Below are 57,092 nucleotides of genomic sequence, written 5' to 3'. Positions count from 1 at the left end.
TTCCTCGTCGTCGACGAGGAGCACCCGGACGGTCATACGGGACCGTCCACCAGGTCGTCCGCCAAGTCGTCGTCCGCCAAGTCGTCCGTGAGGTCGTCCGTCAGGTCGAGCCGCGTGAACACCCGCCAGCCCCCACCGGGCAGCGGCCCGGCGTCGAGCACCCCGCCGTACACGGCGGCCCGCTGCCGCATCCCGGTGAGCCCGCGGCCCTGCCGGGGGCCGGGCGCGGAACCGCCCGGACCGGCCGCCGCCGAGCGGCCGTCGTCGGTCACCTCGACCGTCACGGCGCCCGGCAGGCAGTGCACGCGCACCTCGGCCCGGGTACCGGCGGGGGCGTGGTTGAGGGTGTTGGTCAGGGACTCCTGCACGATCCGGTACGTGGTGAGCTGGGCGGCGGCCGGAACCGGTACGGCGGCCGGTGCACGGCGCAACGTCAGCCGCGTCGGCATCCCGACCGCCCGCATCCGCTCGCACAACGCCGCCAACTCGCCGAGACCGGGCAGCGGTTCCCGCACCGGGCCTGCCCCGCCCGAGCCGCCCGGACCGCCCGGCCCGCCGCCCCCGGCGGAATCCGTGGCGCCCCCGTTCCCGTCCCCATCCTCGTCCCCGCCCTCCTCCTGGAGCAGGCCGAGCGCCCGCCGCATGTCGGTCAGCGCCTGGCGCCCCGTCTCGGCGATCCTCGCCTGCACGGCGGTGGCGTCGTCCGGGCGGGCGTGCACGACCGCGTCGGCGAGCGCGACGACCACGGACAGGCTGTGCGTGACGCTGTCGTGCAACTCCCGGGCGATCCTGGCCCGTTCCGCCGCCGCCGCGAGCCGGGCCGCCCGGTCCCGCTCCCGCTCCAGGTGCGCCACCCGCTCCTGCCGCGCGGCGCGCCGGATCCGTACGTTCGCGCCGATCAGCGCACTCGCCGTGACGGCGGCGGTCAGCGCACCGGCCGCCGCCGGGAACCGGCCGTCGGGCGCCCACCGCGCCGCCGACGCCACCGCACCCGCCGTCAGGACGAGCCCGGCCGCCACCGCCCACCGCCACGGGGAACGCGCGGCGACGGTGCCGAGGGCCACCAGCAGCGCCGCGTCGGCGGGCAGTTGCAGCCCGAGCAGCCCTTGTACGCAGGCGACTGCGGTGATCACCCCGAACACGGTGAGCGGCGCCCGGCGCCGCCAGACCAGCGGCAGGACGAGCGCCGCCTGGAGCACGATCCCGGTGGCGCCCGCGAGCCTGCCCGGCCCGAAGGTCAGCGCGAAGAGCGCGGCCGCGAGGGCCGCGTCCTGGACGACGGCGGGCACGCGGGACGCCCGTACGAGCAGCCGCTCCGGCCACGGCCTCGGCGTGCTCCGGCCCGCCCGGAGCATGGGGTCGTCCGTCATGGTGTCCGTCCTCGCGGTGCGCGCGATGAGAAGGGGGATGTGCGGAGTGGGGGTATGCGCGGGGGAGTGCCCCCACTGCCACGCTACGGCCCCCGGCCCGGTGGGCCGGCTCCTCCTCGCGGAGGATCCGAGGGTGCGGCGGGCGACCTGCGGACACCGGGCGGCTCGTCCCCGCGCACGGCGCGCCGCCCGCCGGGCCGCTGCGACGCTTCCGATGTACCCCGTCGCCGCCGGGCCGAGGAGCCTCCCCATGCCGCATGTCGACCGCCGAACGCTGCTGCGCCTGGGCGCGGCCGCCGCACTCGCCCCGATGATCGCCGCCCGTGCCGGTGCCGCCGCTGCCCAGGGCCGTACGCCGTCGGTCCGGGCGGGCCGTACCCCGACAGGCCCCGCTGGCCCGGCAGGTCCGGGCCTGAGGGGCTTGGCCCTGTCACTGCCCGCGCCCACCGGCCGCCACCGCACGCTCGGCACCGTCGAGTTGCACCTGATCGACCGGACCCGGCGCGACCCGCTGGTCCCGGCGAAGCCGTACCGGGAGCTGATGATCAGCATCTGGTACCCGGCGGAACGGGCGGCTGGACATCCGGTCGCGCCGTGGCTCCCGGCGGGCGCCGCCGCGGACTGGGACGCGCACACCGCGCCCGGTCTGACCGTCGCCACCGGGGCCGTCGACTGGGCGGGGCTGCGCGGCCACGCCCGGGACGACGCGCCGGTCGACCGCCGCGCCGGGCGCCTGCCGGTGCTGCTGTTCTCGTCCGGCGACGGCGGCAGCCGGGCGCTCGGCACCACCCTCGTCGAGGAACTGGCGAGCCACGGCTACGCGGTCGTCACCGTCGACGCCACCTACGAGGCCGATCAGGTCGAATTCCCCGGCGGGCGGGTCGAACGGGCGCTGCCGCTGCCGCCCGACCTCACCCCGGAGGTCATCGCCGCCCTCCTGGACCAGCACTCCCGAGCCCGCCTCGCCGACGGGCACTTCGTCCTCGACCGGATCGCGGACCTGGCCGAAGGCCGCCACCCCGGCGCCGACCCCGGCGTGGACCCTGGCACGGCTCCTGACCTGGCCCCCGGCACCCCCGTCCGTCCGCTGCCCGCCGGACTGGCCGACGCCCTCGACCTGGGCCGGGTCGGCGTCCTCGGTCAGTCGCTCGGCGGCTCCGTCGCCGCCGCGCTCGCGCACGAGATCCCCGGCATCGCCGCCGCCGCGAACCTCGACGGCGCCTTCGTCGGCCCGATCGCCCCTACCGGTCTCGACAAGCCGTTGCTGCTGCTCACCTCCGAGCTCAACACCTTCTCCACCGAACCCAGTTGGGGTACCTTCTGGGCGGCGTCGGCAGCCACCGGCTGGCGGCGGGCGCTGCGGCTGCGCGGCTCCCGGCACGGTTCCTACACCGACCTGCAGGTCCTGCTGCCCGCCCTCGCCGCGCACCTGCCGGTCCCGGCGGCCCCCGAACTGGTCGGCACGATCGACCCCCGCCGCTCCCTCGCGGCCCAACGCGCCGCCCTCACGGCCTTCTTCGACCTCCATCTGAAGCACCGCCGAACCTCCTTCTTCGCGAACCCGACCGCCCGCCACCCGGACCTGGAGGTCCTGCGCGGGTGACGGGCGGTCGGACAGCGAGGGGGACCGGGGCCGGGTCGGGGCCGGGGGCGGGGTCAGAAGTTGAAGACCTCGCCGGTCGCCACGTACATCTCGCACGGATTGGCGTACGAGTGGCTCCAGTTGACGCGACGGCCCTCGGAGATGCCCCGGGCGGTGACCGAGACCGGGTCCTGGACGGCGGCGCAGCGGGTGCCGGGGCGGCCGGGCAGCCGGTCGAAGTCGCCGTCGGCGGCGTCGAGGTCGGTGCATGCCTCGTCGCGGTGCGGGTGGTCGGGCTTCTTGACGCCGGGGCAGTCGAGCCAGAGGGTGCTGGTCTCGTGCTGGCCCGCGACGAGGTGGTCGACGGACAACTGGACGTGTCCGGCCTTGGTGGCGGGGTCGGCCGAGGCCGGAGCGGGAGCGGGGGCCGTGGCGGCGGTCGCGGCGGATCCGGTGAGGGCGGCGCCGGTGAGCAGCGCCGCCCCGGCGAGCAGGGTGATGACCTTGTTCATGCCGGGCCCAACGCCGGAACCGGCACCCGGGTCACCGCACTCGATCGTGGCACGGGCCGCACCCGCGTCCCCCGACCCGCCCACCTGGACCACCCTCACCGCTACGACCCGCGCGGGCCCCCGCCCCCTGGGCCGTACTCCCGGCGTACTCCCGGCGTACGGCCCGGTCACGCGTCCGGCAGGGCGATCGCGACCTTGCCGACCACCGCGCCGTCGAGCAGCCGCCGTACCGCCGTCGCCGTCTCCGTCAGCGGATGGACGCTGTCCACCACCGGCCGCAGGGTGCCCGCGTCGAGCAGCGCGGTCAGGTCGAGCAGCCCGTCGGCGTGCTCGGAGGAGACGAAGGTGCCCAGGTGCTGCCCGGTGAACGGGGCGAGCAGCAGGGCGCGGAGCTGCCGGTCGGTGCCGCCGAGCCAGACGCCGTCCGTCTCGCCGCCGGTGATCACGAGCCTGCCCTGCGGGGCGAGCGCGCGGCGCAGCTCGCGGAGCGGGCGCTGCCCGGCGATGTCGATGATCACGTCGTAGCGCTGCGGCTCGGCCAGGCAGTCCTCGCGTGTGTGGTCGACGACGCGGTCGGCGCCGAGCGCCCGTACCGCGTCGAGTTTCGCCGTCCGGGCGACCGCCGTGACCTCGGCGCCGTACGCGTGCGCGAGCTGTACGGCGAAGCTGCCCACGCCGCCCGAGGCCCCGGTGACGAGAACGCGCGCGCTCGCCGTGACCTTGCCGTGGTCGCGGACCGCCTGGAGCGCCGTCAGGCCGCTGACCGGCACGGTCGCGGCCGCCTCGAAGCTGAGCCCGGCGGGCTTGGGCGCGATCCGGTCCGGCCGGGCGACGACGTACTCGGCGAAGGCGGCCGACGCCGTGCCGTACACCGCGTCGCCGGGCGCGAACCCGGTCACCTCGGCCCCGACGGCCTCGACGACCCCGGCGAGGCTGCGGCCCGGGTTGGGCTGCCGGGGCCGGCGCAGTCCGCTCACCGGCCGTACCGCGTACGGCAGTCCGGCCATCAGATGCCAGGTCCCCCGGTCCACGCTCGCGGCCCGCACCCGCACCAGGACCTCCTCGGGCCCGATCCCGGGCCGGGGGAGCCGTCCCGGCCGCAGTACGGCCGCCGGGTCGGTTCCGTAACGCTCCTGGACGACGGCCGCCATGGTCCCCGTGCCGCACGTGTCCTGCGCGCCCGGTGTGTCCCGTCTGTCCTGTCTGTCCTGCGTGTTCCGCATGGTCCTGCTCCCGGTTCCGGGCCCGCCGCTTACACCGTAAGTGCTTACGCTGTAAGTATCGGCTTACGGCGTAAGCTCGTCAACGCCGCAGGTGACGGCAGCCGCAGGTGACAGCAACGGAAGGGCCCCGCACCGTGACGCGTCGTACGACCCTCACCCGCCATCGGGTGCTCCTCGCCGCCGTCGAGCTCGCCGACGCCGGGGGCCTGGAGACGCTGAGCATGCGCAAGCTCGGGGAGGCCGTCGGCGTCGAGGCGATGTCCCTCTACAACCACGTGGCCAACAAGGAGGACCTGCTCGACGGCATGGTCGACCTGGTCTTCGCCGAGGTCGAACTCCCCGCGCCCGGCGACGACTGGCGCACCGCGATGCGGCGAAGGGCCTGCTCCATGCGGCAGGCGCTGGCGCGCCACCGCTGGGCGATCGGCCTGATGGAGTCCCGCGCGACCCCGGGCCCGGCGACCCTGCGGCACCATGACGCGGTCCTCGGCTGTCTGCGCCGGGGCGGCTTCTCACTCACCCTGACCGCCCACGCCGTGTCGCTCCTCGACAGCTACATCTACGGCTTCGCCCTCCAGGAGAAGGCGCTCCCCTTCGAGGGCCCGCAGGAGACGGCCGACGTGGCCGAGGCCATCATGAGCGGCTTCGATGACGGCGCCTACCCGTACCTGACCGAGATCGCGACCGCCCATGTGCTGCGCCCCGGATACGCGTACGGCGACGAGTTCGTGTTCGGCCTCGACCTGGTCCTGGACGGCCTGCGCCGGGCCGCAGAGCGGACGACGCCGACCGGTCCGCCCGGTCCGGCCGACCCCGCGACGGACCCCGGGACCGGCCACGCGCCGGACTGAGCCCCGCCCGGACGCGGCGGGTTCAGGGCAGCGCCAGTACGCAGAACTCGTGTCCCTCCGGGTCGGCCAGGCACGTCCACGACACGTCGCCCTGCCCGATGTCCAGGTCGGTCGCGCCCAGCCCGCGCAGCCGGTCCGCCTCCGCCGCCTCCCCGCCGGATGCGCGGGGCAGCAGATCGAGGTGCACCCGGTCCGGCGCGGTCCGCCCGTCGGACGTACGGACGAACCGGAGGTACGGGCCGCCGCGCGGCGACCTCAACGACGTACCGGCATCGGTGACTTCACCCACCGTCCAGTCGATCGCCGCGCCCCAGAACCGGGCCATCGCGCGAGGTTCCGCGCAGTCGACGACGACCGCGGCGAGCGGCCCGGTGTCCTTACGGCCGTCACACGGTTCCAGCACACAGAACTCGTTGCCCTCCGGATCGGCGAGGACCGTCCACGGCACCTCGCCCTGCCCGACGTCCGCGTGCGTCGCGCCGAGCGCCAGCAGCCGGTCCACCAACTCCGCCCGGTGCGCGGCCGAACGGGTGGCCAGATCCAGATGCGTGCGGTTCTTCACCGCCGTCTTCCCCGCCGGGACCGGGACCACGTCGATGCCGACGGTCACCGGATCCGGCCAGACGATGCCGCCCGAGGCGTTGCGCGGAGCGACGTACACGGTGACGCCCGCGTCGTGCGCCTGCCAGCCGAGCGCCGCCGCCCAGAACTCCCCTACCGCTGTGGGGTCGACGGCCTTGATGTTCACCTGAGCGGGACGCAGCACCATGGTGCCGATGCTACCGAGGGGAACTTGCGGGCGCTGAGGTGTGGGTGAGGGGTGGGCGCCGGCGCCCACCCGGATCGCCCCACCGCCTTCTTCGCGGCAACAACCGCAACACGCTCGCCGCGCTCCGCGCGGTCCGAGCGGTCCACGCGAATCCGGGCCACGGCGCGGGGGTGGAGTTCGCGGGCTTCGACGCCGGGGACCGCCGCCGATGCCGGTCCCGCCGCCGGTTCCCACCCCGCTCCGGGCCGGGTCTCGACCGTGCCGGTCACGGTGAAGGAGTACGGCGGCTGACACCCCCGACCCGTCAGAGCCCGCCCCGTCCCCGCCCCCGGCCGGAGAACCGATCGCAAGCGATCACAACAAGCCCACCTTCCGCCACTTCCAGCGTTCTTCGGTCGAAGCGGGAGAACGGGCCGTACTGATCCGTCTAGGAGTCGCAAAGGCGCGCACCCCACGCGCTGCCTCCCGACAAGACGGAGAACGCCTCTTATGACGTCGTCACTGGACTGGGCCGGGCTCGTCCCGGCCCTCGCGGCCGCCGTGCAGGTCACGGCCGCCGCGGCGCAGGTGTACTGGGACCGGCGGCGGCTCGCGGCGGCCCCGGCGGCCGTCACGGTGGGCGTCGCCGTACGGACGTGCGGCGCCGATCCCCGTACGCCGCTGCCGACGGCCGAGCCCACGGTCTCGGTGACGGTCCGGGTGGTCACGGGCTCCGGCGTGGACCCGCACACGGCGGCGGACCCGCATGCGCACGCGGCCCCGCACGCCGCCGGAGTGGCGGTGCCGGCGCCGGGAGTACGGGAGAAGGAGCACGGTTCGTGGTAGCGGGTGAGGCATCCCACCGGTCGCCCGCCGCACCGGAACCCGGCCTCCTTCAGCGGCTGGTCGATGCCTACGAGACCTTCCTGAAGGCGGAGACGACCATCCTGCACCGCAAGACCGGCGGCGCACTGTCCTGGCAGGCGTGCCAGGACGTGGCGGACGAGGCGTTCCTGCGGGTGTCGGACAAGGTCAGGTCCGGCGAGCTCGGGCCCGACACCAATCTGCCCGCGTATCTCCGGGCGACCTCGCGCAATCTGGCGAAGGACGTCCTCAGGCGGCAGAACCGGCTCGCCCCGCTGGACGAGACCGCGCTGCTCGCGCCGGTACCGGCGCGCGGGGAGCCGTTCGAGGCCATCGACCCGATGGACGAGCTGGTGATGCCCGCGATCGACGCCATGCCGCGGACCAGGCGGCGGAAGGTCGTGCAGTTCCAGAGCCAGGGCCTCGACGACGCACAGATCGCCCGGACCCTGGGCATAAGTACCGATCGGGTCCACAAGGAACGGCATGCCGCCCTGAAGGAGCTGCGCAGGGACCTCGGCGCACACATCCGGGACGGACACCGCAAGACGACACGACACGGGGAGAAGGACAGGTGACGGATGTGAGCCTCAACGAGGGCAGTGACGGCCGCCCGCCGGAGGCGCAGGCCGAGCTGCTGACGCTCGTGACCCGGCTCTCGGGGCCACCGGACTTCTGGGACCGCCCCGACGGCGACTTCGGCCCCCTGACCCACCTGTACGACCTGGACCCCGCCGAGCGCGCGGAGGCCAACTCGCACTACCGGCTCGGCTCCAAGGCCCTCGACCGGCACGAACTGGCCACCGCCGCCGACTGGCTCGGCCGGGCGGCCTCCGCCGGACACCCGGGGGCGCTGTTCCGGCTCACCCTGGTGGTGCTGAGGGCGGGCGCCGACTGGGAGGACGAGGCGTGGTTCCTCATCGAGGAGGCCGCCCGGCACGGCCACGGCGACGCGGCCGCGCTGCTCGCCGAGGCCCGCTCGGACCGCGTGGTTCCGGCCGTACGGGAACCGGTGCAGGACCCGGTGTTCCTGGCCGAGATCCGCCGCGCCCTCGACGCCCCCGCCCACCAGCCGCCCGCCCACCAACCCCCCGTACGCCAGCCGTCCGTACCTCAGGCGTCCCTACCTCAGCCGTCCACTCCCGCGTCGGCGGCCCCTCAGCCTCCTGTACGGCAGACCCCGGCCGGCCCGATGCCCGCGCACCCGGCCCCCGCGCTGCGGACGACCGGCGGGGCGGAGTCGCCTCCCACGGCGAACTCCCTCCCCACGGCGAAGCCGCTCGCCACGGCGGAGCTGCCGACCGGACCCGCGACCCCGGAGGACTCCGCCGACCCCGCCCCGTACCCGAGGCGCGGACTCGTCCTCGTCCCGCCCCCCGTACTGCCCCGGGACTACGGCCCCGCGCCGCGCCCCGAGGCCGTACCGGACCTGGAACGGCCCCGGCTCACCGCGCTCGCCGGGGGGCTGACCCTCGACGTACCGGACCTCGGACCGGCCCCCGCGCGGACGGCGGGAACGGGCGGCGGACACCGGCTCGTCCTCGGCGCCGCACCCGCGCCCGCACCGCCATCAACGCCGCTCCCGGGAGCGGCACGGGCACCGGGGGGAGGCGGGGAGCAGTGGTGGGCGGCGAGTGCCCTGCGGCCCGCGATCCTCACCGACATGGCCCGGCACAGCAATGCCCCCGCCGTCGTCCCGGCCCGCTGGCAGCTCACCCAGCGCGCCCGGGACATGCTGATGCTCATCCACACCTCCGACGGCATCGACACCCGCGCCCTCGCCCGCCGGGCCCGGATGCCGGTGGACGACGCGGCCCGGATGCTCGCCTGGCTGGCCAGGGAGCACTTCGTGGAGTCCCGCGACACCGTGCACTTCGCCGGACCGCTGCTGTCCCTCGCCGTCGGCGGCGACCCGGCACGGGCCCTGCTCACCGAGAGCCTGGCCGGGCTGCGGGACGAACTGGGGGCGGCGGTCTACATCAGCAGCTACGCGGACGGCGAGATCGCGGTACGGGCGTCCTCGTCGAGCGCGACGGCGCCACCGGTCGACGAGTGGGCGCCCTTCCCGGACACCGCCCACGCGAGCGCGGTCGGCAAGAGCCTGCTGGCCCAACTGGACTTCACCGCCCGGATGGACCACCTCACCCGGCACCCCTCGGTGGCGCTCACCGAACGCACCATCACCAACCGCCGCGCCCTCATCGAGACCCTGGACGCGCCCGGGCCGCACGCCGCCCAGTTCGACCTCCTGGAGTACTCGGACCAGGACCTCTGCGTCGCCTACTCGCTCGGCCTGCCCGGCCGCGCCTCCAGCATCGCGCTCTCCCTCCCGGCCGGTCAGCACAAACGGCTGGTCGCCGCCGCCGAGACGCTGAGCCGCCGGGCGACCGGGCTGCTCCTCGTCAACCTCCTCGCCGAACAGACCCCGGCCACGTCCGCCCCGGCGCCCCGCGCCCCGGGTGCGCAGAGCAAAAATGTTGGTTTCCGCGAAGTGGGGTAGGGCAGAAGGTCGCGCCTCCCCATGGGGCACGGCGCGGCCCGCACCACCCCACAAGCAACACAGCAAGCCGACAAGCCGACAAGCCGACACATCAGCAAGCAAGCAAGCAAGCAAGGAACGGAACGTCTCTGATGACCCTCGACCGTCGAGCCTCCCTCATGGCGCTCACCGGCCTGGCCGCCGTCCCGCTCCTCGGGTGCGCCACCTCCACCTCCCGTACCCCGACCGCCACCCGCAGCACCCCCACCTCCCCGCCCACCGGCCCCGGCGCACGCCCGAACCCCGCCTTAGCGGAACTGGAGACCCGCTTCGGCGCCCGGCTCGGGGTCCACGCCGTCGACACCGGCAGCGGGCGGGTGGTGGCGCACCGGGCCGACGAGCGGTTCGCGTTCGCGTCGACGTACAAGGCGCTGGCGGCGGGAGCGGTGCTGCGGCGGAACTCGCTCGCGGGGCTCGGGCGGATCATCCGCTACCGCCGCGAGGACCTGGTCGCCCACTCGCCGGTCACCGAGCGGCACGTCGACACCGGGATGAGCCTGCGCGCGCTGTGCGACGCGGCCGTCCGGTACAGCGACAACACCGCGGGGAACCTGATCGTGGACTCCCTCGGCGGGCCCCGGGGGTTCCAGGCCGAGCTCGCCAAGATCGGCGACCGCACCACCCGCGCGGACCGGTACGAGACCGAGCTCAACGAGGCCGTGCCGGGCGACCCGCGCGACACCAGCACGCCCAGGGCGCTCGCCACCTCGCTCCGCGCGTACGGCCTCGGCGACGCGCTCGGCACCGACGAGCGCGCGGTCCTCGTCGACTGGCTCCGGCGCAACACCACCGGCGACGCCACCATCAGGGCCGGGCTCCCGAAGACCTGGCGGGTGGGGGACAAGACGGGCACCGCCAGTTACGGCACCCGGAACGACATCGCCATCGCCTGGCCCCCGAAGGCCCCGCCCGTCGTCATGGCGATCCTCACCACCCACGCGGCGAAGGACGCCACGCCCGACGACCGGCTCGTCGCCGAGGCCGCCCGGGCCGTCGCCGAGCAGCTCGCCTAGCGGACGCGAGCGGGACGCCGAGCGGGGCACTGAGCGACGGATTCGGATGGTCAAAGTCCGGTCATTCCGGTCGTATTGACGACCCTGGCCGCCGATGGGACTCTCATCGGCGGCATCGGCGCATTCGGCCGCCGATGATCTCCAAGGAATGCTCCAAGGAGAGCTCGAAGGAGAGGTTCCCCGTGGCCTTACCCGAAGGGTCCGAGAGGGCGTCAGCCGCATCGGACCGACGGACCTTCCTCACCCGCTCACTCGGCGTCGCGGCCGGAGTCACCGGCACCGTGGTGACCGCCGCCGCGTTCGCCGCACCGGCGTCCGCCACCTCCACCGGATCCAACCGAATCCAGTCGACGCAGGACGCGTGGCGCTTCTGCACCAAGTGCTACACCCTCTACTACTGGGGCTATCCCACCGACGGCGTCTGCCCGGCCGGTGGCGCCCACAGCGCGCAGGGCTTCAACTTCATCCTGCCGTACGACGTCCCCGAGACCCCCAACCAGCAGCGCAACTGGCGCTTCTGCACCAAGTGCTTCTCCATGTACTTCTGGGGCTATCCGACGGACGGTGTCTGTCCGGCGGGCGGCGCCCACACCGCACAGGGCTTCAACTTCTGTCTCCCGCACGACATCTCGGAGACGTCGACCCGACAGGCCAACTGGCGGTTCTGCACCAAGTGCTTCGTGATGTTCTACTACGGCTACCCGACGAACGGCCGCTGCGCGGCGGGCAACGCCCACAGCGCCCAGGGCTACAACTTCGTCCTCTCGCACTACTGAGCCCACGGCACCGCCTCACCGGTCCCGGGAGCCCCGTCCTCCCGGGACCACCCGCCCACCCGTCAGCCGTTCGGGTGAAGCGCCCTAGGCAGCGGCCGACCCCGGCCGGGACCATGGCCGGGTGGCTGGAGTCAAGGAAGCAGAGCGACGTGAGAAGGCCCCGCAGCCGGTACGGAACGCAGGGGCCGCGGACCGGGTGAACGAGACGGCGGGCGGCACCGCCGGGACGCCGACGATAGGGCCCGACCAACTGGCCGAGCTGGGCGGAGTCGCGGGCAACCGGGCGGTGGAAGGCCATCTGGCCCGGGGCGGCGGCCCGCTGGGGCCCGTCCAGTCCCTCACCACCGCCTCGCTCGACGCGCGCTACCGGGCCGCGCTGGCCACGGCCCGTACCACCGGCGAGTGGGGCCGGGTCGCCGAACTGCTCAACGGCTTCAGTCCCGACGACATCAAGCTGCGCCTTTCCGCGCTGACGCCGGAGGAGATCGGCTATCTGCGCGGCGCCGCGCTCGGGCACGTGGGCGTCGGCCCCGACTCGCAGCTCGCCCGGCTGACCGCCCCGGACGGCAAGGACGGCAAGGACGGCGGTCAGGACGGCAAGACCGGCAGCACGCAGGAGTCCTCTTCCGGGGAGCGGCGGGAACTCGGCCTGGCCGCCATGACGGGCTGGCAGCGGGTGGCCCTGGCGTACGAACGCGCCAGCGTCCTGAACTCGGCCATCGCCCAGTTACGGAGCATGATCACACCCGAGGCCCTGGCCAAGGCCATCATCGCGTTCGCCGTCACCACACTGGCCCTCGCCCTCACCCCGGTCGGTTGGACCGCCGGCATCGTGCTCGGGCTGACGGCCCTCTTCCTCGCCAGTTCGGTCCTGAAGGCGACGAATCACCTGATCGGCTTCGCGGCGGCCCGCAATGCCACCACCGAACCGGAGATCGACGCCGCCGCCAAGGAGTTCGGCGACGGCGTGGCCGCCCTCGGGATCGACGCGATCATGTTCCTCGTGTTCCGGCGGGCCACCCGTGGCCTCGGCGGTCCCGGCGCCGGGGCGGCCCCGCCGCCCGGACCGCCGGCCCCCGGGATGGTGATGTTGGGCATCGGGGGCGGCGGCGAGGCCGTCGCCGTCGCCGCCGAGACCATCCCGGCGACCGTCGTCAGGGGTGCCCAACTCGGTGGGGCGGCCACCCTCGGCTACCTGGAGGCCCGGGGGCGAGGGGGTGGCGGTGGCCAGGATCCCCGGTACAAGGAGACCAATCGCGACCGGCGGAAGCAGCTCGAACCCGACCAGCGCAAGCAGCGGATCAGCGACGGCTCCAAGCTGGAGCTTGAGGACTCGCCCCAGCTGAGGGCCCGGATGCCTGCGGCGCAGCGGCGCAGGGCCTTCATGAACTGGCTGCTGAAGAACCACGAAGCCGCCTACGTCCACGAGCACGTCCGGCCCGGATCCCGGCTCATGTACCGCTTCGCCGAACAGTTCGAGGCGGAAGAGCTCGGGATCGGGCAGGACTACGACCCCGACACGTCATTCGACGGCGAGAACTGATTCCTCCGGCGGTTCCGGCTGCTCCGGCTCCTCCGCGAGCAGTTCCTGCAACACCTGAGCCGCCCCGCTGATCCGCAGCATCGTCTCGCGCAGCACCGACTCCTGCCGCAGGAGTGCCCGCAGTCGGTCCTCGCCCTCCGCGTACTCCCGCCGCAGTTCGGCGAGCCGGGCGCGCAGCCGACGCCCGGCCGGGTCGCCCCCGGCCGCACCGCCATCCCCGGCCGGGCCGTACTTCCCGGCCGGGGGCTGGGCGGCGATCGTCCGCTGGGCGGTGTCGATGGTGGTCATGACGCTTCCTCCTGGTCGGTCCGCACCGCGAAGCGGGCGACGGCCCGATCCGCCGACATCCCGTGTACGGCGGGATGCAGATAACTGTCGTATTCGTCGCCGGACTTGTCCTCCTCGACCGTGATCCGATGGGCCTCGGCCCAGGCGTCCTTCCGTACCCCGGTGACCTGCCAGCAGACCGTGACGCCGGGCCGGTCCGAGCGCACGGCGAAGGTGTTGTCGGCGATCTCGCGGACGACCGCGACCGCCGCGAGATCGCCGACCGGCGTCAGCTGGTAGCGGAAGTCGCGGTTCAGGGCGTCGAAGTAGTCCGGAAGGGTGACGGTCGCCTCGCCCGAGTCGTCCGTCACCACCGTCCCGGCGTACAGGTTCAGCATCTCGGGCGACTCGACGAACGAGTGCGAGAGATATTTCCCCGCCGGGTCGAGCGGGTGGTCGATGGTGAAGCCGCCGCCGCCCTTGCTGATGTGGCCGTCCACGTACAGATCGCCGGTGACGCTCACGATGCCCTCGAAGCGGCCCGCGAGGAATCCGCCCGAGGCGATGATCCCGGTGTTGCCCCGGGAGACGATGCCGACGTGCTGGGCGTTGACGTTGAGACCGCCCTCGTTGACGTTCATGCTCAGGCCCCAGCCGATGCCGACGCCGTACAGGCCCACCCGGTCGTTGTCGAGCATCCCGACGAAGGCGCGATGGCCCGCCTCGTTCTGGTGGAACCAGATGCCCGCCGTGTCGTCCGCGCCCTTGCGCACCCGCATCCGCCCCGACACGTCGAGCGTGTCGCCCTCGCGGCCGATGCCGACGCTCACCCGGTCGATGCCGGACCAGAGCGCGGCGTGCCCGTCGTGCGCGTACCAGACCCAGCGCTCACCGGCCCGAGGATCGTCCACCACGTCACGGACGTTCCGGTCGGCGAACGAGAAGCCGCCGCCCGGGCCGCCGCTGTGCACCTCGTTGGGGCCCTCCACGTGCAGGACCCGACGCGCCACCTGGGCGATGCCGATGCCCACGTAGCCGTCCTGCCCGACGGTGATCCGGTCCGTCCCGGCGTCCACGTCGGCGAGGTGCAGCCGCCCGTCGGCGCCCGTGTAGAGACCGTACGTGCGCAGCCCGCCCCGGTTCTCCAGCTGGAGCCCCGAGCCCCAGCCCGCACCCGAGGACGACAGCCGCAGCGCGAGATCGTTGGTGGCGCCGCGCTCGACGTGCAGACCGGCCGACGGGCTGGCGGTGCCGAGGCCGGCGTTCCCGCTGTCCGCGGCGATCTTCAGCGCGGTGCGCGCGGCTCCGCCGCCCGGCACCGCCTGGGTCATCTCGAAGTCGCCGGTGGCGGTGGCGGCCAGTTCCACCGCCACCACCTGGTCCACCCGCAGCCCTGCCGAGGTGTCGGTGGCCGTCGGGCGGCGCAGTTCGAGACGCTGGACGTGGGCGCCGACGGTGCGGCGGCTGCCGGGGGCCAGGCCGGTCACCGCGCCGCTGTCGTCGACGGTGACCCGCGCGAGCACCACCTGGGTGCCGGTGTCCGGGACGGCGCTCTCCGCCAGCAGCCGCAGCCAGGGCGTGTGCAGCAGGATGCTGGCGTCGTCCGCGCCGAGCACCTCGCGCCAGGTGATCGTGAGCAGCCGGTTCCCGGCGGGGCCGGTGGAGGCCAGGGTCACCCCGTCCTGCCCGACCGGCACCGTCGCGATGTTGTGGATGGAGGTGGGGTCCGCGTTCGGGTCGACGATCGCGAACGAGCCCTTGCCCAGGGCGACCAGCCGCCCGAGCGAGTCGAGCGCCGCGCCGGTCGCGATGGCCAGCCCGCTCTGCCCGCGCTGCGCGGTGACCCGCAGCCCGTCGGTCACGCCCCAGGTGTACAGGCTCGCCTCGCGGGCCTGCTCCAGCGGGATCAGATAGCCCTCGATGTCCCGCATGCAGTCGGCGTGACTGGTCGGATCGTTCAGCGGGGTGGGCGGATTGCTGCCCAGGTCCCAGTGCTGGGCGCGCATCAGTGCCATGTCGTACGCAACTCCTCTGAAGGGGAGGGGGAGAGGGGGAGGGATGGTCATTTCACGAGCACGGCCAGGACGTGCGCGGGCTTGTTCTGTTCGACCAGGGTGTGGATCGCGCCGATGGTCTGGTTGCGGGCCTTGGCGCGCTGCGCCGCGTCCTGCGGCAGCCGTCCGTCCGTGAAGTGCACGACGACGTCGAGCCGGTACGGCTGGAGCCGGGGCAGGTAGGTGTTCTGGCCGGTGCCGTCCGGCACGCCGTAGTCGCTGATCACGAGCCGCCCGCCGGTCGCGGTCAGCCCGGTCGGGCAGACGAACGAGCCCGGCACGGTCAGCGGAACCGGCACCGGCGGGCGCCCGCCCGCGCCGGTCGCGATCCGGTGGACCACGGCCGGTTCGGCGACCTTCAGGGTGAACGTGCTGCCGGTCGACGGCTGGAGCGGCTTGAGCCCGGCATCGAGCACGTACAGCGTCGTCCCGTCCCGGTCGAGGGCCAGTGCGGTCGGCGCGACGAGCGGATTGGCCGCGGGCAGCAGCGGGGCCTCGGTCCAACCCCCGGCCGCGCGGCTCACGGTGACCACGTTCCCGGGGAACTCCGCCGGGCCCGCCGGGCGTTGCTTCCCCCCGTCGCCGACCAGCAGCGAACCGTCCGGCCGGACCAGCAGCGACAGCGGCTCGACGACCGTGGTCAGCGTCGTCGGTGCCGTGGACAGCGGGGCGGTCTTCACCGTGAGCACCTTGGCCGCCGCCGTCGACGGCGGCGGCACCCCCCGGTCCAGGACCAGCAGATCGCCGTTGGTGTCGACCGCCATGGCCACCGGGTACAGCGCGGTGCCCGAGGTGCCGATGGTGCCGAGCTGGGTGAGGGGCGCGGTGTACGGGGCGTCCGCCGTGTAGAGCCGCCCGGACCTGTCCAGGGCGTACAGGGTCTCCGGCCGGCCGTCGTGCGCCGGGCTGACGGCGACGGCGACCACCCGGGTCAGCGCGGTGGCCCCCGCCGCGAGGGCCAGCGGGGTCGGCCGGGGCGGCGCGCCGGTCATCGCGTACCCGCCGTTGGCGTCGAGGTGCCAGACCCGGCTGGGCAGCACCGGGGTGACCCCGTCGGGGGTGCCCGCGTCGCCCAGGAACAGACTGCCGTCCCCGGCCGCCGCCACACAGGTGGGCCGCATCAGGCCCTCCGCCCACAGCCGGTCGCCGGGCGCGAGGACCGGGCCCTGGGTGACCAGGGCCGTGACCTGGCTGCCCCGCTCCGTCGTGCCGGGCGTCAGGGTGAGCACCCGGCTGCCGTCGTCCAGGGCGATCCGGGGCCGGGTGCTGCCCACCGTGTACAGGTCGAGCAGGGTGTTCAGGCCGCCCCGCAGCCCCCGCATCCCGTAGGTGCGGGCGATCTCGGAGGTGACCTTGCGCCGCTGGTACGCGTCCCACAGGTGCTGGCCGTCGAGGGTCGGGAACTCCAGGGCCACCCAGGACGCCAGCCAGGGCAGGAACTCCTCCGGCGTCCGCCAGGGGTCGAACAGCAGCTCCAGGGAGGCGATCCGGTCGGCGATCGCCGGATGGGTGTGGTCGCCGTGGGGGACGGCGACGTCGTCAGCGATCCCGGTGAGGATCTTCTCGAAGATGCGCAGCGCCGCGCCGAGCGAGAAGCCGCTCGGCTCCGGCGCCCGCTCCCAGAGCACCGGCGGGAGGTGGCGCAGATAGCTGCTCAGCTCCGGTGGAGCCGGTGATGCCGCCGGTGCGGCCGGTGGAAGGGTGGTCATCGGGTCGTGCGCTCCCTCTCATGGGCCATGTCCAGGTGCTCTGTTCGAGTTGCGGGTGCGAGGCCCCCGAGGCCCGCGGTCAGGCCCCGTCGGCCGTCACGCCTCGGTGACCACCGGCTGCCCGATCTCGTGCGCCGACTCGTCCGCCGCGCAGACCAGTTCATAGTCCGCGAGCTGCACCGAGGCCCCGAACGGGCTGAGCCGCGCGGGCCGTTCGCGGTCCTGGTCGTAGTTGTCCGGGGTGCCGCCCGGGTTGAGCGGCGGCAGGTGGTAGTACGGGATCCCCGGCCGTACCGCCAGGGAAGCGAGGTAGCCGATCTCCTCGGCGGGGCGCACCGCGTGGAACAGCTCCGAGGTCAGCACGTGCTGTCCGACCCGCCAGCCGGTGCCCTGCGGACCGCCGTGCACCGGATGCAGATAGGCGCCGATCCGGGCGAGGAGGTCCTTCCGCACCTGGGCCGCGTCCACCCCCGCGTCGACGGCCTGCTTCCACACCACCAGGTCCGCCTTGACGGCGATCGGCAGATAGCGCGGTCCGTGCACCTCGAGACGGGCCGTGAGGTCACGGCGCGGGTCCAGCCGGGCGCGGACCGCGCGCAGGGTGTCGGGGGTCGGCTCGGGGCGCGGGGTGCCGGGACCCTGGTCGGGGACGACGATCACATGGACGCTGCCCGGGGCGCGGACGATCCCCGCGAAGCTCCACGGGTCGCCCGTCCTCCACGCGGGCGGGGTCAGCACGCTGTCGGCGGTCTGCAGACGTGGCCCGAGGCAGCGGCTGATCCGGATGCCCGGTGTCTCCAGGGCCAGGAACTCGTAGTCGTCGACGGTGACCGCCCGGTCGCGGATCTTGAGCTGCTCGGGCGCCCGGCGCAGCGTCTCCTCGACCGCCTCCTCGTCGACCCCGTCGACCCCCGGGCCAGGGTTGGTCACCCGGGTGATGCCGACCGGCGTCGAACCGTCCGGCAGCGTGCCGAGGACGGTGACCTGGTCGGGGGCGACATTGCCGCCCGCCGCCGCCCCCACATGGCGGTAGCGCAGCGCCCGTACCGGACTGCCCTGCGGCGGCACGGTGCCGTGGCCGCGCCCGGTGCGCTCGTCATGGTCGCCGAACCGCACCTCGCCGGTCACCGGGTCGGCGCGGTACACCTCACCGGGCCCGTCCGGGAGTTCCCGTACGGACGTCCAGGTCCGCCAGTCCGGCGGGTCGCCCGCCCCGACCTGCACCACGAGTCCGCCCAGCGGGTCGGCGCCGGCCGCCGGGCCGCCGTACAGCGGGCGTTCGCGCAGCGCGAAGGTCTGCAGCGGTTCGCCGGTGCTGATGCCGAGGAGTTCGGGGGACCGGACGGTGGGCGCCGAGTGCGCCTGCGCCGCGTTGAACAGCAGCCGGTCGAGGCCCGCGGTGAGCGGCGCCGTGGAGGTGTTGGCGATCCGCAGGCCGAGCCACCAGCGCGGCTCGGTGGCCGCCCGCCCGGGAACGCGCGGGGTGACGCCGGTCCAGGCGGCGCCGGTCTGCCCGGGCGGGTTCGTCGGGCGCTGCGCGGCCCAGTCCGCGGGCGGCGTGAGCCGTACGGTCCCGTCGTGCCGCAGCGACTCCGTGCCGTCCACCGCCCCCGGCACGGCGGGCCAGCCGGTCGGCGCGAGGGCACCCTGTCCGTACACCCAGGTCAGCGTCGCCGGGGCGGGGCTCACCTCGGGCAGCGGCTGGTGCAGCCTGAGCCGCAGCAGCAGCTCCGCGCTCGTCGCCCGGTCGAAGCCCAGGCACAGCTGGAGTGTCTGGCCGGGCGGCACGGTGAGGTCCCGGCGGCCGGTCGGCGGACCCACCACGGTCTCGGTGACCACGTCGTACGCGGCGGAGGCGGTGCCCGACGGGTACGGGCCGACCAGCACCGCGTCGCGCAGGTTCACCGGCAGCACGGTCAGGGCCTCGTCGGTCTCGAACACGACCGGCTGCTCGCCCTCCCGCGCGGCGGTCTGCGCCTGCGTGCCCGCGGGCAGCGCGACCGGACCCGTGCCGGAGGTGAAGGTGAGGAAGGTACGGGCCGGGGTGGCGGGGTCGCGGGTGATGCCGAGCAGGTTCACGAACGCCAGATAGTGCTTGTCCGGCACCCGGTTGAGCCGGTACACGACCCCCTCGGCCAGCCACGCGAACAGCTCGATGAGGGTGATGCCGATGTCGCTGGGGTTGTGGTCGGTCCAGCCCGGCGCGTACCGGGGGATCAGGGCCCGCATCTCGTCGACGAGGTCCTGCCAGGTGCGGTCGTCCAGATTGGGCGGGAGGATGCGGCCCCGCTCCGAGGGGTAGGTCATCGTGGCTGCTCCAGGGCGAACGGGTGGTCGAGACGGTGGAGTTCTCCGGTGGAGCGCAGCCGGTACGCGATGCCGATCAGGAGCAGCCCGCCGACGAGGTCGTTGTCCACGGTCACCTCGACCAGCTCGATCCGCGGCTCCCACTCCCGCAGGCCCACCTCCACGTGGTAGCGGGCGAGGTTGGCGGTGGCCGCGTTGTTCGGCGCGAACACCAGGGACTTGAGGTTGCAGCCGAAGCGCGGGCGCATGACCCGCTCGCCGTACTGGGTGCCGAGGATGATCCGGATCGACTCCTCGACCTTCCGGGGCCCCGCCGATTCGGCGAGCCCGAGGGTGCCGGGCCGGACCGGGAACGCGAGGCCGCGGCCGTGGAGTTCGGGCACCGCGTCCTGGCTCATCGCAGACCCTCCTTCGCGGCGGCCGTCAGCCGGGTCTGCGCGGCCTTCCCGAACAGCTTCTGCTGCGGGGTGACACCCTCCACCGAGCCGTCGGTGTCGCCGGCGAGCGAGCCGAGCAGCACCGGCGCGCCACCGGCCCTGAGCTTCGCCGCCTCGCCCTTCGGGGCGACCCGGGTGACGTGCTGGCACGGCTTCGGCGGCGGGCTGCCGCCCGACGGCGGCACGCACCCCGAGATGAGCGCGGACGCCGCGGTGAGGTCGGCGGCGCGCAGCACCGGCTGCCCGCCGACCTTGAGTTTCGCGTCGCTCGCCGGGGACATGGTGGGCACCTGCGGCGGATGCCCGCAGCCGATGGTGCTCCCGGTGGTCAGTACCTGCTCCATCGCCGCCCCCGCTCCGTCGCCGTGCTCGTGGCCGTACTTGTGTCCGTGTCCGTGTCCGTGCCCGTGCCCGTGGCCGTGATCGTGGTCCTGGTCCTGGACCTGGACCTGGTCGCGCGCCCGCGTGTGCTCGTCGTCGTCCCGTGGGATCCGCTATGTGACATCGACCTTGTCCGCGGTCATCGTGATCTTCGTACTGCCCCCGGCGGCCTCCAGCGTGAGCGTGCCGCCCGCCTTCACCGTGAGGTCGCCGCCCGCCTCGACGCTGATCGAGCCGTCCGTGGCGCGGAGGCTGACGCGGCTGCCGGAGCCGTCCTCGATCACCAGCGAGGACCCGTCCTCGCTGTCGTCGAAGGTGATGGTGTGCCCGGCCCGGCTGCGGATCACCCGGACCGCGTTGCGGCCGTCCGCGTTCCGTACCGGCGGGCGCTGCTCGGCCGTCCACAGCGCGCCCAGCACGTACGGCCGGGACAGATCGCCGTTCTCGAACGCCACGAGCACCTGGTCGCCGAGCTCGGGCAGTGCGTAGAACCCGGCGTCCTGGCCCGCCATCGGACGGGCGCACGGCGCCCAGCCGGTGACGAACGTCTCGGACAGCTGCGGCAGCGACACCTTCACCCGGCCGAGCGGGAGCCGCGGCGGCCGGTCGCCGAGCTCGTGGTTCTCCGCGACGACACCGACCATCACCCCGTGGAACCGCTCCTGCGCCTGCGGCGGCGGTTCCTCGGTCATCTGCTTGCGCAGCAGCCCGAGCAGACTCGACTGGCCCCGCTGGGTGATGGAGAACTCGGTGGTGAAACCGCCGCCGTCCAGCCGGTGGGTGATCTTGCGGGCCCGGTAGGTGCCGCCGAACCTGCGGCCCACGCCCCGGATCTCGACATGGTCGCCCGCCGTCAGCTCCGGCAGCCCGACGCACGACCCCCGGCCCTCGTACATGCCCTCCAGGAGCTCGGTGAGCAGCGACCGGGCGAGCAGCGCCGCGTCCAGCGGATTGCCGACGGCGGCGGCCTGCCGCGGCCGGCCCGCCTTGCGGACCAGACCCGCGAGCAGGTGCACGGCCTGGTCGCCGAGCCGCTCCATGATGTCCGGCAGGTCGAAGTCGGCGGCGAGGACCGTGCTGTGGACGGTCTGCGCCAGCTCCTGGTTGTAGTCCCGCACCACCTGGAGCCCGGCGAGCCCCGACGCGGAGATCCGCGGCGCGAACTCGATCAGACTGCGCCCCCACTCCAGGATCACGGCCGAGGTCCGGGGCCGGGGCAGATGAAAGTGCAGCCGGTCCCACTCCACGTACACGTCGAAGCCGTACTTGCGGGCCCTGGCCTTGAGGAAGGCCATGTCGCTCTCCGCCTTCGGAATGGTCTCCGGCAGGCCGGGCGTCGGGTCCACCACCGGGATCAGACCGTTCTCGGCGGCGATCTTCGCGGCCAGCAGGGCGTCGTTGACCAGCGGATACGCGGTGGGCTCGGGCTGGGTGCGGCGCATCCGGTACGACTTGTCGTAGCCCGCCACCCGGACGGTGGGCGGTCCCTCGGACGGGAACGACGGCTCGATGGCGGCGATCTCGCCGAGGAACGCGGGCCGCAGATCGTTGCCGTAGCCCAGGTGGATCTCCACGGTCCTGCCCACGTCGAGCAGCGGCGAGTCGAGCAGCGTGTTGTCGGCGTTGCGCAGCACCAGGGTGAACGACCCGGCCAGATCGAGATCGGTCTCGACGGTGAGACTGAGCATCTGGTCGGTCACGTCGGCGGCCAGCGCGACCCCGGAGATCCGGATGTCGCAGCGCGGCGCGTACGAGACGGGCTGGGTCACCTGCGGCCCCCGTCCGCGACCGGGACGACCACCGGCACCCCGACCGGCAGGCCGATCGGGTCCTCGGTGTCGTTGAGCAGGGCGATCTCGCGCCAGCGCGCCGGATCGCCGAGATAGCGGTCGGCGAGCCCGCTCAGGGTGTCCCCGGCCGCGGTGATGTGCACGGTCGCCGCACCGCCCGCCACCGCCGAGGCGCCGGGCCGGGCGGCGGGCCCGGGCCGGGTGCCGGAGTCCGCGCCGAGCAGCGCGGACACCGCGCCGGAGACCGTCGGCGAGGCGGCGAAGAGCCCGCTGCGCACCTGCACGTCGACCCGCACGTACTCCTGGAGCCGGACGGACAGGGTGCAGCGCACCGGGGTGCCGTCCGGCCCGAACATGGTGAACCGCTGGCCCGCGTCGGTCAGCACGCACTCGAAGTGGAACCGCCCGTGCAGGAACAGCAGCACCGGCGGCCCCTGGGTGAGCGGGTCCTTGTCGAGCAGCCCGGTGAGCGGCGCCGTGTACCGGCGCACGTCCTCGACCGGATCGGCGCCGTACGTGTCGAAGAACAGCTCCATCGACAGCGACCGCGCCTTGCCCCGGACGTACTGCACGGGCGGCGCGTTGAGCCCGGGGATGGCGAGCTCGGCGAAGTTGTTGCCCTGGTCGAGCTTCAGTTCCTCCGGGTTGTACATGACGGGAAACCCCTCACCCGTCGAGGTGTTCACGATCAACGCCTTGTCGAGGGACGGCACATCATCCTCCGCGTTCGAACTCGCTGCGCAGCCGGTGCATCAGATCGCGCACCAGCTCGTCGCGCAGCCGCTCAAGGCCGGGTGCTGCCCCGGCCGATGGGTGCCCGCCGCCCAGCTCGCGCCCGACCGGTGCGGCGGCGACGTGCGGCGCCCCGTGCCCGCCGCTCCCCGGCCCGGACGCCGGTGCCGGTACGACGGCCGGCGCATGGGGGTGCGGGTGCGGGACCGGGTGGCGATGGCCGCCGTCGTACGGGGCCGTCGCCGGCTCTTCGGGACCGCGCAGCGCCGCGCCCTCCCGGGCCAGCGCCCGGTCCTCCTCGTCCGCCCGCCCACCGCCGGTCGCCCGCCGCCAGTCGGCGCCGGGTGCGAGCAACGCCTCCACGTGGGTGGCCTCGTGCGCGAGCAGCGCGAAACCGCGCGGCTCACGCGGCGCGAACCGGCCCGCGCGGAAGTGCACATCGCGGCCGACCGTCACCGCGTCCGCCCGGTGCGCCCGGGCCCGGGTGTCCGCCGCCGCGTCGTCGTGCACCCGCAGCAGATCCGCGGCGGGCCCCACCACATCGCGCAGCCGGGCCCGTACGTCGTCGGGCAACGGCCGCCCCTCGACGGCGGGAGCCGCGCCGCCGAGGGGGGACAGCGGGTCCTCGCCGGGGAGGCCGAGGCCGTCGTACGGGCCGACTCCGGGACCGCCGTCGGGACCGTGGTACGGGGCTTCGCCCGGGTCGTGGTGCCGCTCCTGGTGCGGGTCCTGGTACGGCCCCGGCCCCGGCCCCGAGTCCGCGCCCGGGTACGGGGCTTCGCCCGGGAACCGTCCGGGCCGCACCTGGCCGCGCCGGGGTTCCCGGCCCGCACCGTCCGTCGGCTCCACCCGGCGGAAACGCTCCTGGAACGGCGCCGGGAGCGCCGCCGCGTGCGTGGTGAGGGAGCGCAGTGGGCCCGCCCAGGGAAAGCCGATCCGGGTCCTGGCGGCGAGCGCGCGGCCCTGCGCGTCGAGCCGGGTGCCCAGGGTGGGCCCCAGGTCCTGGCCACTGCCGGAACCGGAACCGGAACCGGGGCCTGAGCCGGTCCCGGGCGCTGCGTCGTGGTCGGTCAATGTTCCTCCGCGGTCAGCCCGTCGGCGATCTCGCGCACCCAGCGACGCCGTTGGGCGTGGTCGAGCGCCATCACCTCGGTGAGGGTCCAGTGGACGTGCCGTCCGAGGAATGCCACCTCCTGGTGAACCCGGTCCAGGGGGTAGCCCGTCATCCCCCCAGCGGCGCCACCTCCGCCAGGTGCTCGGCGCCGCAGCCGGGGCAGCGGACCAGGACCTCGGACTCGGCGAGCCCGTTGATCCGGTTGTAGAGCCGCTGGAGATGGGCGAGGTCCTCCGAGAACAGGCCCTCGATCACCTTCGGGTTGACGTCGGGGACCGTGCCGAGCCGGGTCACCACCCGGGCCAGCACGATGACGATCAGATAGGCGGGCCAGTTGCGCACCCGCGGGTCCTTCAGCGGATAGATCTCGTCCGCCGCCGTGGCCAGCCGCATCACCCCGTGCCGGTGCAGGTCCCCGGCGGCGTCCACGTACCCCTTGGGCAGCTCGAACTCGACCTCGGTCGTCAGCATCCGCCGCTCACGCCCTAGCCAGGCCCTCGTGCGCGAGCACCAGGGTGTCGATGGCGAGGTCGGTGCCCTTGGTGGAGAAGTGCGAGCCCTCCCACTTCACCGGCCATGCCTGGACGAAGTTCCAGCGGGTGACCTCGGTGCGGTTGGCCAGGTCGTACACGATGACCGAGCCGTTCTTGCGGAGCACGTTCCCGTCGATCACCAACTGCCGCCAGTCCCAGAGCTCCGTCGAGTCCGTCAGCCCCCATTTGAGAGTGATGTCGCTGAAACTCGTCCGTCCGGGGAGCTTGCGCACCGTGGTGTTGTCGCCGCCCTCCCTGGTCTCGATGACCTCCGTGGTCGAGCCGAGACCGCTGCACTCCAGGAAGCTGCCCTGGGCGATGCCCTCCAGCTCCACCAGGAAGTTGAAATTGCGGTACGGATCGACACGCTGACCTGTCTGAGGCATCCCCGGGCTCCCTTCAGCCCTCGTTCACGCGCGCGCCGTCGGCCCACAGGCCGAGGCGCACCACCACGTGCTCGGCGGGTGACGTCGGTGCCACCCCGATCTCCACGACGACCTGTCCCAGGGCCCGTACCGCGGGCGGGTTCAGCTCCTCGTCGACCTTCACGTAGAACGCCTCCCCGGCCGTCCGGCCGAACAGGGCGCCCGACTGCCAGACGCGCGTCAGGAACTCGGTGATCGACCGTTCGAGGCCCTTCCACAGCGCCGTGTTGTTCGGCTCGAACACCGCCCAGCGCAGCCCCTGGAGGAGCGAGGTCTCGATGTACGAGACGAGGCGCCGGACGTTGACGTACCGCCAGGCGGCCTGGTCGGAGAGGGTCCGGGCGCCCCACACCAGCGGCGCGCGCCCGGGGAAGCGGCGGATCGCGTTGATCCCGGCCTGGTTGAGCTTGCCGTGCTCGGCGTCGTTGACCGCGTACGCCAGGTCGAGCGCCCCGCGCACCGGCTCGTTGGCCGGGGCCTTGTGCACCCCGCGCCCGCTGTCGGTGCGGGCGATCACCCCGGCGATGTGCCCGGACGGCGGGACGGTGAGGACCGGCGAGGCCGCCCCGGTCGTCGGGTTGGTGACCTTGAGCCACGGCCAGTACAGCGCGGCGTAGGCCCCGTCGGCGGAGACCAGCGCACCGCGCTGGGCCTGCAGCGGGCTGTCCGGGGCCAGCGGCGCCGAGTCCTGGGCGCCGTCGAGGACCGCGAACCGGTCCTTCAGAGCGGCGCAGTGGTCGCGCACCAGGAGCTGGACGGCGGGGTCGACCACGCCGGGCAGGCACACCAGGCTCACGTCCGGGAACCGCGTCAACTGATTGAGGCCCGCTTCCAGGTCCGCGGCCGTGTTCCTGACCGGCACCACATAGGCGACCGAGCCGCCGTTGCCGAAGAAGCCGCGGACCGCGTGCGGCAGGAACCCCGGGTCCGCGTAGCCGCCGAACGCGTCCGTGTACGCCGTCCAGCTGGTGACCGGCACGGGCTTGCCGATGGCGGCGTCGGCGACCTGCCGGGCCGGGATGCCGATGAGCGCGGCGGCGCCCGTCCCGGCTCCCGCGATCGGCCCGGCGGGGCTGATCTCCTCGATGTGGACGCCCGGGGACTTGTCCTCGTAGCTGATGGTCACCGGCTCCTCCTTCCTTCCGTGCTGGCGTGCGGACCGGACCCCGGGGGTCGGGGTACCGGCGGTTCGGGCGGCGGCCCGGGCCCGTCATGGCTCGGGCAGGATCAGGTCGTGCACCTGGCTGTCGGCCGCGTAGCGCACCTCCCGGCGCACCTCGGGGCGGCCGGCCGGCCGGGCGAGCAGCGTGTAGGTACCGAAGTCCAGCCCGTCGAAGGCGAATCCGCCGTGCCGGTCGGTGAGGGTCTCCCGGTCCGGCGCCACCAGCGCCACCGGGACGTCCGGCACCGGCACAAGGCCCGTGCCGAGGACCAGGCCGGTCAGCGCGGGACGGCTCAGCGAGGTGGGGGCCAGGCGCAGCCCGGAGACCGCCGGCTGCTCCACGGGCTGGGTCGGCAGCCGCAGGCCGACGGTGGCGGTGAAGAAGAACGCGGGCCGGGGCGCCACCCCGAGCGCGGTCCAGAAGTCGCCGAGCCGCTGCCCCTCCTTGACCCGGGCCACCTCGGTCGTCACCGGGAACAGCGACGGCGGCATCCTCAGTTCGCCCTGCAGGAAGCGCTCCGCGACCACCGGGAAGCTCCGCAGCCACAGCAGCGCGAGACCGAGCAGCCGGTGCTCCTCCTCGGCCCGCAGTCCGCCCTCCTTGGTCGACCAGGTGGTGACCAGATAGGTGCAGTCGAGCCGCATCGGCGCCTCCCGGAACAGGAAGCCGCCCCCGGCGGTGTGCTCGCGCACCGGGGTGTCGTCGCGCAGGTCCCGGTTCTCCGCCACCTCGTGGAGGAACAGGTTCACCGTCGCCTGGTCGGGCCGGAAGTCCTTGTCCGGCGAGGTGAAACTGACCTCCGCCGACCGCACCTCGGCCGGTGCCCCGGAGTCCGCGAGGAGCGCCTTGAGCGTGGCGTCCAGGTCCTGGAACATCGCCGCCTCCTCTCCTTCGCGTCATGAGAGCTCCCGGGGCGCGGCCTGGATCCCGGGCGCGACCTTGCCCGCCTTCTCGTACTCCCGGCGGGTGGCGGCGAGCAGGTGCGCCGTCCCGATCGGGGTGCCCGCGACGGCCGCCAGGTGCGCCGCGTGCAGGGTGATGTTGCGGATGCCGCCGCCGGACACCCGGAAGCCGGTGGCGAGCGCGTCGAGGTCGATGCCGGGGGCGAGCGGCGCCCCGGGCGGCAGCGCCCGCTCCCACAGCCGGCGGCGCTCGGCCTCCTCGGGGAAGGGGAAGTCGACGACGAACTGGAGCCGCCGGATGAACGCGGGGTCGAGCTGCCCGCGCAGATTGGTGGTCAGCACGGCCAGCCCGTCGTACTGCTCCATCCGCTGGAGCAGATAGGCGATCTCGGTGTTGGCGTACCGGTCGTGCGCGTCGCGGACCTCGGTGCGCTTGCCGAACAGGGCCTCCGCCTCGTCGAAGAGGAGCACGGCGTCGGTCTCGTCGGCGGCGCTGAAGATCCGTTCCAGGTTTTTCTCGGTCTCGCCGACGTAGCGGCTGATGACGGTGGACAGGTCGACGGCGAAGAGTTCGAGCCCGAGCTCGCGGGCGATCACCTCGGCGGCCATCGTCTTGCCGGTGCCCGGCGGGCCCGCGAACAGCGCGGTGACCCCCTTGCCGTGCGGGAAGGACCGGGCGAAGCCCCAGTCGTCCATGACCGTCCGCCGGTGGGTGATGCGCTCGCACAGCTCGCGCAGCGGCGTCAGGGACGTGTCGGGGAGCACCAGGTCGTCCCAGCCGCGGGCCGGGACGACCGGGCGGGCCAGCGCGGCGAGGCCGGGGGCGCTCTGGATCCGGGCGGCGGCGAACAGCTCCGGGCGGGTCAGCCGGGCCCCGGTGCCGTCCGCCGCGGCGAGCGCGGTCACCACGGCGTCCTCGATCTGCCCGGGGCCGAGCCGGAACCGGTCGGCGACCTCGTCGACGGCGGCCCGCCCGGCGGTGGCGCCGTGCGCCGTCAGGGTCCGCTCCCACAGGCTCCGGCGCCAACCGGCGCCGCCGCGCGTGAGGGTGACCGTCCGCAGGCCGAGCGGACAGCCCGGCACCGGTGTCCACGCGCGCGTGGAGGCGAGGACGACGTCCCCGGGGTGGCGGGCGAGTGCGGTGGCGAGGGTGTGCGGGTGGGCGACGGCCTCCGGGTCCCGTACGTGGACCAGGGCGGACCGCAAGGACGCGGCCCGCAGGATCAGGGCGAGCGTCTCGGCCAGCTCGTCCGCCGCCTCGGGCAGCCGGTCGGCGGGCACCGTCAGGAGCGAGAGGCCGAGCCGGGCCGCGAGGGCGCGGGCCGCCCGGTGCCGCCCGCTGTTGCGCGGCCCGTGCAGGTGGAGCCGCAGCGGCCGGTGCAGGTCACCGTCGGTGAGCTGCCGGGCGAGCGGGGCCAGGTCCGGATGGACCGGCCGCTCGGCGTCCTCGGCCGTCGGGGTGGCGAGGCGGCAGTACGGGAGCAGCCGCCGGTCGAGGCGCGGACGGCCGAGCAGCAGGTCGGTGATCTGCTCGTCCGGCACCAGGAAGTGGGCGAGCAGCGGTGGCGCCACGGCCCCCGGGGCGGCGACCAGGCGCAGCACCCGCCGGGCGACGAGCGGGGCGTCCGCCCCGAACAGGGCACGGGCGGCGAGCCGTTCGGCGCCGGTCGCGGTCAGCAGGTCGAGCGCGAGCGCGACGGTCGGACGTCTGCGGCTGACGTCGTCCTGGAGATAGCCGAAGATCCGCTCGTACCGCAGGTCCAGCTCGGGGGCGAGGGCGAGCAGCACCATGTCGAGCTCGATGCCGGACAGCGCGTACGTCTCGGCGAGCCAGTCCCAGCCGGGCCCCTCGTCGGTGATCTCCCGCCAGGACGGCGCGCACATCGGCCCGTCGGCGGTGGGCCGGGCGAACAGCGGCTCGCCCGCCGGGGCGCCGAAGGCGCGGTCCACCTGCTCGGCGCTGAGGTAGAGCCCCCGGAAGGGATCGCCCTGGGCCTCCGTGCCCCACCGCTCCCTGGCGCCCTCGACCGCGCGGCCGAGCAGCCCGTCGAGCCGCGCGAACGCCCGGCGCAGCAGGCCGTACGCGGCGGTCGTGGGGTCGTCGGGGGCGGCACCGGCACCGGGGCCGGGCGCGGGCAGGGAGTGGGTCAGGGCTTCGGACACATGGGTTCCTCTGTGACGAGATGTCACCGAGCGTAGCCATCGGTCCGGGTGGGTCGATTCGCGTACCCCGAGTACTCGGACACAAACCCATCGATCGGGTCCGCTGGGGGTGCGGTGCCAGGAGGGGCGCGATCATCGGGCGCGGGCGCCCCGGCGCGCCCCTCCCGGAGGGGTCGGCGGACTCCGGTCTCAGATGCCGAGGGTGGTGAAGAACCGGCACCGGAGCGGCGCCGCGTGCTCGGGGTCGAGCCGGGTCAGCACGAGCTGGGCGACATGGGGGTCGACGGCGAGTCCGAGATGGCCCGCCGAGTCCAGCCCGCAGGCGTCCTGGAGCACGATGTTGGTGACGTTCGGACCGGTGAGCAGGCCGCTGGTGTACGGCGTGACCACCGTGTCGAACCGGCTGACGATCGAGGTGTACGTCGGTCCCGGCACCGCGACGGGTCCGTCGTTCAGCTTCGCGAGGAACGCGGAGCCGGGCAGGTAGTCCGAGCAGGCGGCGCAGCCGACCCCGGTGAGCAGGCCGTCCAGCTTGAGCGCGGCGGCCAGGGACGCGAGCCCGTTCAGGGTGGTGCCGCGGAAGTTGGAGCCGAAGCCGACGAAGTCGTCGACGACGGCGGCGCCGCCCAGGTACTTCAGGTAGTAGGCCGGGACGGTGGTGCCCTCGGAGTGTCCGACGATGTCGACCTTCGCCGCGCCGGTCGCCGCGCGCACCCGGTCGACGAACCGGCCGAGCTCGGCGGCGCTGTCCGCCATCGGGGCGAGCCCGCCGGCCAGACCGCCCAGGACCGTCTTGCCGTACGTCTGGGAGTACACGCAGTAACCGGCGGCGGTCAGCGTGGGCGCCAGGGTGAGGAAGTTGTCGACGCCGTTCGCGCCGAGGCCATGGACGAGGACCACCGGCTCCGGGTGCGCGGCGCTCGGCCGGCAGGACCAGTCGTTCCAGCCCGAACTCGACGACCCGGCCGAGCCGGTGGGGGACATGGCGGGGGTGGCGGCGGCCGCGGTGCCCGCCGTCGTGGTGACCAGTGCGGACAGCAGTGCGGCGGTCAGGAACGTGCGGAGCTTGCCCATGCGGCGACTCCTTGGTCGGAGGTGTTCGCGGGTGATCGCGGATGTTCGCGGGTGGGTTACCCGGAAGTAGAGCACGGGCACCCACTCGAAACAAGGCTCCTTTTCCAAAGAAAGGAGCCTGTTCCGAAGTGGGCGGACCGATGCCCGCGCGCACCTGCCGACATTCACTGATGAATCGTCAGGAAGCGGTGGACAGACCCTTGCTGATGACCCGGTAGAAACGGGCGAGGGCATCCTCGACATAGGCGCGGTCCGCCCCCGCGGGCTCCGCGTCCACCAGCCAGTCGGCGATGATGTCGAAGAACCCGCCGATCAGACCCATCGCGATCACATGGGTCCCGGCCCGGCCCGGGCCGTCGTCGGCCGCCGTCCCGAGCCGCCGCCAGACCGACTCCACGAACCCGGCCGCCCAACGCCGGTTGGCCCGCCGATGGGCCTCGGCCAGCGGGGTGACCGCCCGGCCCTCGCCGAACGTCACCCGGGCCACCCGTACATCACGGACGAACGCGTCCGCGAACGCCCGGATCAGCGCCCCGGTCACCGCGGCCTCGTCCGGCTCGTCGGCCGCCTCGGCGAGCACCAGGTCCAGCCGCGCCGCGACATCGGCCACGATCCGGTCGAGCAGCGCCAGATACAGCGCCTCCTTGCCGGTGAAGGACTCGTAGAAGCTCTTCGTGCCGACGAACGCCCGCTTGCAGACCTGCTCGATGGACGTGTCCTGGTACCCCTGCGTGGCGAACAGCTCCAGGGCCGCGTCGAGCAGGTCCGTCCGGCGCCGGGCCCGCCGCTCGTCGGCGTCGAGCCCCCGGATCCGCCGCCCCGCCGCGCCCTCGCCGTCCACCCCTGTACCGACCATCCGCCCAACATACCGCCGACCCCGGCCCGTTGATCGGCGGACCGGGGCCGGGCGGCCGAGCCGCCGGGTCAGACCACCCCGAAGGCGGCCGCGGCCGCCCCCACCAGGCCCGCGTCGGTACCCATCCGGGCCGGGGCGACCCGTACGTCACGGGTGAACGACAGGGTGGCGTAGCGGGCCAGCTCGGCGCGCAGCGGGTCGAAGAGCAGCGGGCCCGCCTTGGCCACACCGCCGCCGATCACCGCCACCTCCAGCTCGACCAGGGCCGCCGTCGCGGCCACCGAAGCGGCCACCGCCCGGGCCGCCCGGTGGAAGGCCGCCACCGGCACCGGCTCGCCCCGCCCGGCCGCCGCCGCTACCGACGCGGCCCCGGCGGCCGCGCCCTCCGGCGGGGTCCAGCCGTGCGCCAGGGCGTACCGGACGATGCTCGGACCGCTGGCGATCCGCTCCACGCAGCCCCGCCCGCCGCACGGGCACTCCTCGCCGTCCAGATCGACGCTGATGTGACCGATGTGGCCCGCGTTGCCGCTGGGGCCCGGGTAGAGGCGGCCGTCGAGGACCAGGCCGCCCCCGACGCCGGTGGAGACCACCATGCAGAGCGCGTTGGCGTGTCCGTGGGCGGCGCCCTGCCAGGACTCGGCGGCGGCCACCGCCACGCCGTCGCCGATCAGCCGGGCCGGCAGCCCGCCTGCTGCCTCGCGGACCCCGGCGACCAGTGGGAAGTCGCGCCAGGAGGGAATGTTGACGGGGCTGACGGTGCCCGCCACGGCGTCCACCGGGCCCGCGCTGCCGACGCCGACGCGGTCCACCCGGGCCCAGTCGGGCCGCGCCCGCAGCTCGGCCAGCACTTCCTGGACCGCGCCGAGCACCGCCGCCGCGGACTCGCGGGCGGGAGTGGGCCGGAGCGCCCGGGCGAGCAGGGTGCCGGAGGCGTCGACGAGCGCGCCCGCGATCTTCGTACCGCCGATGTCGATCGCGGCGACGAGCCGCCCGGCGGCGGGGGAGGAGGTGGCGGCGGGGGAGTCGGCGGAGGTGGTGGGCCTGGTCACGGGGTGGTCTTCTCCTGGTCGGGCGTGCGGGGCTCGGGGACGGCGAGCGTTTCGGGTGCGTCGGGTGCGTCGGGTGCGTCGGGTGCGTCGGGTGCGTCGGGGAGTGCGGCGGACGGTGGCGGCGGTCCGTGCGCGGGGTGCGGTGGCGGCGGCGCGGTGCTCTCGCGGGGCTGGAGGACCGGCACCGGGTCCTGGACCTGGCGGGGTTCGCCGCCGTCGAGCAGGGCGAGCAGCTGACGGGCCGCGCGGTGGCCGAACACGTCCGCCTTGCGGGCGAGCGCGGTCAGTTGGGGGTGCAGGGTGCGGCAGATGACCGAGTCCTCCCACGAGACCACCGACAGGTCGCGCGGGATGACCATGCCCCGCTCGGCCGCCACGCTCACCGCGGCGACCGCCATCACCTCGTTGTCGCAGATCAGCGCGGTCGGCGGGGTGTCGGACGAGAACAGCCTGCGGGCCGCCTTGGCGCCCTGGCGGTCGGTGAAGTCGGTGGTGACCGAGACCACCTCCAGGTGCAGCCGGCGGGCGGCCACCCGCAGCGAGGCGATCCGGCGGGCGGTGTGGGCGAAGCCCGGGGCGCCCGCGATATGGCCGATCCTGCGGTGCCCGAGGCCGTACAGATGGTGGACGATCAGGTTCATCGCGCCGGAGTCGTCGGCCCAGATGTTGGAGAGCCGGGCCTGGCGGGGGAGCGGCGGGCCGCCGGGGGTGCCCGGGGCCTCCATGCCGCCGATGATCACGGCGGGCAGGCCGAGCACGGCGAGGGTCTCGGGGCGCGGGTCGCAGACCCGGGGGTCGACCACGATCACCCCGTCCACCCGGCCCTCGGCCCACCAGCGGCGGTAGAGCTCGCACTCGGCCCGGATGTCGTCGACCATCTGGAACACCAGGGCCTGGTCGCGCGGGGCGAGGGTGGCCTGGATGCCGGAGACGAGCTGGAGGAAGAACGACTCCACGCCCAGGTTGTCGGTGGGCCGGGCGAGCACCATCCCGATCGCGCCCGAGCCCTCCCCGGACAGTGCCCGGGCGGCCGAGTTGGGCCGCCAGCCGAGCCGTTCGGCGACCCGGACGATCCGGCGCCGAGTGGCGTCGGAGACCCCCGGGCGGTCGTTGAGGGCGAAGGAGACCGCGCTCGCGGACACGCCCGCCTCTCTGGCCACGTCCTTCATGGTCGGGCGCCGGGGCGGCGCTTCGTCGCGCGGCCCGGCGTGGTTCTCGCTCATACCGCGATCCTAACGCCATTCCGGCGATGTAAATCGGTTTAGCGAAGAGCAACTAATGCGCCGCAGCAAGTCCCGAGCAATTCAGGGCTTTAGTCCCGAACAGTTGCTCTGACCTGCGGTTTCATCGAAATAGCTGCCTTATTTGGCGTTGACGCCAGGAGAAATGGAAGTGCATTGTGTCGGCAACGTCATGGACGACGCGAAGGAGCCAGTCATGTCCATTCATCGCAGCGCCGCGATTCGGACCGTCATCGGCCTCGGGGCCGCCCTCTCGCTCACCACCATCGCCGCGTGCGGTGGCGGCGGCGGGGGTGGCGGATCCTCGACCGACGCGAAGATCGATGGCGAGATCAAGTTCCAGACCTGGAACCTCCGGGCGAAGTTCAAGGACTACTTCGAGGGTCTGATCGCGGACTTCGAGAAGGCGAACCCGGGCGCCAAGGTCACCTGGGTGGACCAGCCGGCCGACAACTACGCCGACAAGCTGAGCGCCGACGCCTCCGCCGGATCCCTCCCCGACGTGGTCAACCTCTCCCCGGACCTCGCCTTCCCGCTCGCCAAGGCCGACACGCTGCTCAACCTGGAGAAGGACCCGGTCGCCGCCAAGTTCAAGCCCGAGTACCTCGAAGGCGCCTGGAAGGGCTTCGAGATGCCGGGCATGGGCGGCACGTACGCCTTCCCCTGGTACCTGAACAGCGGACCGCTCTTCTACAACAAGACGATGTTCCGCGAGGCCGGACTCGACGAGAACAAGCCGCCCAAGACCTTCGACGAACTCTTCACCGACGCCGACAAGCTCGCCGCCAAGGGCAAGGCCACCCTCGGACAGCCGCCCACCATCGAGGACTTCGGCCGCTACGGCGTCGAGGCGATGGACACGGCCGGTGAGAAGTTCACCCTCAACAGCGAGAAGGGCGTCGAACTCCTCACCAAGTACAAGGAGTTGTACGACAAGAACGGCCTGCACAAGCAGACCCTGACGCTGAAGGACGACTCCACCGGGACCAAGTTCCTCCAGCAGGAGATCGCCATGAACCCGGGCAGCGCCCACGACCTCGACAAGTTCAAGTCCGAGGCCCCGTCGCTGTACGAGAACATCGGCATCACCGACGTCCCGACCAACACCGGCAAGCAGAACATGTATCTGCAGGGCCTCGCGGTCAACTCGAAGAGCAAGAGCGCCTCGACCGCCGTCGCCTTCGCCCACTTCGTCACCGACCAGAAGAACCAGGAGGACTTCGGCCACAAGGTCGCCGTCTTCCCGTCCACCAAGGGCTCCCTCGACAAGGACTACTGGAGCAAGCCGGACGGCACCGAGGAGGGCCGCATCCGGGTCGCCTCGGCGAAGATGCTGCCGACCGCCGTCAACTACACGCCGGTGCTGTTCAGCGACGAGATGAAGACGATCCTGCGCAACGAGATCGCCAAGTGCTTCCAGGGCAAGGCCGACCCCAAGGCGGCCCTGGACAGCGCCGTCGACCAGATGAACAAGCTCCTCCAGCAGCACTGATCCGGCGAGTCCACCATGAGCACCTCGACCGAACCCGTACCCGCCGCGGTGGCCGCCCCCGGCGACCGCCCGCGCGCCACCGCCCGAGGCGGCCGGCGCGCGGGCCGCCGGGCCTCCGCCCGGCGGACCCACCGGCCGCTCAGCCCCTGGCTGTTCCTGGCGCCCGGCCTGCTGATCACCCTGGCGTTCAACCTCTACCCGTTCTTCGCCACCGTCTGGAAGTCCTTCACCGACGCCCGCACCCTCACCACCGGCGAGTTCGTCGGCCTCGACAACTTCACCGCGCTGCTCCAGGACGACCAGTTCTGGGTCGCCCTGCGCAACAGCGCCCTGTACGTCGTGGTCGTCGTCCCCTGCATGGTCTTCCTGCCGCTGCTGCTGGCCCTCCTGGTCCAGAAGCACATCCCCGGCATCGCCTTCTTCCGGTCCGCGTACTACACCCCGGTGGTCGCGTCGGTCGTGGTCGTCGCCCTGATGTGGGTGTGGATGCTGGACGACCGCGGCCTCGTCAACGGCGTGCTGCAGATGCTCGGCATCGACCCGGTGCCGTTCCTCTCCAACCCATGGCTGCTGCTGCTCAGCGCGATGGCCCTGACGGTGTGGAAGGGACTCGGCTACTACATGATCATCTATCTGGCCGCGCTCGCCAACGTGCCCCGTGAGCTCCACGAGGCCGCCGAGGTCGACGGCGCGGGCCCGATCCGCCGCTTCGTGTCGATCACGATGCCCGGGGTCCGCTCCACGATGGTCCTGGTCGGGGCGCTCTCCTCGGTCGCCGCCTTCAAGGTGTTCTCCGAGGTGTACATGATCGCCGGGCCCACCGGCGGCCCCGGCGGCGAGGACACCACCCTCGTCATGCTCATCCAGCGCGTCGGCACCGGCCTGCAGGGCCGCACCGGCTACGCCTCCGCGATGTCGATCGTGCTGTTCGTCCTGACCCTGCTGCTGATGCTCTTCGTGCTGCGGGCCGACCGGAAGGACAAGGACTGATGGCCGTCACCACCGAAACCCCCGCCGCACCCGGCGGCTCCGGAACCCCCGTGATCCGGCCGATCCGCCCGGCGAAGCCGCGCCGCCGCCGCGGCCGCAGCCCGCTCTGGCGCAGGATCCTGCGGTACGGGCTCCTCACCCTGATGCTGCTGATCATGATCGGGCCGTTCCTCTGGCAGCTCTCCACCTCCCTCAAGGGCCCCACCGAGGACATCTTCACCTCACCGCCCCGGCTGTTCCCCGAGCACCCGACCCTGAAGAACTACGCGGGCGTCGCCGACATCATCCCGGTCTGGGACTACATCCTGAACTCGCTGAAGGTCGCCGTCACCAGCGTCCTCACCAACGTGCTCGGCGCCGCGATGGCCGGCTACGCGCTCTCCCGGCTCCGCTTCAAGGGCCGCGGCGCCGCCGGAGTGGTGTTCATCCTGGCGCTCCTGGTGCCGATGGAAGCGATCATGATCGCCCAGTTCGCCACCATGCGCAGCTTCGACCTCAACAACACCCTGGTCGCCGTCGTGCTCCCCGGCTGCATCGGCGCGATGAACGTCCTCCTCATGCGCAACGCCTTCAACAACATCCCGTACGAGATCGAGGAGGCCGCCATCGTCGACGGGGCCAACGTCTGGCAGCGGTTCAGCCGGGTCGCGCTCCCCGCCGTCAAGGGCACCCTCGCCGTCGTCGCCATCTTCGCCTTCATGGGCGCCTGGGACGACTTCCTGTGGCCGCTGATCGTGCTCTCCGACTCCAGCAACTTCACCCTGACCGTCGGACTGAACTTCCTGCACGGCACCTTCGCCAGCAACCAGCGGGTGATCGCCGCGGGCACCATCATCGCCGTCGCCCCGCTGATCGTGATGTTCGCCTGCCTGCAGCGGTTCTTCTTCAAGGGCGTCGGTGAAGGCGCCGTCAAGGGCTGAGCCCGCCCCCCCTCCCGAACCACGACCTTGGAGCACCTCGCCATGACAGCCCCGCGCTTCGGCGTCAACTACACGCCCAGCCAGGGATGGTTCCACCACTGGCTCGACTACGACCCAGGCGCGGTCCGCGCCGATCTGGACGGGATCGCGGAACTCGGTCTCGACCACATCCGGGTGTTCCCGCTCTGGCCGTATTTCCAGCCGAACCGGAACCTGATCCGGCCGCGTGCGGTCGAGCACCTGGTCGACCTCGTGGACGCCGCCGCTGAGCGGGGTCTGGACGTCAATGTCGACGGCCTTCAGGGGCATCTGTCGAGCTTCGACTTCCTGCCCGCCTGGACCCGCACCTGGCACCGCAGGAACCTGTTCACCGACCCGGACGTGATCGAAGGGCAGGCCGCCTACCTCCGGACGCTGGCCGAAGCTCTGACCGACCGGCCCACCTTCCTCGGCATGACCGTCGGCAACGAGATCAACCAGTTCTCGGCCGGCCCGCACCCCGACCCCGACCGGGCCACCCCCGACGAGATCGACGCCTGGCTGACCCGGATGCTCGCCGCCTGCGAGACGGGCGCCCCCGGCCGCCCGCACCTGCACGCCGAGTACGACGCCTGCTGGTACCAGGACGACATGCCCTTCACCCCGGCCCAGGCCGCCCGGCACGGCGCCCTCACCGCCGTCCACTCCTGGGTCTTCAACGGCACCGCCCAGCGCCACGGCCGCACCGGCACCGCCACCGAGCACCACGCCGCCTACCTGGTCGAACTCTCCAAGGCATGGGCCGAAGACCCGCACCGCCCCGTCTGGCTCCAGGAGGTCGGCGCCCCCGCCCCGCACGTACCGCCGGAGCACGCCGCCGCGTTCACCGACGCCACCGTCACCCACGTCCTGGACTGCCCCGACCTGTGGGGCGTCACCTGGTGGTGCTCCCACGACGTGTCCCGCGACCTCGCCGACTTCCCCGAACTCGAATACGGCCTCGGCCTGTTCACCAACGACCGGCGCCCCAAGGACACCGCGCGGGTGCTCGCCCGGCACGCCCGGGAGACCAGGGAAGCGGTACGGGGCCGGGCCCCCGCGCCCCGTACCACCGCGCTCGTCGTCGACGGGGACCCGGCCCGCCGCTCGGCCTGCGCACCCGGCGGCCCGGTGTTCGAGGCGTACTTCCGGCTCACCGCCGACGGCGCCCGCCCCACCACCGTCCTCGCCGACCGCGCCACCGACCCCGGCCACCTCGCCGCCCGCGGCATCACCGAACTCGTCACCCCCGACCAGGTCCGCTGACCCCGGACCAGGCCGCCCGACCCCCGGCCGGATCGCCTGATCCGATCCGGCCGGGCACCCCACCCCGTCGCCCCCGACCACCACCCGCCCCCGACACCGACCCGCCCCCGCACCCCGACCGCACCCCACCCCGCGAATCCCAAGGAGCACCCCTCATGCATGACGACCGCGCCCTTGTCGAAGCCCGGCTCAAGCGCGTCCTCGACGAGCGCCTGCGGCCCGCCGTGTACCCGGCGTCGGTGCCGCTGGACGTCGCCGTGTGGAACGCGCCCGGCGAGCCCGTGCCCGTCGAGGAGGGCCTGGCCGCCACCCCGCACCCGGTCGCGGTCGGCGACGCCTGGGGCGCCCCCTGGGGCACCAGCTGGTTCCGGGTGACCGGGACCGTACCGGCCGAGTGGGCCGGGAAGACCGTCGAGGCGATCCTCGACCTCGGCTTCGACGAGAACATGCCGGGCTTCCAGTGCGAGGGCCTCGTCTACCGGCCCGACGGCACCCCGGTGAAGGGCCTCAACCCGCGCAACCAGTGGGTGCGCGTCGGCGCCCCCGTCGAAGGCGGCGAGGAGATCACGCTGCACATCGAGGCCGCCTCCAACCCCGTCATCCTCGACTACCACCCCTTCCTGCCCACCCAGCTCGGCGACAAGCACACCGCGGGCACCGACCCCCAGTACAAGATCACCAGGATGGACCTCGCCGTCTTCGACGAGGAGGTGTGGCAGCTCGTCATCGACCTGGAGGTGCTCGGCGAGCTGATGGCCGAACTGCCGGTGGAGAGTGCCCGCCGCTGGGCCGTGCTGCGCGCCGTCGACCGCGCCCTGGACGCCGTCGACCTCCAGAACGTCGGCGCCACCGCGCCGGCCGCCCGCGCCGAACTCGCCGAGGTCCTCGCCTCGCCCGCCGAACCCTCCGCCCACCGGATCAGCGCCGTCGGCCACGCCCACATCGACTCCGCCTGGCTGTGGCCGCTGCGCGAGACCGTCCGCAAGGTCGCCCGCACCACCTCCAACATGACCGCGCTCCTCGACGACGAACCGGACTTCGTGTTCGCCATGTCCCAGGCCCAGCAGTGGGCCTGGATCAAGGAGCACCGCCCCGAAGTGTGGACGAAGGTCGTCAAGGCGGTCGCCGACGGCCGCTTCGTCCCCTCCGGCGGCATGTGGGTCGAGGCCGACACCAACATGCCGGGCTCCGAGGCGATGGCCCGTCAGTTCGTGCACGGCAAGCGGTTCTTCCTCGACGAGTTCGGCGTCGACAACGAAGAGGCCTGGCTGCCCGACACCTTCGGCTTCGCCGCCGGCCTCCCGCAGATCATCAAGGCCGCCGGCTCCAAGTGGCTGCTCACCCAGAAGATCTCCTGGTCGCAGACGAACAAGTTCCCCCACCACACCTTCCAGTGGGAAGGCATCGACGGCACCCGGATCTTCACCCACTTCCCGCCCGTCGACACCTACAACTGCTCCATGAAGGGCAGCGAGATCGCCCACGCGGCCCGCAACTTCAAGGACAAGGGCGTGGCCCGCCACTCGCTCGCCCCGACCGGCTGGGGCGACGGTGGCGGCGGCACCACCCGCGAGATGATCGCCAAGGCCGGGCGGATGCGCGACCTCGAAGGCAGCCCGCAGGTCGTCTGGGAGACCCCCGAGGAATTCTTCACCAAGGCCGAGGCCGAGTACGCCCACCCGCCCGTCTGGGTCGGCGAGCTCTACCTGGAACTCCACCGCGCCACCCTGACCAGCCAGGCCAAGACCAAGCAGGGCAACCGCAGGAGCGAACACCTGCTCCGCGAGGCCGAGTTGTGGGCGGCGACCGCCGCCGTCCGGGTGCCGGGACACCCGTACCCGTACCAGGACCTCGACCGCATCTGGAAGACCGTCCTGCTCCACCAGTTCCACGACATCCTGCCCGGCTCCTGCATCGCCTGGGTGCACCGCGAGGCCGAGCGGACGTACGAGGCCGTCGCCGCCGAACTCACCGCCATCATCGACGACGCCCAGCGCGCCCTGGCGGGAGCGGGCGCCGAGCGGCTGGTCTTCAACGCGGCCCCGCACCCCCGGCACGGCATCCCGGCGGGCGGCGCCGCCGTCCCCGGCACCGACGCCCCGTCCCGGCTCACCGTGCGCAACGGCGGCGGATACGTCCTCGACAACGGGCTGCTCCGGGTCGAGATCGACGACCGGGGCCTGGTCGTCTCCGCGTACGACCTGGTCGGCGAGCGCGAGACGGTGGCGCCCGGCACGGCCGCCAACCTGCTCCAGATCCACCCCGACTTCCCCAACATGTGGGACGCCTGGGACGTCGATGCCTTCTACCGCAACACCGTCACCGACCTCGTCGACGCCGACCAGGTGACCCCCGGCGAAGGCGCCTCGGTCCACATCGTCCGCTCGTTCGGCGACTCCCGGGTCAGCCAGACCCTGACCCTCGCCCCCGGCTCCGGCCGCCTCGACATCGACACCGAGGTCGACTGGCACGAGACCGAGAAGTTCCTCAAGCTGGCCTTCCCGTTCGACGTGCACGCCGAACGGTACGCGTCCGAGACCCAGTTCGGGCACTTCCACCGCCCCACCCACACCAACACCAGCTGGGAGGCCGCCAAGTTCGAGGCGTGCAACCACCGCTTCGTCCACCTGGAGGAACCTGGCTGGGGCGTCGCGCTCGTCACCGACTCCACGTACGGCCATGACGTGACCCGTACCGTCCGCGCCGACGACGGCGGAACCACCACCACCGTCCGGGTCTCCCTGCTGCGCGCCCCCCGCTTCCCCGACCCCGAGACCGACCAGGGCCTGCACCGCTTCCACCACGCCCTGGTGCCGGGCGCCGCCATCGGCGACGCGGTCCGCGAGGGCTACCGGGTCAACCTGCCGGAGCGCGCCGTGCAGGGCGCGGGACCGGTCGCCCCGCTGGTCGAGCTCGGCTCCGACGCGGTCGTCGTCACCGCGGTGAAGCTCGCCGACGACGGCAGCGGCGACGTCGTCGTCCGCTTCCACGAGGCCCACGGCGCCCGCGCCCGCACCACCCTCACCCCCGGCTTCCCCACCACCACGGTCACCGAGACCGACCTGCTGGAACGCCCCCTTTCCGAGCCGGCCCCGACCGGCGACCCGATCCCCGTCGCCCTCCGCCCCTTCGAGCTCCGCACCCTCCGCTTCACCCGCCCGTAGCGGCCGGACAACGCTGCCCGCCCGCCGTCCGACGGCGGGCGGGCAGATTATGTGGTGCGGGGGTGTGAGGGGCGGTGAGTGCGCGGTGAGCGGCCGGTGAGCGCCGCTCGCGAGCATGAGGACATCGAAAGGCCGCACGGGATCCCACCGGATGCCGGGCGGACCACCCCATGCGAAGGAGTACGACCATGACGCTCACCCCGCAGACCCCGCAGACCCCGCAGACCCCGCAGACCCCGCAGACCCCGCAGGCCGCCCCGACCGACCGGGCCACCCCCGGCGCGCTCGCCGTCCCGCCCGGCCCGCTCACCGGGAAGACCGCGCTGGTGACCGGCGGCTCGCGAGGCATCGGACGGGCGGTCGCACTGCGGCTCGCCGCCGACGGGGCCTTCGTCGTCGTCCACTACGGCGGCAACGCCGAGGCCGCCCACGAAACCGTCGCCCGCATCGAGTGGGAGGGCGGTCGCGCGGTCGCCGTCGGCGCCCGGTTCGGCGAGGCCGGAGCCGTCGACCGGCTGTTCGAAGGACTTGCCGCGCACGGCGTCGACCGGCTGGACATCCTGGTGAACAACGCGGGCATCGGCTCGGGGAATTCGATCGGACACGTCAGCGCCGAGGAGTTCGCCCGGCTGATCGACATCAACGTCACCACCCCCTTCTTCGTCATCCAGCGGGCCCTCGGGCTCCTCAACGACGGCGGCCGGATCATCAACATGGGCTCCACGGCCAGCCGTTTCGCCGTCGCCACCCAGATCGGCTACACCGTGAGCAAGGCCGCCCTCGAATCGATGGGCCCCTCGCTCGCCAACGAGCTGGGCGCACGCGGCATCACGGTCAACACCGTCGCCCCCGGCGCCATCCGCACCGACCTCACGGCCGGATACACCGCCATCCCCGAGGTGGTCTCCGCCCTGGAGTCGATCACCGCCCTCGGCCGTCTCGGCGAGCCCGAGGACGTCGCCGACGTGGTCGGATTCCTCGCCGGCCCGCAGGGCCGCTGGGTGTCAGGGCAGACCGTCGACGTCTCCGGCGGCACCTACCTCGGGCCGCTCCCGGTGGCGTGATCTAATCACCGGCGTGCGTTTCGGAATCCTCGGAGAGACTCAGGCGTGGCACCACGACGGCACCGAGGTGGCGTTGGGCGGCCCCGCGCGGCGCGCGCTCCTCGCGCTGCTCCTGATCAGGCCCGGCACGGTCGTGTCGGCGGACCTGCTCGCCGAGGAGATCGAGCCGGGCGGCACCGTTTCCGCCCACGCCGTGCAGTCCCAGGTGTCCCGGCTGCGCGCGGTCCTGCCGCCCGGGGCGGGCATCGAACGGGTCGGTGCCGGATACCGGCTCCTGCTCGCGGCGGACGCGGCGGATGCGACTGACGCCGCCGGGGGCACCGACGCCTCCGACGGCCTGACCGGCCTGACCGACCCGGCTCACCCGGACCCCGCGCGGCGCGGCGAACTCGCCGTCGACGCCGTCCGGTTCGAGCTGCTCGCCGCCGAAGGGCGGACGGCCCTGCGGGACGGCGACGCGGTACGGGCCGCCGCCCTGCTGCGCCGGTCCCTCGGCCTCTGGCGCGGTCCCGCCCTCACCGGACTCCCCGACAGCGGCACGGCCAGGACCGCCGCCGCCCGCCTCGAAGAACTCCGGCTCGCCACCCTGGAGTACCGGGTCGAAGCCGAACTGCGCTCCGGCGACCCCCGCTCCCTCGTACCCGAACTCCGCGCACTGGTCGCCGCCCACCCGCTGCGCGAACGACTCGCCGCCCTGCTCATCCGCGCCCTGTTCGCCCAGGGCGGGCAGGCCGAGGCACTCGTCGTGTACGAGGCGACCCGCCGTCACCTGGCCGACGAACTCGGCGCCGACCCCTCCGCCGAACTCACCTCCCTGTACGGCGAATTGCTCGACGGTGGTACGGAGCAGGGCACCCCGGCGCCCGCCGCGCCGCCCGCGCCGCTCACCAGCTTCATCGGCCGCGAGACCGACACCACCGAGGTCGCCGCCCTGCTGCGGACGGCCCGCCTCGTCTGCCTCAGCGGTCCCGGCGGCGTCGGCAAGACCCGCCTCTCGGCCGAACTCGCGAACGTCGCCGTCGCCGCGGGCGACGACGTCTGCTTCGTCGAACTGGCCGCGCTGCGCGACGGATCCGGCGCCGCGCACCTGCTGCTCGGAGCCCTCGGACTGCGCGAGAACGGCCTCCAGATGGCCGACGGCGAGCGGTCCCCGCTGGACCGGCTGATCACCGCTCTCGCCGACCGCCCACTGCTGATCGTCCTCGACAACTGCGAACACGTCGTCGACGAGGCCGCCACCCTGGCCGCCCGCCTCCTCACCGCCTGCCCCCGGCTGCGGATCCTGGCCACCAGCCGCGAACCCCTCGGCGTCATCGGCGAACACGTCTGGCCCGTGCGCCCGTTGGACGAGGCGGCGGCCGTACGGCTCTTCGAGGACCGGGCCCGCGCGGTACGCCGCGAACCCACGCCCGGCCACGGCGCCGGAGCAGGGCGCGACGGCGGCTCCGACGCGGACGCCGTGCGCCGGATCTGCGCCGCCCTCGACGGACTCCCGCTCGCGATCGAACTCGTCGCCGCCCGACTGCGCACCCTCGACCTCGCCGAACTGGCCACCCGCCTCGACGACCTGCTCGCCGTCACCGCCCGCGGCAGCCGCGGCTCGGCCGAGCGGCACCGTACGCTCCGCTCCGTCGTCGCCTGGAGCTGGGCACTCCTCTCCGCCGACGAACAGCGCGCGGCCCGCCGCTTCGCCGTCTTCGCGGGCGGTGCCACCGCCCGGTCCGCCCGCGAGGTGTGCGCCATGGACGGCGACACCCTGGAATCCCTCGTCGACAAGTCGATCCTGGAACCGGCCGGCGGCGGCCGCCACCGGATGCTGGAGACGATCCGCGCGTACGCCGCCGAGCGCCTCGACGAGTCCGGCGAGACCGCGGCCACCGAGCGGCTGCACGCCGCACATCTGCGGGCCCTGCTCGACGAGGCCGGACGCCATCTGCTCGGGACGGCGCAGCTGGACTGGCTGCCCAGGACCGCCGCCGAGGACGCCGACCTGGCCGCCGCCCTGCGCCGCGCGCTCGCCGCCCACGACCACGACACCGCCTTCGGACTCCTCGCCACCGCCGCGACCGGCCTGTGGATCCGCGGCGCCGCCGCCACCGCCGCCGCCCACGCGGTGACCCTGCTCGACACGGTGGGGGACGGGTACGCGGACCCGGGCGACCCGGTGCGGGGCGAGGAGTACGCCGTGTGCGTGCTGCTCGCCGCCGCCGCGCCCGCAGGACAGCCGGTCTGGCGCCGCCACCGGGCCTCCGCCCAACGGGCGTTGGAGACCGCCTGGCCCGGCGACCGCGCCGGCCGCCACCCCGCCGCCCTGCTGCTCTGGATGATGCGCAACGCCGCCGAACCCGACGCCGAGGCGGCCTACACGCTGGTGTCCGGCCAGCGGCAGTGCCCCGACCCGTGGGCCCGGTCGGCCGCCGCCTACGTCTCCGCGTTCGGTCCCCTCGGCGGCGGCGACCCCGACGGCGCCGCGCTCGCCTTCCAGGCCGCCGCCGACGGCTTCGACGCGCTCGGCGACCGCTGGGGCGCGGCACTCGCCCTGGACGCCCTCGCCGGACTCGCCGGGGGCCGCGGACAGCGCGCCGAGGCCCTCGCCCTCATCGACCGGGCGCTCGCCCGCACCGCCGAGCTCGGCGCCCACGAGGACTCCGCCGACCTGCTCGTCAACCGCGGCGACCAGCACATCGGCCACGACCCGGAACTCGCCAGGGCCGACTACACGGAGGCCGCCGCCCTCGCCCGTACCGGCGGCGGATCGGCGGGCCTCGGCGCCGCGCTGCGCGGACTCGGCGACCTCGCAGTGCTCGACGCCGACCTCGACGAGGCCCGCAGGCTCTACACCGAGGCCCTGGAGCGGATCGACCCGCACTGGGTCAAGAGCCTCGGCAACCGGATTGGTGCGCTCGCCGGACTCGGCCGGGTCGCCGAAGCGCGCGGCGACACCGCGGCCGCCCGCGAGCACTACCGCCAGGTCGCCGCGTCCGCCGCGCCGCTCGGCCCCCGGCTGCCGGAGACCCTGCGCATGATGGGGCTGCCGGAGGCGACGGTGGAGGCGGTCCTGCGGGCCGAGGGATGACAGGGCCGAGCCTGTGGCACGGAGCCGTGGTGCGGGGGATCGGTGAGGGGCGGTGAGCCGGGGGTGAGCGACCGGTGAGCGGTCCCCGACAAGCTCTGTTCCATGACGAAGACGCAGCACACCACGGCCCGGTCCACCGCCACCAACAGCCCCTCCACCACCGGCACGTTCACCCCCGGCACCGCCCCCGCCCGGCAGCTCTCGGTCCTCATCTCCGGCGCCTCCGTCGCCGGACCCGCGCTCGCCCACTGGCTGCACCGCCACGGCTTCCGCCCGACGATCGTCGAGCGCGCCTCCACCCTCCGCGAGGGCGGCTACGCGGTCGACTTCCGCGGCGCGGCACACCTCAAGGTGCTGCGGGAGATGGGCATCCTGGACGCCATCCAGAACGCCCGCACCGGCACCGGCTCGATGTCGTACGTCAACTCCGCGGGCAAGCCCGTCGCGAAGCTCCCCGCGGACCTCTTCGCCGGAGACGTCGAGATCCTCCGCGGCGACCTCGCCCGCATCCTGTACGACGAGACCAGCCCGTACACCGAATACCTCTTCGGCGACTCCCTCACCTCGATCAGCGAGGACGCGGACGGTGTCGACGTCACCTTCGAACGGCACGCGCCGCGCCGCTTCGACCTGGTCATCGGCGCCGACGGACTCCACTCCACCACCCGGCGCCTCGCGTTCGGCCCCGAGGAGCGGTTCGTGAAGCACCTCGGCGTCTACTGCGCCATCTTCACCACCGCCAACCACCTCGGCCTCGACCACACCGGCCACGCCTACCGCACCGCGAACCGCATGGTCGCCATGTACAGCGCCCGCCACAACACCGAGGCCAAGGCCGTGTTCTACTTCGGCTCCCCGGACCTCGACCTGGACCGCCGCGACGTCACCCGCCAACAGGCCGTCCTCACCGCGTAGTTCGCCGGACTCGGCTGGGAGAGCGACCGGCTGCTCCAGGACATGCGGCACGCCCCCGACTTCTACTTCGACTCCGTCAGCCAGGTCCGCATGGACCGCTGGTCGCGCGGCCGGGTCGCGCTCCTCGGCGACGCCGCCTCCTGCCCGTCCTCACTGTCCGGCATGGGCTCCGGCCTCGCCCTGGTCGGCGCCTACGTCCTGGCGGGCGAACTCGCCGCCGCCCACGGCGACCACACCGTCGCCTTCGCCCGCTACGAGCAGGAGATGCGGGCGTACGCGGAGGGCTGCCAGAAGATGGGCGACGGCGTCGCCGGACTCATGGTCCCCAGCAGCCGCTTCGTCGCGAGCGCCCTGAACCGCTACTACAAGGTCATGCCCTACCTCCCCGGCAAGAACATGGCCGCGAAGATCGCCCGCAAGGCCGCCGAGAACATCAACCTGCGCGACTACCCGACGGCATGACCCGCCCCGGGGGTACGGCCGAGGGCCGCGACACGCGCCGCGGCCCTCGACATCCCGAACTACCCATCTACGGCTACGGCTTCGGCCAGCCGCCGTACGGCACCGTGATGAACTCCATGAAGTGCCCGGCCGGGTCGAGGAAGTAGACCCCGCGCCCGCCGTCGTTGTGGTTGATCTCGCCCCGCCGCTTCTGCTGCGGGTCGGCGTAGTGCTCGATCCCCTGCGCCACGATCCGCTCGTACGCCGCGCTGAACTCCTCCTCGGAGATCAGGAAGGCGTAGTGCTGCGGAGTGATGGTGTCGTCGGGCGAAGTGGCGAAGTCGAGCGTGACGCCGTTGTCGAGCGCGACGGCGATGAACGGACCCCACTCGCTGGTGATCTCCAGGCCGAGGAGCTCGGTGAAGAAGCGGGCGGACTCCCGGTTGTCCCGGGCGTGGACGATGGTGTGGTTCAACTGAACGGACAAGGAATGCCTCCAGAGGCATCTCCTGACACCTCCATGCCTCACCCGGTCGGTGACCGGCACGCGATGTCGCCGAAGATCTTACCCCGTGCCGCCGTTCACCTGTCCAGGGACGGGTTCCGCGGCGGGTTCGTGACCCTGGTCGAGGAGCGAGCGCTCCGCCCGCCAGCGGGCGGGCGGAGCACCCCGTCGGGCTTTCTCCTCCGACCCCCGTCGGCGGCTCAGCCGTCCCGCTCCCGCCCCCGTTCCTGGGCGTGGAGCCGGGCCGCCTGGCGGGTGAGGTGGTCGCGCTCCGGCAGGTTCGGGGCCTTGCGGGCGGCCTCCGTGTACAGGCGGGCCGCCGTGGTCGGGTCGCCGGCGCGTTCGTGGAGGTACGCGGCGACCGCGGCGTGCCGGGGCAGCGCCGCGTCCAGTGGGGCGAGGGCCGCGAGACCCGCGCGGGGGCCGTCCGCCTCGCCGACCGCGACCGCGCGGTTGAGCCGGACCACCGGGCTGTCGGTCAGGCGGACCAGCTCGTCGTACCACTCCACGATCTGCACCCAGTCGGTCTCGGCGGCGGTCGGCGCGTCCGCGTGCAGCGCGGCGATCGCCGCCTGCGCTTGGAACTCGCCGAGCCGGTCGCGGGCGAGCGCCCCTTGAAGGATGCCGACACCCTCCGCGATCAGCGTGGTGTCCCAGCGGCCCCGGTCCTGCTCGGCGAGCGGCACCAGACCGCCGTCGGCGGCGGTACGGGCGGACCGCCGGGCATGGTGCAGCAGCATCAGGGCGAGCAGCCCCGCCGCCTCCGGGTGGTCGACGGCCGCCGCGAGCCGCCGGGTGAGCCGGATCGCCTCCGCCGCGAGGTCGACATCACCGGAGTACCCCTCGTTGAAGACCAGGTAGAGGACCCGCAGCACGGTCGCGACATCGCCCGGCCGGTCCAGGCGCACACCGGAGACCGTCCGCTTGGCCCGGCTGATCCGCTGCGCCATCGTCGCCTCGGGCACCAGGTACGCGCGGGCGATCTGGCGGGTGGTGAGCCCGCCGACCGCCCGCAGCGTCAGCGCCACCGCGGACGACGGCGTCAGCGACGGATGTGCGCACAGGAAGTACAGCTGGAGGCTGTCGTCGACGCCGGACGCGGGCCCGGGCGCCGGTTCCTCCTCCAGCAGCTCCTCCCGGCGGCGGCGAGCCGTGTCCGACCGCCGGGCGTCCAGGAACTTGCGCCAGGCGGCCGTGACCAGCCACCCCTTCGCGTCCCTCGGCGGATCGGCGGGCCACACCCGCAGCGCCTCGACCAGCGCGTCCTGCACGGCGTCCTCGGCCGCCGCGAAGTCGGCTCCGCGGCGGACGAGGACGGCGAGGACGCCCGGCGTGAGATCGCGGAGCAGGGCCTCGTCCATGGGTACGGTCCCTCCGGGACGCTCGGTGGGTACGGTCACTCCGTGACGGTCGGCGCGGCACCGTAGAACGGGCGCAGCTCCAGCCACTCGTGGATCGGCTTCCCGCCCGCCCCCGGCGCGGCCGACAGCTCACCGGCCAGCTCGACCGCCCGCTCGTAGCTGTCGACGTCGATCACCATCCACCCGGCGATCAGGTCCTTCGTCTCGGCGAACGGCCCGTCCGTCACCGGCGGCCGGCCCTCCCCGTCGTACCGGACCCAGGTCCCCTCCGGGGCGAGCGCCTGGCCCTCGACGAACTCCCCGGTCTTCTCCAGGCGCGCCGCGAAATCGTTCATGTAGCCCATGTGCGCCGAGATCTCCTCCGGCGTCCACCGGTCCATCGGCACGTTGTTCACCGGGTCCGGAGCGCCGCGGTAGTGCTTGAGAAGCAGGTACTTGGCCATGATCTTCCTCCTCGCTGGAGCGACCCATTCTGGTCGCCTTCACACCGGGGACGGAGCGAGCCACGGGTTCTCGACATCACCGCCGAAAATTTTTTTCCGGAGGGGCGTCGTGGCGCGGACGATCCGGGGTTGTCCGGCCGTGGCGGGGCGATGACCTGCCGTCGTGCCCGGGGCGCGGGCGGCCAAACGGCGGCCGCTGGAAAAGTCGCTGTAGACCGGGCGGTCCCGGCCGCGACCGGCGGCCAGGACGCCGCCAAGCCGCGTCACGTGGTGATCGAGCCGCGCCGGGTGGCCGACGGGAGCACGCCCGCCGCACCACGGCCACGGGCCCGCGCACGGCCTGTCCGAAAGGGAGCGGCGGAGGCGTGGCGTCCGCCGGGGCCGGGCCCCGACTGTTAGGGTGGGCAGCCCTGATCTTTCGACGAGGAGCACGGACATGGTGGTGGACGACGACATCTCCGGGTGACACCCGGACCCGGCGGACCACCGGCAGCGCGGGACGACGCGCGCCGGAGTGGTCTCCTCGTCGTCCCCTTCTCCTTCTGCTCCCGTTCTCGCCGTCCGTCCTTCCGACGGGCCGTCCCGCCTTCCGTCTCCCCGCCGCTGTCGCCGCGCGACCGGCCACCGCTCCGCCCCCGCCATGTGCCGTCTCCGTGGTGCGGTCCGCCGAGCGGTGCGTCCGCCGTCGCGCGCACGCCGCCGGGGCCGGGGCCCGGGGCGCCCGTCCTCCCGTACCGAGAGGTCACCCCATGTCCGACGCCTCCGTCGTCTGCTCGAACCTGTCCTTCGCCTGGCCCGACGACACCCCCGTCTTCCAGGACCTGTCCTTCACCGTCGGACCCGGCCGCACCGGCCTGGTCGCGCCCAACGGCAGCGGCAAGAGCACCCTGCTCCGGCTGATCGCCGGTGAGCTGCGCCCGGCCACCGGCAGCGTCCTGGTCGACGGCACGCTCGGTCACCTGCCGCAGAACCTGCCGCTCGCCACCGGCCTCACCGTCGCCCAGGTCCTCGGCGTCGACGGGATCATCCGGGCCATCGACGCCGTCGAGGCCGGTGACGTCGACGAACGGCACTTCACCACGATCGGCGACGACTGGGACATCGAGGACCGCACCCGGGCCCAGCTCGACCGGCTCGGTCTCGGCGGACTCGCCCTCGACCGTCCGCTCGACAGCCTCAGCGGCGGACAGATCGTCACCCTCGGCCTCGCCGCCCAACTGCTCCGCCGTCCCGACGTGTTGCTCCTCGACGAGCCCACCAACAACCTCGACACCGATGCCCGGCACCACCTCTACGACGTGCTCGGCGACTTCACCGGCTGCCTGCTCCTTGTCAGCCACGACCGCGCGCTGCTCGACCGGGTCGACCGGATCGCCGAACTCGACCGTGGTCAACTCCGGCTCTACGGCGGCACGTTCACCGAGTACGAGGAGGCGGTCCAGGCCGAGCGCGAGGTCGCCGAGAAGAACGTCCGCAACGCCGAGCAGGAACTCAAGCGGGAGAAGCGGGAGATGCAGCAGGCCCGTGAGCGCGCCGAGCGGCGCCAGAGCAACGCCTCGCGGAACCTGAAGAGCGCCGGACTGCCCAAGATCTTCGCGGGCACCATGAAGCGCGGCGCCGAGGAGTCCGCCGGACGGTCCGGGCAGCTGCACGCCGCCCGGGTCGGCGACGCGAAGGCCCGCCTCGACGAGGCCGAGCGCGCGGTCCGCCAGGACCAGCGGATCACCCTAGACCTGCCCGACACCCGGGTGCCCGCGGGCCGCACCCTGTTCCTCGGCGAGGAGCTTCGGGTCCGGCTCGGCGACCGCGAGGTGTTCGCCGCACCCGGCGCGGACCTCACCGTGCGCGGCCCCGAACGGATCGCCCTGACCGGCCCCAACGGGGCCGGAAAGAGCACCCTGTTGCGCCTGGTCGACGGCGCCCTCACCGCCGACACGGGCCGGCTCACCCGGGCCGACGGGCGGATCGCCTATCTCTCCCAGCGGCTCGACCTGCTCGACCCGGACCGCACCGTCGCCCAGAACTTCGCCGACTACGCCCCCGAACGCCCCGAGGCCGAGCGGCTCACCCTCCTGGCCCGCTTCCTCTTCCGGGGCGCCCGCGCCCACCTCCCCGTCGGCGTGCTCTCCGGCGGTGAACGGCTGCGGGCCACCCTCGCCTGCGTGCTGTGCGCCGAACCCGCCCCCCACCTGCTGCTCCTGGACGAGCCCACCAACAACCTCGACCTGGTGAGCGTCGGCCAACTGGCCGGTGCCCTCGACTCGTACCAGGGCGCCTTCCTCGTCGTCAGCCACGACGAGCGCTTCCTGCGCGAGATCGGCGTGAACCGCTGGCTGCGGCTCGCCGACGGCGTCCTCGCGGAGACCGGCGCGCCGGGGGAGTGACGGCGACGGCGTGACGGCGCGGGGCCGTCAGCGTCTCGTCGTCGGCGAGAGCACCACCGGCGACGAGGCGCCCGCCGCCACCAGGCGCGGCGCGCCCGTACCGTCGGCCGGAACGCTCCACACCCCGGAGCCGGTCCCGGCGCCGTAGCCGTACGCGACGGTGTCAGGACCCGTCCAGACGGCCTGGTCGTCGACCGAACGGGTCTCGGCCAGCGGGTGCTCGCGCAGGGTGGCGAGATCGAGGACGTGCAGCCGCCACGGGGCACGGGCGTCGTCGGAGACCTTCTTCTTGTACGCGACGCGGGCGCCGTCCGGCGACAGCGACGGGCACTCCACGTTCTCCTTCAGGGCCCGCGCCGACCACTTCCGCAGATCGCCCTCGACGAGATGGGTGCGTCCCTGGGTGGCGACCGTCGCGTAGAAGCGGTTGTCGTCGGCGGCGAAGCTGACACCCCAGTAGTTGACGTCGGGGGCGTGGTGGCGGCGCCCGTCCAGGGTGAGCGGGATCTGCTCGATGCTCTTGATCAGATAGCCGGTGCGCAGATCGAGGATCGACGTCCGGGTGGCGAATGTCGCGGTGTTGTACGAGTCGCCGGTCACGAACGTCGTCCAGGCGAGCACCTGCCCCGACGCCGACACCCGGGCCCGGTTCGGGATCCCGGGCAGGCTCATGCGCTGCCGCTCGCGCAGCGCCCGGTCGAGGACGATGACATAGGTGCGGGCCGGGATGCCGGGCCGCAGCTGGAGACAGAGCGCCGTGGGCCCGGCAGCGTGGAACCGGTCGCAGCGGGGCCCGCCCACCTCCCGGGACCCGGGGGCGGTGGGGTCCTGCCGGGCGACCCGCCCGCTGCCGGTGTCCCGGAACCAGAGGGCGCCGGGGGCGCCGGAGTCGAGTGTGAAGCCCGGGTCGGCGGCCGTACGGGCAGTGTCGCCGGGGCCGCCGGGTTGGTGCGCGGCAGCCCGCAGGGTGTAGGCGGTGGCGCCGCCGCCGAGCAGCAGGATGCCGATGACGAGCGCCCACAGTCGGCGGCGGCTCGGGCTGCCGGTCATGAGGGTTCCTTTCCAGGGTCGGGTGCGGACTCGGACTCGGATACGGATACGGATACGGATACGGATACGGATACGGGGGCGGGGGCGGGCTCTGGTACGGGGGCGGGGTCGGCCGGGAGCAGCCGGGGCGCGCAGCACAGGGCGACGGCGAGCCCCGCGAGGGCGACGAGCAGGGCGGGCTCCGGCCCCCACAGCGTCCAGGCCGCGCCGAACCCGGCCGCGGCCGCCACCTTGGCGAGGGCCTGCGCCGTCTGCACGACCGCGAGCCCGGCCGCCCGTCCGCCGGGCGGCAGCAGGGGTCCGGCCAGCGCCATCAGGACCCCGTCGGTGGTCGCGTAGAAGACGCCGAGCAGCGCCGGGACCGCCACCAGGAGCACCGGTCCGGGGACCGGCGGGGCGAGGAGCAGGACGAGGGCGGCGAGTTGGGCCCCGTGCCCGTACAGGAAGGGACGCCGGGGGCCGATCCGGTCGGCGAGCCGTCCGGCGGGCATCGCGAGCAGCAGATAGCCGGCCGCCGCGCCGAGCGGCAGGAGCGGGAACCAGGTGGCGTCGAGGCCGGTGCGCCGCTGGAGCAGGAGGTAGAGGAACGCGTCGCCGACGGTCGCCGCGCCGAGGACGGCCGCGCCGAGCGCGACCCGGCGCAGCGCCGGGATCCGCAGCGGCGCCCACGGACGCAGGGGCGCACGGCGACTCGTGCCGGGACGGTGTCGCGGGGCGGGCGCGCGGCGGCCGCCGGGGACCAGGACCACCAGGAGCAGCACCCCGAGCAGCCCGCAGGCGAAACTGACGACGAACACGGCGTCGTACGCGTCGGCCGTCGCCCACAGCAGTGCGAACGCGGCCAGCGGGCCGAGCAGCGCGCCCGTGGTGTCCATGGCGCGGTGCACGCCGAACGCCCGGCCGAGGCCGTCGGGCGGGCTGTCCAGGGTGATCAGGGCGTCGCGCGGCGCGGTCCTGATGCCCTTGCCGAGCCGGTCGGCGGCGAGCGCGGTGGCGACGAGCCCGCTCGCGGCACCCGAACCGCCCGCACCCGCGCCGCCCACGCCCGCGAGCAGCAGGCCGAGCCGCGAGCAGGCCGACAGGGCGTAGCCGAGCCCGGCGACCGCCTTGTGGCGTCCTGCGCGGTCCGCGAGATGGCCGCCGAGGAGCCGGACCAGCGCGGTGGCCCCGTTGAACAGACCGTCCAGAAAACCGAACTGAAGAGGCGTCAGGCCGAGCCCGAACATCAGATAGAGCGGCAGGACGGCGGTGACCATCTCCGAGGAGATGTCCGTCACCAGACTGACCGAGCCGAGCGCGAGAACGGTGGCGGAGACCCGCCGCCGCGCCCCCGGGGTGGGGGCGGGCGGCGCGTCCCGGCGACCGGTGGTCGCGAGATACATCAGTGGCAGGTGTAGGTCGGGCCGGTGTCCTTGACCTGACCGTCCGTGCCGACGTAACTCCAGCCGTACGTGGTGTCGGTGAAGTCCAGCTTCAGGACGCCGTACGAACCGCTGATCCGCTTCTGGCTGTTGGGCTGCACCGTCTCGATGGGGTACGGCTCGGCGCCGCCCATGCCGCCGACGATCTCCACGATGCCGTCGGGGGTGGCCCGGCCGTTCGGGTCCTGCGGGGCGAACCGCTCGTAGTGGTGGTCGTGCCCGTTGAGGATCAGGTCCGCCTTGGCGGCGTACAGGATCTGCCAGACCGGCCGGGACACCGGGTCGTTGCCGTGCCCGCCGGAGGAGTACAGCGGGTGGTGGAAGTAGGCGGCCAGGCAGCCCTTGGTGGAGCGGGCCAGGTCGTCCTTCAGCCACTGGATCTGGGCGGGGTCGTCGAAGGAGTTGGAGTCGAGCGCGACGAAGTGCCAGTTCCCCTCGTCGTAGCTGTAGTAGGGCTTGCCCTGCGGATAGGCGATCGCGCCGAAGTACGACTTGTACCCGGCGAGCGACCCGGCCGGGTCGTAGGTCTCGTGATTCCCCGGCGCGGGACGGGTCTTGGCCTTGAACGCGCCCCAGGTCCTGTCGTAGTAGTTCCGGAAGTCCGCCAGCCGGGCGTCGTCGTACTGGTTGTCGCCCATCGTCAGATAGAACTTCGGGTTGAGGCGCTGCGCCTGGGCGGCGGTCTTCGGGTGCGCGCAGGCGCTGTCGGACGCGGTGCACTGGGCCGCGATGTCACCGGCGGCGACGACGGTGAACGCGCCGGTCGGCGGTCCGGTGGTGGGGGGTGTGGTCGGCGGGGTCGTCGGGGGAGTCGGCGGCGTGGAGCCGTCCGGCGTCCAGGCCCCGTAGACCTCCACCTCGAACAGCGAGTAGCCGTACGAGGTGCCCCGGGCGGTCCCGTACACGCGGACGTGCCGGCCCTTCCCGGTCAGGCCGGTCCAGTCGTCGGTGCCGCCGTTGCCCGCGCTCTCGGTGGCGAGCCGGGTCCAGGTGGAGCCGTCGGCGGAGATCTCGACCCGGTACGCCTTGGCGTACGCGGCCTCCCAGCTGAGCCGGACCCGGGAGACGGTCGCATTCGCGCCGAGGTCGACCCGGATCCACTGCGGATCCGAACCTTCGGCGCTGGCCCAGCGGGTGGTGGCGCTGCCGTCGAAGGCGTTGCCGGGGGCGAACCCCGTGGCCTCGTTCGACGACGCGGTGGCGGGCTTCCCCCGCGAGAGCAGCGGATCGGCGGCGGCGGCCCGCCCGGCGCCGGTGGTGGCGACGAGCACCCCGCCGACGAGCAGCAGGAGCGCGGCGAGCACGACGGAGAGGGTGGATGTGGTGGAGGTGCGGCGTGGTGGGGCGGAGGCGTACAGGCGCATACCTGTCAACTCCCTGTTCGGGGACGGCGAGAGCTGGACTCCGGAACCGCGCACCACGAGCCGCGCCCCGTCATGACGGGGCGTGCGGGTGGTGCGCGGCGGCCGGGTCAGAGCTCTCGCTGAGCGCGTCACACCCGCGTGGGTGCCGCGCCGAGCCGCCGCCGGGGATGCTAGCGGACGGAGCGGCTCCCTGTCATGACTCACGTCAAAGGGCTCTGGGGGGAGGGTGGTTGAGGGACCCGGGAGGGTCGGTTCAGGTACTCGAACCGACTCGGCCGACCACGGGCGGCTTCCTCGCCTACGGCTGCGGGACCTCGACGACGAAGAACAGGAAGCAGACCTTCGTCGACAGATCACGGAAGCCGTCCGGGAACAACTCCCTTGCCGCCGGGTCGGGTTGCGGCTCGCTCAGGGTGACGATCCGGAAGCCCGCGGCGTTGAACGCGTCGATCATCGCGTGCAGGGGCTTGCGCCAGAACCTCATCGGCGTCGACCGGCCGCCGAGCCACCAGTCGAACTCGTAGCTGGTGGTCGCGAAGTAGTCGGGGCGAGGGTCCTGGATCGCGTACGCCACGAAGGGGTGGTCCACCGAGACGATCAGCCAGCCGCCGGGCCGCAGCACACGCCGGAACTCGGCGAGCGTCGGCCCCCAGTCCTCCAGGTAGTGCAGGACCAGCGACGCGAGGACGTCGTCGAACGAAGCGTCCTCGAAGGGCAGCGGCTCGCGCAGGTCGCCCACCTGGAGAGACGCCCCGGCTCCGAGGCGCTCCCCGGCCAGGGCCAGCATCCCGGCGCTGGAGTCGATGCCGGTGACGGCGGCGCCCCGGCCGAGCAGGGCGGCGGTGAGCGCCCCCGCGCCGCAGCCCGCGTCCAGGATCCGGCGGCCGGTCACCTCCCCGGCGAGTGCGAGCATCGCGGGGCGCTCGTAGTGGGCGTTGATGAGGTTGTTCTCGTTCTCCTCGGTGTACGCCACGGCGAACCGGTCGTAGTCGTTCGCGGTGACCGGTATGGCGGAGGCGCCGTCCGTGCGGTCCGGCTGATCCGTGCGGTCCGGGTGATCCGTGCGGTCCGAGTGGTGTGGTCCGTCTGAGTGATCCATCGGCGCAGCCTAACCGGCGCGCGCTGCCCTGATCGGGCCGCGCGGCACGGCGTGTCGAGGTCCCGCGAAGCCGCCCAATGTCCGCACACCACCCGCGAGTTCGGCTCAGGCGGGCGCGATGCCCGCCTCCGCCGCCGCCTTGATCCGGGCGCCGAAGGCACCGGCGTCCTTGCGGGCGGCGCTCAGAGCCAGGCCGACCAGGAGCTTCCCCACGCCGTGGCCCTCCAGCTCGTTGAAGATCCGGACCCGGGTCGTCCCGTCGGGCAGCGCCTCCAGGTCGTAGCCGCCCTCGCGCGACGTCACGCTGTTCTTGGAGACCTCGGTCCAGCGGAGCTTCGTCGGCGCGTCGAGCGCGGTGATCCGGATCTCCCGCGACGTCTTCATCCCGGCATCCTTGACCGTGCTCCGGAAGACCGTGCCGACGGCGGTCGCGGTGGCCGGATCGCGGGTGATCTCCAGGACCCGGGGGCTGAACTCGGGATCGTGGCGGCCGTCGGAGAGATAGGCGAACACGGCGTCGACCGGCCGGTCGATCACGACCGTCGCCTCGAACTGTCCTGACATGGGCCCTCCCAGGGGCATCCGCGTGGGGCCTTCCCGCGCCGCACCGGACCGCTGTCGCACCGGCACCGCGACCCTATGGGAGCCCCGCCCCGCCCGCGCGGCGGGCGCCGCCGGCCGGGGGCCGGGTGCGCGCTTCAGGGGCGGGGCCGGGGGCCAGCGGCCGGGTCGGCCGGGGCGAGATCGGTCGTGACGTGCGGGGCGAGGGCGCGCAGGAAGTCCGGGGCGTCGAACAGGGCGCCCGCCGGGGTGACGCCGACCGCGCGGGTGCGGCCGTCGAGGACGCGGGCGAGGGCCTCCACCACGAGCGGCGCGGTCACCGCGTAGATGTCCTGGCCGT

The 57,092-nt window shown here is 73.6% G+C and carries 49 protein-coding genes and 1 pseudogene (2 of these 50 cut by a window edge); 17 read left to right on the top strand and 33 right to left on the bottom strand.

Annotated features, from left to right (window positions below; genetic code table 11):
* Positions 1-36, bottom strand: the beginning of a protein-coding gene (locus ACIPXM_RS15075; protein WP_401655326.1) for a response regulator. It extends 636 nt beyond the left edge of the window; only the first 36 of its 672 coding nucleotides appear in the window; its start codon is at positions 34-36; its stop codon lies beyond the left edge, outside the window.
* Positions 33-1,370 carry a sensor histidine kinase gene (locus tag ACIPXM_RS15070; protein ID WP_401655324.1) on the bottom strand — a complete coding sequence of 446 codons (1,338 nt, stop codon included), beginning with the start codon at positions 1,368-1,370 and terminating at the stop codon, positions 33-35. Before ACIPXM_RS15070 ends, ACIPXM_RS15075 begins: the two co-directional genes overlap by 4 nt.
* Before the next feature lie 250 nt (positions 1,371-1,620).
* On the opposite strand from ACIPXM_RS15070, the gene ACIPXM_RS15065 reads away from it, so the two are divergent.
* Positions 1,621-2,973, top strand: a complete 1,353-nt coding sequence (locus ACIPXM_RS15065; RefSeq protein ID WP_401655323.1) for an alpha/beta hydrolase family protein — start codon at positions 1,621-1,623, stop codon at positions 2,971-2,973.
* A 53-nt stretch (positions 2,974-3,026) separates the two neighbouring features.
* On the opposite strand, the gene ACIPXM_RS15060 is transcribed toward ACIPXM_RS15065, so the two are convergent.
* Together ACIPXM_RS15060 and ACIPXM_RS15055 are read right to left on the bottom strand one after the other, a co-directional pair.
* The gene (locus ACIPXM_RS15060; protein WP_401655322.1) at positions 3,027-3,464 is read right to left on the bottom strand and encodes an SSI family serine proteinase inhibitor; all 438 of its coding nucleotides are present in this window, start codon (positions 3,462-3,464) and stop codon (positions 3,027-3,029) included.
* A gap of 167 nt (positions 3,465-3,631) precedes the next feature.
* Positions 3,632-4,687 carry an NAD(P)-dependent alcohol dehydrogenase gene (locus ACIPXM_RS15055; RefSeq protein WP_401655321.1) on the bottom strand — a complete coding sequence of 352 codons (1,056 nt, stop codon included), beginning with the start codon at positions 4,685-4,687 and terminating at the stop codon, positions 3,632-3,634.
* Between the two features lie 134 nt (positions 4,688-4,821).
* On the opposite strand from ACIPXM_RS15055, the gene ACIPXM_RS15050 reads away from it, so the two are divergent.
* Entirely contained in the window at positions 4,822-5,538 is a 717-nt protein-coding gene (locus ACIPXM_RS15050) for a TetR/AcrR family transcriptional regulator (RefSeq protein WP_401655320.1), read from the top strand.
* 22 nt (positions 5,539-5,560) lie between these two features.
* Here the strand turns inward: ACIPXM_RS15050 and ACIPXM_RS15045 are convergent, their stop codons facing one another.
* Positions 5,561-6,307: a VOC family protein gene (locus tag ACIPXM_RS15045; RefSeq protein ID WP_401655319.1), complete on the bottom strand. Its 747-nt coding sequence runs from the start codon at positions 6,305-6,307 to the stop codon at positions 5,561-5,563.
* 489 nt (positions 6,308-6,796) lie between these two features.
* On the opposite strand from ACIPXM_RS15045, the gene ACIPXM_RS15040 reads away from it, so the two are divergent.
* The 6 genes from ACIPXM_RS15040 (at position 6,797) to ACIPXM_RS15015 (ending at position 13,021) form a co-directional block, all read left to right on the top strand.
* Positions 6,797-7,132, top strand: a complete 336-nt coding sequence (locus tag ACIPXM_RS15040) for a hypothetical protein (RefSeq protein WP_401655318.1) — start codon at positions 6,797-6,799, stop codon at positions 7,130-7,132.
* The gene (locus tag ACIPXM_RS15035; RefSeq protein WP_401655316.1) at positions 7,126-7,728 is read left to right on the top strand and encodes an RNA polymerase sigma factor; all 603 of its coding nucleotides are present in this window, start codon (positions 7,126-7,128) and stop codon (positions 7,726-7,728) included. The genes ACIPXM_RS15040 and ACIPXM_RS15035 overlap by 7 nt, the downstream gene beginning before the upstream one ends.
* Positions 7,725-9,650, top strand: coding sequence for an IclR family transcriptional regulator C-terminal domain-containing protein (locus ACIPXM_RS15030; protein ID WP_401655315.1), 1,926 nt, complete (start codon positions 7,725-7,727; stop codon positions 9,648-9,650). The genes ACIPXM_RS15035 and ACIPXM_RS15030 overlap by 4 nt, the downstream gene beginning before the upstream one ends.
* A gap of 131 nt (positions 9,651-9,781) precedes the next feature.
* Positions 9,782-10,702, top strand: a complete 921-nt coding sequence (gene bla, locus ACIPXM_RS15025) for a class A beta-lactamase (protein ID WP_401655314.1) — start codon at positions 9,782-9,784, stop codon at positions 10,700-10,702.
* Positions 10,703-10,884: 182 nt separating this feature from the next.
* Positions 10,885-11,478 (top strand): hypothetical protein, encoded by a 594-nt coding sequence (locus tag ACIPXM_RS15020; RefSeq protein WP_401655313.1) that lies wholly within the window; start codon positions 10,885-10,887, stop codon positions 11,476-11,478.
* A 121-nt stretch (positions 11,479-11,599) separates the two neighbouring features.
* Positions 11,600-13,021 carry a hypothetical protein gene (locus ACIPXM_RS15015; RefSeq protein ID WP_401655312.1) on the top strand — a complete coding sequence of 474 codons (1,422 nt, stop codon included), beginning with the start codon at positions 11,600-11,602 and terminating at the stop codon, positions 13,019-13,021.
* Here ACIPXM_RS15015 and ACIPXM_RS15010 read toward each other — a convergent pair.
* From ACIPXM_RS15010 to ACIPXM_RS14920, 19 genes are all read right to left on the bottom strand, one after another.
* Positions 13,001-13,309, bottom strand: a complete 309-nt coding sequence (locus ACIPXM_RS15010) for a hypothetical protein (protein ID WP_401655311.1) — start codon at positions 13,307-13,309, stop codon at positions 13,001-13,003. The genes ACIPXM_RS15015 and ACIPXM_RS15010 overlap by 21 nt on opposite strands.
* On the bottom strand, positions 13,306-15,303 hold the full coding sequence (locus ACIPXM_RS15005; protein ID WP_401655310.1) for a hypothetical protein: 1,998 nt from the start codon (positions 15,301-15,303) through the stop codon (positions 13,306-13,308). Before ACIPXM_RS15005 ends, ACIPXM_RS15010 begins: the two co-directional genes overlap by 4 nt.
* A gap of 47 nt (positions 15,304-15,350) precedes the next feature.
* A complete protein-coding gene (locus tag ACIPXM_RS15000) occupies positions 15,351-17,051 on the bottom strand; it encodes a hypothetical protein (RefSeq protein ID WP_401655309.1) in 1,701 nt (566 codons plus the stop codon).
* Positions 17,052-17,147: 96 nt separating this feature from the next.
* Complete coding sequence (locus ACIPXM_RS14995; RefSeq protein ID WP_401655308.1) at positions 17,148-19,358, bottom strand: baseplate J/gp47 family protein; 2,211 nt, start codon at positions 19,356-19,358, stop codon at positions 17,148-17,150.
* Entirely contained in the window at positions 19,355-19,756 is a 402-nt protein-coding gene (locus tag ACIPXM_RS14990) for a GPW/gp25 family protein (protein ID WP_401655307.1), read from the bottom strand. The genes ACIPXM_RS14995 and ACIPXM_RS14990 overlap by 4 nt, the downstream gene beginning before the upstream one ends.
* Complete coding sequence (locus ACIPXM_RS14985; protein WP_401655306.1) at positions 19,753-20,139, bottom strand: hypothetical protein; 387 nt, start codon at positions 20,137-20,139, stop codon at positions 19,753-19,755. The genes ACIPXM_RS14990 and ACIPXM_RS14985 overlap by 4 nt, the downstream gene beginning before the upstream one ends.
* Before the next feature lie 150 nt (positions 20,140-20,289).
* The gene (locus ACIPXM_RS14980; protein WP_401655305.1) at positions 20,290-21,945 is read right to left on the bottom strand and encodes a phage baseplate assembly protein V; all 1,656 of its coding nucleotides are present in this window, start codon (positions 21,943-21,945) and stop codon (positions 20,290-20,292) included.
* Entirely contained in the window at positions 21,942-22,679 is a 738-nt protein-coding gene (locus ACIPXM_RS14975) for a hypothetical protein (RefSeq protein WP_401655304.1), read from the bottom strand. The genes ACIPXM_RS14980 and ACIPXM_RS14975 overlap by 4 nt, the downstream gene beginning before the upstream one ends.
* 1 nt (position 22,680) lies before the next feature.
* Positions 22,681-23,772 carry a DUF4157 domain-containing protein gene (locus ACIPXM_RS14970; protein WP_401655303.1) on the bottom strand — a complete coding sequence of 364 codons (1,092 nt, stop codon included), beginning with the start codon at positions 23,770-23,772 and terminating at the stop codon, positions 22,681-22,683.
* Positions 23,769-23,924 carry a DUF6760 family protein gene (locus ACIPXM_RS14965; protein WP_401655302.1) on the bottom strand — a complete coding sequence of 52 codons (156 nt, stop codon included), beginning with the start codon at positions 23,922-23,924 and terminating at the stop codon, positions 23,769-23,771. The genes ACIPXM_RS14970 and ACIPXM_RS14965 overlap by 4 nt, the downstream gene beginning before the upstream one ends.
* Positions 23,921-24,283 carry a hypothetical protein gene (locus tag ACIPXM_RS14960; protein ID WP_401655301.1) on the bottom strand — a complete coding sequence of 121 codons (363 nt, stop codon included), beginning with the start codon at positions 24,281-24,283 and terminating at the stop codon, positions 23,921-23,923. The genes ACIPXM_RS14965 and ACIPXM_RS14960 overlap by 4 nt, the downstream gene beginning before the upstream one ends.
* 7 nt (positions 24,284-24,290) lie before the next feature.
* Positions 24,291-24,731, bottom strand: a complete 441-nt coding sequence (locus tag ACIPXM_RS14955; RefSeq protein ID WP_401655300.1) for a phage tail protein — start codon at positions 24,729-24,731, stop codon at positions 24,291-24,293.
* A gap of 13 nt (positions 24,732-24,744) precedes the next feature.
* Positions 24,745-25,896 carry a phage tail sheath family protein gene (locus tag ACIPXM_RS14950; protein WP_401655299.1) on the bottom strand — a complete coding sequence of 384 codons (1,152 nt, stop codon included), beginning with the start codon at positions 25,894-25,896 and terminating at the stop codon, positions 24,745-24,747.
* An 84-nt stretch (positions 25,897-25,980) separates the two neighbouring features.
* Complete coding sequence (locus ACIPXM_RS14945) at positions 25,981-26,808, bottom strand: Pvc16 family protein (protein WP_401655298.1); 828 nt, start codon at positions 26,806-26,808, stop codon at positions 25,981-25,983.
* Positions 26,809-26,829: 21 nt separating this feature from the next.
* On the bottom strand, positions 26,830-28,998 hold the full coding sequence (locus tag ACIPXM_RS14940; RefSeq protein ID WP_401655297.1) for an AAA family ATPase: 2,169 nt from the start codon (positions 28,996-28,998) through the stop codon (positions 26,830-26,832).
* A gap of 189 nt (positions 28,999-29,187) precedes the next feature.
* Complete coding sequence (locus ACIPXM_RS14935; RefSeq protein ID WP_401655296.1) at positions 29,188-30,072, bottom strand: lipase family alpha/beta hydrolase; 885 nt, start codon at positions 30,070-30,072, stop codon at positions 29,188-29,190.
* Between the two features lie 178 nt (positions 30,073-30,250).
* A complete protein-coding gene (locus ACIPXM_RS14930) occupies positions 30,251-30,928 on the bottom strand; it encodes a TetR/AcrR family transcriptional regulator (RefSeq protein ID WP_401655295.1) in 678 nt (225 codons plus the stop codon).
* Between the two features lie 68 nt (positions 30,929-30,996).
* On the bottom strand, positions 30,997-31,902 hold the full coding sequence (locus ACIPXM_RS14925; RefSeq protein ID WP_401655551.1) for an ROK family protein: 906 nt from the start codon (positions 31,900-31,902) through the stop codon (positions 30,997-30,999).
* A gap of 71 nt (positions 31,903-31,973) precedes the next feature.
* Positions 31,974-33,200, bottom strand: coding sequence for a LacI family DNA-binding transcriptional regulator (locus ACIPXM_RS14920; RefSeq protein WP_401655294.1), 1,227 nt, complete (start codon positions 33,198-33,200; stop codon positions 31,974-31,976).
* Positions 33,201-33,414: 214 nt separating this feature from the next.
* Here ACIPXM_RS14920 and ACIPXM_RS14915 point away from each other — a divergent pair, with 214 nt between their 5' ends.
* From ACIPXM_RS14915 to ACIPXM_RS14880, 8 genes and pseudogenes are all read left to right on the top strand, one after another.
* Positions 33,415-34,710, top strand: coding sequence for an ABC transporter substrate-binding protein (locus ACIPXM_RS14915; protein WP_401655293.1), 1,296 nt, complete (start codon positions 33,415-33,417; stop codon positions 34,708-34,710).
* A gap of 15 nt (positions 34,711-34,725) precedes the next feature.
* Complete coding sequence (locus ACIPXM_RS14910; RefSeq protein ID WP_401655292.1) at positions 34,726-35,700, top strand: carbohydrate ABC transporter permease; 975 nt, start codon at positions 34,726-34,728, stop codon at positions 35,698-35,700.
* Entirely contained in the window at positions 35,700-36,620 is a 921-nt protein-coding gene (locus tag ACIPXM_RS14905) for a carbohydrate ABC transporter permease (protein ID WP_401655291.1), read from the top strand. Before ACIPXM_RS14910 ends, ACIPXM_RS14905 begins: the two co-directional genes overlap by 1 nt.
* A 42-nt stretch (positions 36,621-36,662) precedes the next feature.
* Positions 36,663-37,904 (top strand): glycosyl hydrolase, encoded by a 1,242-nt coding sequence (locus tag ACIPXM_RS14900; protein ID WP_401655290.1) that lies wholly within the window; start codon positions 36,663-36,665, stop codon positions 37,902-37,904.
* 155 nt (positions 37,905-38,059) lie between these two features.
* A complete protein-coding gene (locus ACIPXM_RS14895; protein ID WP_401655289.1) occupies positions 38,060-41,068 on the top strand; it encodes an alpha-mannosidase in 3,009 nt (1,002 codons plus the stop codon).
* A 188-nt stretch (positions 41,069-41,256) separates the two neighbouring features.
* Positions 41,257-42,132 carry an SDR family oxidoreductase gene (locus ACIPXM_RS14890; RefSeq protein WP_401655288.1) on the top strand — a complete coding sequence of 292 codons (876 nt, stop codon included), beginning with the start codon at positions 41,257-41,259 and terminating at the stop codon, positions 42,130-42,132.
* 13 nt (positions 42,133-42,145) lie between these two features.
* Positions 42,146-45,208: a BTAD domain-containing putative transcriptional regulator gene (locus tag ACIPXM_RS14885; RefSeq protein ID WP_401655287.1), complete on the top strand. Its 3,063-nt coding sequence runs from the start codon at positions 42,146-42,148 to the stop codon at positions 45,206-45,208.
* Positions 45,209-45,310: 102 nt separating this feature from the next.
* Positions 45,311-46,585, top strand: a pseudogene (locus ACIPXM_RS14880) (FAD-dependent monooxygenase).
* Between the two features lie 73 nt (positions 46,586-46,658).
* Here the strand turns inward: ACIPXM_RS14880 and ACIPXM_RS14875 are convergent.
* From ACIPXM_RS14875 to ACIPXM_RS14865, 3 genes are all read right to left on the bottom strand, one after another.
* Positions 46,659-47,051 (bottom strand): VOC family protein, encoded by a 393-nt coding sequence (locus ACIPXM_RS14875; protein ID WP_401655286.1) that lies wholly within the window; start codon positions 47,049-47,051, stop codon positions 46,659-46,661.
* A 218-nt stretch (positions 47,052-47,269) separates the two neighbouring features.
* Entirely contained in the window at positions 47,270-48,430 is a 1,161-nt protein-coding gene (locus tag ACIPXM_RS14870) for an RNA polymerase sigma factor (protein ID WP_401655285.1), read from the bottom strand.
* 35 nt (positions 48,431-48,465) lie between these two features.
* Positions 48,466-48,873: a YciI family protein gene (locus ACIPXM_RS14865; protein ID WP_401655284.1), complete on the bottom strand. Its 408-nt coding sequence runs from the start codon at positions 48,871-48,873 to the stop codon at positions 48,466-48,468.
* Positions 48,874-49,622: 749 nt separating this feature from the next.
* Between ACIPXM_RS14865 and ACIPXM_RS14860 the strand changes: the two genes are divergently transcribed.
* Positions 49,623-51,257 (top strand): ABC-F family ATP-binding cassette domain-containing protein, encoded by a 1,635-nt coding sequence (locus ACIPXM_RS14860; RefSeq protein WP_401655283.1) that lies wholly within the window; start codon positions 49,623-49,625, stop codon positions 51,255-51,257.
* A gap of 27 nt (positions 51,258-51,284) precedes the next feature.
* On the opposite strand, the gene ACIPXM_RS14855 is transcribed toward ACIPXM_RS14860, so the two are convergent.
* The 6 genes from ACIPXM_RS14855 to ACIPXM_RS14830 form a co-directional block, all read right to left on the bottom strand.
* On the bottom strand, positions 51,285-52,307 hold the full coding sequence (locus ACIPXM_RS14855) for a TolB family protein (protein WP_401655282.1): 1,023 nt from the start codon (positions 52,305-52,307) through the stop codon (positions 51,285-51,287).
* A complete protein-coding gene (locus ACIPXM_RS14850) occupies positions 52,304-53,689 on the bottom strand; it encodes an MFS transporter (RefSeq protein WP_401655281.1) in 1,386 nt (461 codons plus the stop codon). Before ACIPXM_RS14850 ends, ACIPXM_RS14855 begins: the two co-directional genes overlap by 4 nt.
* Complete coding sequence (locus ACIPXM_RS14845) at positions 53,689-55,092, bottom strand: discoidin domain-containing protein (protein ID WP_401655280.1); 1,404 nt, start codon at positions 55,090-55,092, stop codon at positions 53,689-53,691. The genes ACIPXM_RS14850 and ACIPXM_RS14845 overlap by 1 nt, the downstream gene beginning before the upstream one ends.
* A gap of 298 nt (positions 55,093-55,390) precedes the next feature.
* The gene (locus ACIPXM_RS14840; protein WP_401655279.1) at positions 55,391-56,191 is read right to left on the bottom strand and encodes a class I SAM-dependent methyltransferase; all 801 of its coding nucleotides are present in this window, start codon (positions 56,189-56,191) and stop codon (positions 55,391-55,393) included.
* Between the two features lie 105 nt (positions 56,192-56,296).
* Positions 56,297-56,755: an SRPBCC family protein gene (locus ACIPXM_RS14835; protein ID WP_401655278.1), complete on the bottom strand. Its 459-nt coding sequence runs from the start codon at positions 56,753-56,755 to the stop codon at positions 56,297-56,299.
* A 134-nt stretch (positions 56,756-56,889) separates the two neighbouring features.
* Positions 56,890-57,092: the end of a saccharopine dehydrogenase family protein gene (locus ACIPXM_RS14830; protein ID WP_401655550.1), read on the bottom strand. 847 nt of this gene lie beyond the right edge of the window; only the last 203 of its 1,050 coding nucleotides appear in the window; the start codon falls outside the window, past its right edge; its stop codon occupies positions 56,890-56,892.

The organism is Streptomyces sp. NPDC090025 (assembly GCF_044748125.1).
GTDB lineage: Bacteria > Actinomycetota > Actinomycetes > Streptomycetales > Streptomycetaceae > Streptomyces.
This window is presented reverse-complemented; position numbering and strand designations above follow the sequence as displayed.

Bases quoted from the DNA above. Each gene is read 5' to 3' on its own strand.
- ACIPXM_RS14915 (WP_401655293.1), top strand. From the start codon at position 33,415: ATGTCCATTCATCGCAGCGCCGCGATTCGGACCGTCATCGGCCTCGGG.
- ACIPXM_RS14910 (WP_401655292.1), top strand. From the start codon at position 34,726: ATGAGCACCTCGACCGAACCCGTACCCGCCGCGGTGGCCGCCCCCGGC.
- ACIPXM_RS14995 (WP_401655308.1), bottom strand. From the start codon at position 19,358: ATGACCTACCCCTCGGAGCGGGGCCGCATCCTCCCGCCCAATCTGGAC.
- ACIPXM_RS14890 (WP_401655288.1), top strand. From the start codon at position 41,257: ATGACGCTCACCCCGCAGACCCCGCAGACCCCGCAGACCCCGCAGACC.
- ACIPXM_RS15060 (WP_401655322.1), bottom strand. From the start codon at position 3,464: ATGAACAAGGTCATCACCCTGCTCGCCGGGGCGGCGCTGCTCACCGGC.
- ACIPXM_RS14985 (WP_401655306.1), bottom strand. From the start codon at position 20,139: ATGGAGCAGGTACTGACCACCGGGAGCACCATCGGCTGCGGGCATCCG.
- ACIPXM_RS14965 (WP_401655302.1), bottom strand. From the start codon at position 23,924: ATGACGGGCTACCCCCTGGACCGGGTTCACCAGGAGGTGGCATTCCTC.
- bla (WP_401655314.1), top strand. From the start codon at position 9,782: ATGACCCTCGACCGTCGAGCCTCCCTCATGGCGCTCACCGGCCTGGCC.
- ACIPXM_RS14905 (WP_401655291.1), top strand. From the start codon at position 35,700: ATGGCCGTCACCACCGAAACCCCCGCCGCACCCGGCGGCTCCGGAACC.
- ACIPXM_RS14845 (WP_401655280.1), bottom strand. From the start codon at position 55,092: ATGCGCCTGTACGCCTCCGCCCCACCACGCCGCACCTCCACCACATCC.
- ACIPXM_RS14865 (WP_401655284.1), bottom strand. From the start codon at position 48,873: ATGGCCAAGTACCTGCTTCTCAAGCACTACCGCGGCGCTCCGGACCCG.
- ACIPXM_RS15040 (WP_401655318.1), top strand. From the start codon at position 6,797: ATGACGTCGTCACTGGACTGGGCCGGGCTCGTCCCGGCCCTCGCGGCC.
- ACIPXM_RS14870 (WP_401655285.1), bottom strand. From the start codon at position 48,430: ATGGACGAGGCCCTGCTCCGCGATCTCACGCCGGGCGTCCTCGCCGTC.
- ACIPXM_RS14900 (WP_401655290.1), top strand. From the start codon at position 36,663: ATGACAGCCCCGCGCTTCGGCGTCAACTACACGCCCAGCCAGGGATGG.
- ACIPXM_RS14895 (WP_401655289.1), top strand. From the start codon at position 38,060: ATGCATGACGACCGCGCCCTTGTCGAAGCCCGGCTCAAGCGCGTCCTC.
- ACIPXM_RS14955 (WP_401655300.1), bottom strand. From the start codon at position 24,731: ATGCCTCAGACAGGTCAGCGTGTCGATCCGTACCGCAATTTCAACTTC.
- ACIPXM_RS14850 (WP_401655281.1), bottom strand. From the start codon at position 53,689: ATGTATCTCGCGACCACCGGTCGCCGGGACGCGCCGCCCGCCCCCACC.
- ACIPXM_RS15005 (WP_401655310.1), bottom strand. From the start codon at position 15,303: ATGGCACTGATGCGCGCCCAGCACTGGGACCTGGGCAGCAATCCGCCC.
- ACIPXM_RS14935 (WP_401655296.1), bottom strand. From the start codon at position 30,072: ATGGGCAAGCTCCGCACGTTCCTGACCGCCGCACTGCTGTCCGCACTG.
- ACIPXM_RS14840 (WP_401655279.1), bottom strand. From the start codon at position 56,191: ATGGATCACTCAGACGGACCACACCACTCGGACCGCACGGATCACCCG.
- ACIPXM_RS15070 (WP_401655324.1), bottom strand. From the start codon at position 1,370: ATGACGGACGACCCCATGCTCCGGGCGGGCCGGAGCACGCCGAGGCCG.
- ACIPXM_RS14920 (WP_401655294.1), bottom strand. From the start codon at position 33,200: ATGAGCGAGAACCACGCCGGGCCGCGCGACGAAGCGCCGCCCCGGCGC.
- ACIPXM_RS14930 (WP_401655295.1), bottom strand. From the start codon at position 30,928: ATGGTCGGTACAGGGGTGGACGGCGAGGGCGCGGCGGGGCGGCGGATC.
- ACIPXM_RS14960 (WP_401655301.1), bottom strand. From the start codon at position 24,283: ATGCTGACGACCGAGGTCGAGTTCGAGCTGCCCAAGGGGTACGTGGAC.
- ACIPXM_RS14945 (WP_401655298.1), bottom strand. From the start codon at position 26,808: ATGTTCCAGGACCTGGACGCCACGCTCAAGGCGCTCCTCGCGGACTCC.
- ACIPXM_RS14835 (WP_401655278.1), bottom strand. From the start codon at position 56,755: ATGTCAGGACAGTTCGAGGCGACGGTCGTGATCGACCGGCCGGTCGAC.
- ACIPXM_RS15000 (WP_401655309.1), bottom strand. From the start codon at position 17,051: ATGACCACCCTTCCACCGGCCGCACCGGCGGCATCACCGGCTCCACCG.
- ACIPXM_RS15055 (WP_401655321.1), bottom strand. From the start codon at position 4,687: ATGCGGAACACGCAGGACAGACAGGACAGACGGGACACACCGGGCGCG.
- ACIPXM_RS15065 (WP_401655323.1), top strand. From the start codon at position 1,621: ATGCCGCATGTCGACCGCCGAACGCTGCTGCGCCTGGGCGCGGCCGCC.
- ACIPXM_RS15045 (WP_401655319.1), bottom strand. From the start codon at position 6,307: ATGGTGCTGCGTCCCGCTCAGGTGAACATCAAGGCCGTCGACCCCACA.
- ACIPXM_RS15010 (WP_401655311.1), bottom strand. From the start codon at position 13,309: ATGACCACCATCGACACCGCCCAGCGGACGATCGCCGCCCAGCCCCCG.
- ACIPXM_RS14990 (WP_401655307.1), bottom strand. From the start codon at position 19,756: ATGAGCCAGGACGCGGTGCCCGAACTCCACGGCCGCGGCCTCGCGTTC.
- ACIPXM_RS14855 (WP_401655282.1), bottom strand. From the start codon at position 52,307: ATGACCGGCAGCCCGAGCCGCCGCCGACTGTGGGCGCTCGTCATCGGC.
- ACIPXM_RS14860 (WP_401655283.1), top strand. From the start codon at position 49,623: ATGTCCGACGCCTCCGTCGTCTGCTCGAACCTGTCCTTCGCCTGGCCC.